Source organism: Nocardiopsis salina YIM 90010 (genome assembly GCF_000341025.1).
Lineage (GTDB): Bacteria > Actinomycetota > Actinomycetes > Streptosporangiales > Streptosporangiaceae > Nocardiopsis > Nocardiopsis salina.
Window position 1 is genome coordinate 1 of sequence record NZ_ANBF01000185.1, and the last position, 42,732, is coordinate 42,732.

Genomic DNA, 42,732 nt, shown 5'->3' on the forward strand with positions numbered 1-42,732 from the left:
TCGGACGAACTCTCCGAGGCGTTGTCCGAGGTGCCTTCGGAGGCGTTCTCGGACGAGCTGCCCGAGCCCTGCTCCGAGGCGGTCTCGGTCGAACTGTCCGTGGAACCCGTGCTCTCGGCCGGGGTCGGCGCGGGCCGCTGCTCCGCGGGCGCGGCGTCCGCGGCCGGTTCGGGGTCCGGGTTCCCGGAGCCGGATCCGGACCCACCGCCTCGGTTCGGGCGCTGCGACTCCGAACCCTCTGCCGCAGTCGGGACCTGCGGGCGGGGCGCACCCCCCTCGTTGTCCCCAGCACCGGCCCCGTTGCCCGGGCCACCGGACTCCCCGCCCCCGACAAGGGTGCTGGGGTCGGGCAGGTCATCCGGTGAGAAGCCACCGTCCGGCGCCTCGATCGACTGCGCATCGTCGGCGGTGGGTGTCTGTCCGGAATCGGGAACCCCGGCCGGTGTGCCACCCGAGGACGAACCGGACCCGGACCCTCCGTCGGCACCATCGGCACCGTCGCCGCCGGCCGCGGGGCCCGAGCCCATCCCGTCGAGCATGGACGCCCCGCGCCAGGCCATGAGCGGCACACCCACGACCGCACCGACACCGGTCGCGGTCAGGGCCGCACCGCCGACGACGCCGACGGTGTTGAGCACTGCGGTGGTGATGACGTACCCGGGCCGGTCGTCCCACTCCGTCCAGGGCACGACCGAGTGCGCGAGCTCCTTCCAGCTCTCCCCCATCGAGTCGAAGCCGGCCCACCCGAAGCTGTCGCTCTCCCGGTCGTAGAGCCCCGCGAGACCGGCCAGCTCCTTGATGTTGTCGCCGTGGTACTCGGTGAGCGCATCGCCCCAGGAGGCGTTGAGCCAGCCCTCGGAGCTGTGCGCCCCCACCGCACCGCCCACACCCTCGACGAACCCGACCCCGTGGTCCCAGACGGCAGCACCTGTGTCGACGAGCCAGTTGTAGTCGGTGTCGGCGCTGTTCAGCCCCCACTCCTCGGCCATGTCCTCGACCGAGCCTTCGTAGCCGTGGTAGAAGACGTCCTCGTCCAGGGCACCGTCGTCGGCGTCCGAGGGCATCGATTCGAAGCGCGTCCGCCCCGGGATCCCGCGGCTGATCGCGTCGGCGCAGGCCACCTCCGCGTCGGCGTACTCCTGGAGGAGCCCGTGCGCGCGTTCGATGAGCCGCTCGTTCTCCTTGACCTCGTCGCTCTTGACGAGACCGAGCCACTCACCCTTCTGCCAGTCCTCGTCCTCCTTGATGCGCTCGCGGAAGTCGCTGACGTCGTCGTAGAGGGTCTGGAACCGGCGCTGAATACTCTGCAGCTCACCGGCGAAGGTCTCCAGCGCCGTGGCGGCCCGGTCGGTGCCGGTCTGCACCTCGTCGCCGTCCTCGGCCACCGGGTCGAGGGCTGCGTAGAGCTCCTCCTGGTGATCGGGGGCCTTGTAGGCGTTGGTCAACCCGCCCCAGGCCGACTTGATGTCGTACCCGGTCTCGCTGACCGTGTCCCCGTACGTGCGCAGATCACCGGCGAGGGACTCGATGTTCTCCGGTTCCCCCTGGGGCATCAGCGACAGGATGCCCGTGGCAGAGACGACGTCGTCGCCGTCGGTGACGCTCTGGGTCTGCTCGTAGAAGGATTCGCGTTCGCGGTATTCGGTGGGACGGCCGCCGGGGGGCTCGGTCACGGTGGGGGCTCCGGGGGTCGGGCCGTGCGTGCGGGGTACACGCGCGGCCGGGGACAACAGGGCTACCTGTGAGTTATACCGATTCGCCCGTTACAGCGTGTATGCGGGGTTTTCCGTACCCGGTTCCCGTCACAGCCCTCACCAGCGCCGACGCACCCGGGGCCCGCACGAGCCCCTCACGCTCAGCTTTTCCGTGAGTCAGATCACAAGTGGAACCGAAAGAGCGCATGACCCGACCTCACGCGGCGTGACCGAGCAGAACCGCTGCGACCTGCGGCGGAACGCACAGAGGGCCCCGCCTCCACAACGGAGACGGGGCCGTCAGGGAGATGGCCACTCGTGGACAGGGGATCGATCGAACCGTTGCGCCCGAACATGCATCCGCCCGGCCGTGCGCAGATCTGATCCGCACCGCGCGTTGCGGCGCGGTACCTCCGGACCTGGGACAGATGTGTCCCGGGGCGGTTCACAGCTCCGGGGCGAGCCCCCAGGCCCGGGAGGCGAAGGCCCAGCAGGCCCGACCCACGACCGGGTTCACGCTCAGCTTCCCGGGACCGCCCAGGCCGCCGTGGCCGGCACCGGGCACGCCTTCCACACCCCCGGCGACGACCGGCTCGCCCTTGAGCCCGCCACGGGGCCCGTAGAACTGCCCGCCGAGCGCCTCGGGGTCGACGGCGGCGCGCACCACCGGGAGTGCGCCGCCGTCCTGGCCCTGCGCGAGGGGGTACTGCAACAGCTCCGCGGGGGTGGGCTCACGTTCGGGCGCGGCCTCGCCCAAGGGCTCTGAGCGCACCGCCAGGGAGTAACCGGGGTGGGCGACCAGGCTGCGCACCGGCGACCCCGCGGCGGTCAGGCGGCGGTGCAGCTCGAACGCGGCCGCCTGCATCACGAGCTTCGACTGCGCGTAGGCCAGCCAGGGGTTGTAACCGCGCTCCAGGTTCAGGTCGTCGGGGGTCGTGCGGGTCAACTTGGCCGCCATCGACCCGACCCACACCACACGCGCCGAGTCGCCGGACTTCTCCAGCTGGGGCAGCACCTCGCGGGTGAGGAGCACGTGCCCGAGCGCGTTCGTGGCGAGGGTCAGCTCGTACCCGTCGACGCTGACCTGGCGTTCCTTCGGGGAGATGAGGAGCCCTGCGTTGTTGACCAGGGCGTCCAGGCGGGGCAGGGCACGCAGTTCGGCGGCGGCAGCGCGCACCGAGTCCCCGGAGGAGGTGTCCACCTGCACCGTGCGCACGTTCGCGCCCGGAACCGCAGAGCGAACAGCGTCCGCGGCCTGTTCACCCTTGTCGAGCCCCCGGCACATGAGCACGGTGTCGGCGCCGGCCTCGGCCAGGCGCAGCGCCGTCCACAGGCCCACGCCCGAGCTGCCTCCCGTGATCGCGACCGTTCTGCCCTCTACTGCGGGCGGGTTGCGGTGGTCCCACGTCACCGTGATCCCCACTTCCTGTGTTCGCGTCTCACGTCGTCCTCCGGGCCGTCCTCCCCGTGCCCGCGGGCTTTACGCGTTCCGGCGGCCGCGCAGGAGCAGGAGGAAGAGCACACTCGTGGCGACGGTGGTGGCCACGGCCATCGGCGCGAACGCCAACTGGAACGCGCCCGGGTCGTCGGGCAGCTTCTGCAGCACGGCACCCGCGGCGACGGTGCAGACCACGGCGGTGGTGAAGCCGCTCATGTTGACCAGGCCCGAGGCGACGCCGGTGCGGCTGGCAGGGATGCCGTCGCGCGCGAAGTCGAAGGAGATCGTGGGCGCGAGGGTCTGGCCGACGGCGCTGGCGCCCATGACGGCCAGGCCGAGCCAGGTGGGGACCTCGCCGGTGGGCCACAGGACCATGAGCAGCCAGCCCACGGTCAGGGTGCTGCCCAGGGTCAGGGCCAGGCCGATGCGCACGTTGGGGCTGCGTCCGATCACGGCCCCGACGATGGGGGCCATCCACAGGGGTCCGGCGGCGACGGCCGTGAGGGTGAAGGCGGCGGTGCCCTCCTGCAGCCCGAGGCCGTCGACGAGGAAGGGGTAACCCCACAGCACCATGAGCATGGTGAAGGGCGCCATGATCGCGGCGTGGTGGGCCATGCCGACGCGGGGGCCATGCGCGGCGAGGGCCTCCTTGAGGGCGGCCCACACGGGGATGGGGTCGGCGACGGTGGAACGCCCTGCGGCGCCCGCGGGACGGTCACGCACGACGACGATCACGAGCAGGGCCATGGCGGCGGTCAGCAGCGTGACGCTCATGAAAGCTGTGGTCCAGCCGAACCCGTCCAGGGCCCAGGCCAGGGGTGCGGCGCTGGCGACCTGCCCGGCGCCGCCGACCACACCGGTGAGTCCGCTGACGAGGGCGTAGCGGGCGCGCGGGAACCACAGTGCGGCGAGCCGGATGACGTTGAGGAACACCAGGGCGTCACCGAGCCCGATGAGGAACCGTCCGGCGATGGCGACCTCGGCGTTGGGGGCGAGCGCGAAGAGCCCGGAGCCGAGCATCATCGCGCCGATGCCGATGGCAAGCGTGTACCGGGGGCCCAGACGGTCGGCGAGCAGGCCCGCGGGGATCTGGAAGAGGACGTAGATGAGGAGCTGCAGCATCGGCAGCATCGACAGCAGGGCGGGCCCGACGTCGAAGCGCTCCTGTGCTTCCAGGGCGGCCACGCCCAGACCGTTGCGGTGGAGCATGGCGAGGAAGTAACCGCCGACGGCGACCCCCCAGACGATCCACGCGCGGGCGCCGCCCGTGGGTTCGGTCGTCACCGCTCCTCCTCCACGGGAAATCCTGTCGTCGGATGTCTGTGTCTGTGTCACGTGGCCGCTTCTCTCCTCGTATCGATCCTTCTGGCAGTGTCCTCCACGCGCGCGTGCGCGAGGGGAAGCGGGGGTGAGGCAGTGGCCATCGGCCGCAGGATTGCCCGCGACCGTGCGGGTCCGGGGAGGGGCAACGAGGTGTCCCGAGTCGGTCAAGCACCCTCTCACCAGCGCAAAGTCACGGTACGCGACAAAATCGGGACACCGGGTGCGATAACCGGGTGACACTCGCGACAGGACCCCCGGGGCGAGCCCGTTTTTATCCCGCACTCATCTTTCGTACAGGCGTGTGACACAACGGCATTGCGCTGCCCAAACACCCAATGACACAGATGAGATCGGATCGTTGCAAGTGACATGGGTCACATTGAGAAGTCTCGACTCCGGGCGGTCAGTTACTGCTAGCATCCGGAGCGCAAAGCATAACTGCGAGGTAACGACACCGTTCGAACCTCACCAAGCTTTGCGGAGCGGATCCGTCGGCCACCAGCACGGCGGGGGCGCTCGAACCGCGGTGACGTGGCCGCAACACAACACAACGGAGCCCCACGGGGCGCCGGCCACACAGGTCCCTGCCGCGGTACCCGAGAAACCCTGGAGTCCACCTTGAGTCACTGGCGTCTGAACAACCCCCGGTCCACCCGGGCGAAGTCGGCACTCGCCAGCCGGGTCAAGCACAAGCCCCGCCACGCCTTCTGCGCTGAGCGGGCCATCACGGCCCTCCTGGGGCAGCTCGCCCCCACCGCCGCCCGTCGGCTCGACTGGTCCGGCAGCTCCGAGATGACGGTCATGACCGTGCGCGACGACATCAACGTCTGGTGCCGCGACGGGCAGTTCTTCTGGAACGACCTCGGACAGACCTTCTGCCACCCCGCCAGTGACCCCGCCGGCGCCGCAGCGCTGCTGGACCCTTTCGCCGGGACTCTCCAGCCCTCCCCGTACCGCATCCCCCACACCGTCGCCGCACCCCGGCGCACCATGGTCCCCGCCTGACGCGCACCACGCGCCCACGTGCTCCGCAGGGCGTGTGAGGATCACCGCGCCGTCCGGGCCGCCCGAGGCGGCGCTTCTGCCTCCCCTCCTCTGCGAGACTGATGCCAGACGGGACACCTGTGCCCGCACACCCGTGCGCACGCGCGTGTCCCGCCCTCTGACGTGCACCGCGACCAGTGAGGAGACTGGGGAGCATGATCCTGATCGTCGTGAAGTACCGGGTCAAGCCCGAGGCCAAGGACACCTTCCTGGACGCCGTCGCCGACTTCACCGCCGCGACCCGCGCCGAGCCCGGCAACCTGTGGTTCGAGTGGTCCCGCAGCGTCGAGCGCGACGACGAGTTCGTCCTGACCGAGGCCTTCAAGGACGGCGCGGGTGAGGCCCACGTCAACAGCGACCACTTCCGTGCCGGCCTCGAGGCCATGAGGCCGCTCCTGGCCGAGACGCCGCTCATCGTCAGCCGCCAGGTCGAGGGCGAGGGCTGGGACCGTATGGGCGAGCTGCAGATCGACTAGGGCCTGCCTGGTGAACGCCCGGCCACCGGTCACCTGCCACCCAACAGGCCCTGTCGGCTAACCTTCCGGGTGTTTCCCGGGGGCGCTCGCGCCCCCGGGCACCGGATCCCCGCCCCGGGTCCGGCGTCGCACCAGTGAGGAAGGGCAGACGATGGACCCCTACGTGGCCCACGAGGACCGCTACGAGACCACCGAGTACCGGCGCAGCGGGAAGAGCGGGCTGCACCTGCCGCGCGTCTCCCTCGGGCTGTGGCAGAACTTCGGCGGCGACCGCTCCATCGAGAGCCAGCGCACGATCCTGCGCCGCGCCTTCGACCTCGGGGTGTTCCACTTCGACCTCGCCAACAACTACGGCCCGCCCCCGGGCAGTGCCGAGGAGAACTTCGGCCGCATCCTCGCCGAGGACTTCGCCCGCTACCGCGAGGAAATGGTCATCACGACCAAGGCCGGCTACGTCATGGGCAAGGGGCCGCACCTGAACGGCGGCTCACGCAAGTACCTGCTCTCCTCTCTCGACAACTCCCTGCGGCGCATGGGGCTGGACCACGTCGACATCTTCTACAGCCACCGTCCGGACCCGGACACCCCGCTGGAGGAGACCATGACCGCACTGCACCACGCGGTCACCTCCGGCCGCGCCCTGTACGCCGGGATCTCCTCGTACAGCCCCGCCGCCACCCGCGAGGCCGCGCGCATCATGCGCGAGCTGGGCACCCCCCTGATCGTGCACCAGCCCTCCTACTCCATGCTCAACCGCTGGGTGGAGGACGGCCTGCTCGAGACCGCCGCGGACGAGGGCATGGGCACGGTCGCCTTCTCCCCGCTCGCACAGGGGCTGCTGACCTCCAAGTACCTCGACGGTGTGCCCGCCGACTCCCGCGCCGGCACGGGTCGGCCCAGCTGGCGGGAGAACATGCTCGCTCCCGAGGTACTGGAACGCGTGCGCGGGCTCAACGCCATCGCCGAGGAGCGCGGCCAGACCCTCGCGCAGATGGCGGTCTCGTGGGTCCTGCGCGACCGCGGCGAGCAGACCGTCACCACCGCGCTCGTGGGCGCCTCGAGCGTCGGACAGCTGGAGCAGAACCTCGCCGCCCTGGACGCGCCCGGTTTCACCGACGAGGAGCTGCGCCGCATCGACGAGTACGCCGTCGACTCCGACGTCAACATCTGGGCCTGGGCGACCAACACTCGGCCTTGACCCCGAGGATCTTGCTACTGGAGCAGACTTCAACGCCGATATCGGCTCTGGTAGCAAGATCCTCGAGGGCGTTGGTCGTCACACAGCGGCCCCGGCGGGGGCGCCCCGCCCCGCGGGCAGCCGCTACGGTGGGGCCGGACACGCCACAGCTCCGACCCCCGGGAGCCCGATGTACCCCCTCGACCGCGACGATCCGCGCCGGGTCGGCCCCTACCGCATCGCCGCCGTGATCGGGTCCGGGGCCATGGGGCACGTCTACCTGGGCTTGGACGCGCGGGAGCGCCCGGCCGCCGTCAAGGTCGTCCGCCCCGAGTACGCCTACGATCCGGGGTTCCGCGCGGGGTTCGCCACCGAGCTCGAGCTCGCACGTCGGGTGCACGGCCCGGGTGTACCCCGTGTGCTGGCGGCCGATGCCCGGGCCGAGGAGCCCTGGCTGGCCACGGAGTACGTCCCGGGCCCGTCGTTGCAGGAGCTGGTGGAGACCGCCGGGCCCTTGCCCGCTCCTTCGGCCCTCTTCGCGGCGCGCGCCACCGCCGGAGCGCTCGCGGAGGTGCACGGGCGCGGCCTGGCACACCTGGACCTCAAACCCGCCAACGTCATGGCCGCCCCGTCCGGCCCGCTCCTCATCGACTTCGGCATCGCCCGGGCCGTGGACAGTTCCCACACGGCAGACGGGAACGACGAGACGCACATCATCGGCTCACCGGGCTACATGGCGCCCGAGGCCTCCCGGGGAGAGCGGCCCGGGCCACCCGCCGACGTCTTCGCGCTCGGCGGGATCCTCGTGTGGACACTGACGGGCGCGGGCCCCTTCGGCGACGGCCACCCGTCCTCCGTCCTCTACAGGTCCGAGCACCAGGACCCGGACCTGAGCCGGGTGCCGCAGAAATGGCGCGGCCTTCTCGCCGCCTGTCTCGACAAGGACCCGGAACGGCGGCCCACCTCCGCGGAGGTCCTGCGCACCCTCGGCGGCCCCGTGGACCCCGCACCCGCCCCCTCGGGCTGGTTGGCACCGGCGGGCGCCGCCGCGGCCGAGGCCGTGGGGGACCGTTTCCTGCAGACCCTGCGCACCACCGAACACGGGCGGGCCTCCCCCGGGTTCCGGCGCCGCAACGCCCTGAGCGCGGCGACGGCCGCACTCGCGCTGGCCCTGTTGGCAACCGCTCTGACCGGAACGCACAGCGGACCCTGGCCAACCGACAGCGAGGACGGCGAGACCACCGCCGCGCGGGCGTGCGACCCCGCCGAGGACCTCGCGGACACCTTCACCGAGGACGCGGCCGACCGGCCGACCATCCCCGGAACCGACGAACGGCGCACCCCGACGACCTTCTCCAACGACGGATCGGTCCTGGCCGTGGGCGGGGGCGAGGGCATCGCCCTGTGGGACTGGCGCAACGGCGAGGAGATCGCCCTCATCGACGCCTACGTGGTGGAGGGTTACGCCGAAGCGGTCTTCAGCCCCGACGACTGCCGGATCGGGTACGCCGATTTCGACGGTGTGCACGTGTACTCCCTGGACACGGGCGAGTACGAGGTGTTCTTCGAGGACAACGTCACGTTCGATCTGGACTTCTCCCCCGACGGCTCGTCCCTGGCGGCCGGCGGCGTCATCATGGACGGGGTCCACTCCGTCGACTTCGGCACCGGCGACATCACGACCTACGAGGGCCCCTTCGGCAGCGACGCCGTGGCCTACTCCCCAGGCGGCGACCACCTCGTCGCCGTGGGCGAGGGCGAAGGGCTGTGGATGTGGGACACCGAGACGGGCGAGGTCCTCGCCGAGGCACCCGACGCGGTGGCCGGGGTCGGAACCAACCTCGACGTGCCCAACGACGACGGTGACGTCGTCTACGCCACGGCCGACGGCCCCGTGCACGAGAACCTCCTGGAGGGCGGCGACGCCCTCGCGTACGTGTTCGAGGAAAGGGCGTACCGGGAGGAGGCCTCGGGCCTGCTCCGCGACACCGCCCTCGACCCGGTGCACGACATCGTCCACGCCCACTACCGGTCGGACTCCGACCCCGACGGGGAGATCATGTCCTTCCTGGGGATGTGGGACTTCGAGACGGGTGACGTGCTCACCGACCGCGTCGAGATCGAAAGGGCCTTCGACGACATAACCCCCCACCCCCACGGCGAGGTGCTGGCCGCGAGCGGCCTCACCGATGTCGAGATCCTCCTGCTCGACCCCGAGACCCTCGACGTCCTCGAACGATTCGGCTGACCCACGACCCCGAGGCGCCATGCACCCTCTGCACCCCCACGACCCGCCCCGGGTCGGCCCCTACCAGCTGCACGCCCGCCTGAGCGAAGACACCGGGACCCGCACGTATCTGGCCTCGGCCCCCGGGCGCCCCGTGACCGCGCTCGTGGTCGCACGCCCTTCTCTGGCCGCCGACCCCGGGTCCCGGGCGGCCTTCACCCGGCGGGTCGCGGCCGCACGCGGTGCGCACAGCCCCTGGGTGGCCCCCGTGCTGGACGGCGACACCGACCGTGCCACGCCGTGGGTGGCGGTGGCACGCCCGTCGGGCCCCTCACTGTCGGAGTTCGTGGACGGGTCCGGGGCCCTCCCGGTGCGGGCCCTGCACCCCCTGGCCCTGGCGCTGGCCCAGGGCCTGGCCGACCTGCATTCCTCAGGCAGGACCCACGGGTCGGTCCGGCCCGGAAGGGTGCTGCTCACCGCGCACGCGGCCGTCCTCGCCGACCCGGGTCTGGCGCTTCCCGCCGCGGGGCCGGACGGTCACACGGCCGGAGACGTGTCCGCCGCCCCCGAGGGCGGGGGCGGCCCCGCCGCGGACGTGTTCGCCCTGGCCGCGACGCTGTGTTTCGCGGCCTCCGGGGTCGAAGGGCCCGACGGACTCGAACGCGTGCCCCCCGAACTGCGCGCCCTCGTCGACGCCTGCCTTCTCCAGGGCCCCGACCTGCGCCCCGGCGCACAAGACCTCGTCAGGATGCTCGGCGGTCCCGCTGTGCCCGGCCCGTGGCCCGCCGGTGTCGCCGCGGCCGTCACCCGTTCCGCCGAGGCCGTGGGACGCCTCCTGCCGGGCGAGACAACCGCCGCACCCGCTCGGCGCCGGCGCCGACCGTCCCCGCTGTGGGGCGCGGCGCTGCTCGCCCTGGTCTGCGCGGCCGGGATCACCCTGTGGGCCGTCCCCGGAGCTGGCGATGCGCCCGACCCCGATGCCGACTGCCTCGGTGCCACCGGGTTCGACGCGCCCGCCGAGGGGATCGGGGATCTGGACGCCATGGCCACGGCCTTCTCCCCCGACGGCGATCTGCTCGCCGTCACCAGCAACAACCACGGGCTCACGCTGTGGGACTGGCGGGAGGGCGAGGAGATCGCCCGGCCCGTCTCCGATCTCCACGAGGACGGGAACCCGGTCTTCTCCCCCGTCGGCTGCACACTCGCCGTCCTGACCCCGCAGGAACGCGGCGGGGACCACCCCCTCATCGGCGCCGCCACCGTCGTCGACGTCCCCTCCGGCACCCTCTCCGAGCACGACGGGCCCCAGCGCGACGCCTCCGCCCCCGACACCGGGGTCGGCTCGGTGTCCTTCGCCCCGGACGGGAGCCACATGGCGCTCGGGATGCGCATGGCCCGGAGCCCGCTCGGGGGCGCGGCCTCGATCGGCCTCGTCGACCTCGCCGACGGGGAGGCGACCGCCGCCTGGGGCAGCGCGCTGGTCGAGGACCTGGCCCATCTCGACGACGGCACCCTCCTCGCCCTGGACGCCGAAGGCATCACAGTGTGGGACCCCGAGGAGGAGGAAGCCCTCGTCACCGAACAGGGGTCCGCCTCCACCCACCTCACCCCCGTTCCCGGCGGCGACGAGTTCCTGCACGTGCGCAACGGACGGCTCATCCGGTGGAACCTGGAGGAGCGCACCGAGGTGGCCTCCGTGGCCCTGGAAGAGTTCCTGGCCGCCGACGGGGCCGAACTGGCCCACGTGGAGCTCGACCCGTCCGGCGAACGGGTCCACGTCGCCTGGGCCGCCCCGGACGAGGGCGAGGAGGCCTGGGACGACCCCGAATTCAGCGGACGCGACGCCGAACACCGCGCACACCTGTGGGAACCGCGCGCCGGCGGCACCCTCTCCGACGAGGAGGACCTCCCGCGCCCCGTGAGCCACCACCCCGACGGAGAGGTCGCCGCCGCCATCACCCCGGACGGCGGCGTGGATCTCGTCGACCCCGACACCCACGAACCCGTCCGCCCCCTCCAGTGACCGCCCGGACCGCATCGGAGCCGCCATGGACCCCCTCGCCCCCTCCGACCCGGCCTTCATCGGCCCCCACCGCCTCCTGGCACGCATCGGCGCCGGCGGTATGGGCGCGGTGTACCTGGCCCGCACCCCGGACGACGGTCTGGCCGCCGTCAAGGTCGCCCACCGAGACCTGGCCAGGAACACCGACTTCCGGGCCCGGTTCGCGCGCGAGGTCCACGCCGCGCGCACCGTGCGCGGACCGTTCACCCCCGCCGTGGTCGACGCGGGCCCCGAGGACCCGGCACCGTGGATGGCCACCGAGTACGTCCCCGGGCCCACCCTGAAACAGGCGGTGTCCGCGGACGGCCCGCTTCCCCCGGACTCCCTGCCGGTCCTCCTCCTCGGGCTGGCCCGTGCACTGCGGGCCGTGCACGCTGCCGGGATCATGCACCGCGACCTCAAACCGAGCAACGTACTGCTGTCCCCGCGCGGCCCCCAGGTCATCGACTTCGGCATCGCCCGCGCCGTCGAGGGCACCGTCCTCACCCGGACCGGCCAGGCCTTCGGCACCCCCGCCTACGCGGCCCCGGAGACGGTGCTGGGCCACGAGCAGGGCCCGCACAGCGACATGTTCTCACTCGCCTCCGTCGTGGTCCTGGCCGCCACGGGCCGCCCCGCCTTCGGGCGCGGGTCCCCCTCGCGGGTGCTGCGCCGCGTGGTCCGGGAAGAACCCGACCTCGACGGGGTTCCCGACGGCGCGCTCCGCAGCACACTGGAGCGCTGCCTGTCCAAGGACGCGCGCCGGCGCCCCGGCGCCGAGGAGGTCCTGGCCGACCCGGAGCTCGCCCGCGCGGCCTCCGCCGAACACGGGTGGCTGCCCGAGACCGTGCACCGCGACATCGGCGCCCGGGAGCAGCGGGCCCACCACGTCATGCGCTCCGTACCGGTCGCGCCGCCCGCCCCCGCGGCACGGCGTTCGCGCGCCCCTCTGGTCGCCGGCGCCGCCGCAGGCGCCCTGGTGCTGATCGCCGGGACAGGGCTCGCGCTCGTCCGCCCCTGGGAGGAGGCCGCGGGCGGGGACGCCGCCGAGGAGGCCCCCTCGGAACCGCCCGGGCACCCCGACATCCCCGGGCACGTGCGGGGCCTGCACTTCACACCCGACGGCGACGTGCTCAAGGTCCTCACCTCGGACAACCTCACCGAATGGGACTGGCGGGAGGGTGAGCTCCTCGACACCTGGGACACCCCTCCCGACTCCTACGACCTCACCGGGGACGGCGTGGCGGCGCTCGGATCCGACGACGGGGTGGAGGTCCACGAGGACCACCGCGCGGACACGTCCGTCACCTACACCTCGCCCGAGGCGGAGGACGTGCTCGGCTACGACTCCGTATCCCTCGCGGAGGACGAGACCCTGGTGGCCTTCGTCGAACGGCACGAGGAGCGGCGCGTCGCCAAGGTGTGGGACTGGAGCGGGCCCGAGGGCGACGAGGGCCTCGTGCTCGAGACGGAGGTCGACGACCACCCCGAGGACATCGTCAGCATCCTCCTGGCACCCGACGGTTCCCACGCGGCGGTGATCCACGACCAACGTCCGGCCCACACCGAACTCCTGGAGGTCGACAGCGGGGAGCGGGTGGCGGCCTTCCCCGAGGAGGCTCTCGACGGCGACGCCCCCGACACGGGGAACGCGGCCTTCGTCCCCGCGTTCTCCGCCGACAGCTCGCTGATGGCCGTGTACCGCGACGACAGGTCCGCGGTCGACCTGTACGACCTGGAGGAGGCGGAGGTCGTCGACGAGTTCGGCCTTCCCGCGGAGGGCGGGGTGGCCGACCTCGTGTTCACCCCCGACGGCAGCCGCCTGATGTCGAGCAGCACCCGGAACGAGCCCGACGAGGACGCGGGCGGCCGGATGTGGGACCTGGACGGGGGCGGGGAACTCAGCGACGGGGACACCCTGCTGCACGGGCGCGTGGCCGTCCACCCCGGCGACGGGACGATCGTGGCCAGTGAGTGGGGGGAACGCGGGAACACTCTGTTCTTCCTGGACCCGGACACACTCCTGGACACCCACCGGATCGAGTGAACCACGTGCGCCTCCGTGGAATCGGACGAAATAGACGGGCAGTAAGCTGCGTCTGCGTCCCCTGTGCCAGAAACCGAGTATCCCCATGCACTCCCTCGCTGACGACGATCCCGCCCGGATCGGCCCCTACCGCATCACCGCCCTGCTCGGCAGCGGCGGGATGGGCCGCGTCTACCTGGGGTTCGACCGCGACGACCACCCGGCCGCCGTCAAGGTGGTCAAGGCCGAGTACGCCTACGACCCGGACTTCCGCGAACGCTTCGCCCGCGAACTCGCCTCCGCCCGACGTGTGCACGGACCCGGGATCCCGCGGGTGTACGCCGCCGACACCTCGGGCGAACGCCCCTGGCTGGCCACCGCCTACGTCAAGGGCCCCTCGCTGCAGCACCTGGTCGAGCAGAACGGACCGCTACCGGAACCCTCCGCCGTCTACCTCGCGCGCGCGATCGCCCAGGCCCTGACCGGTGTGCACGCCCAGGGGCTGGCCCACCGCGACCTCAAGCCGGCCAACACGATGGTCTCCGCCGAAGGTCCGCAGGTCATCGACTTCGGCATCGCCCGCGCCGCCGAGGACGGCCACCAGGGCGACGGCTCGACCCTGGCGGGGACCCCCGGTTACATGGCACCCGAGGCCTCCCGCGGGGATCAGGCCGGACCGTCGGCCGACGTCTTCGCGCTCGGCGGCATCCTCGTCTGGGCCCTGACCGGGTCGGGGCCCTTCGGCGACGGCCATCCCTCCTCCGTCCTGTACCGGGCCGAGAACCTGGACCCCGAACTCGACCGGGTCCCCCCGCAGCTGCGGCCGCTCGTGGCCGCCTGCCTCGGCAAGGACCCCGCCCGACGACCCACGGCCTCCCAGGCACTGCAGAGCCTCGGCGGGCCCGTCGACCCGACCACCTACGCCGAACAGTGGTTGCCCCCGCACGCGGCAACCGCCGTCGCCCGGGTGGCCGCCGACTACGACAGGGTGCGCACACTGTCCGGCAACGGGACCAGGACCCGAGGGCTGCTGGTCGCCGGAGCCGCGACCATGGCGCTGTGCCTGGTCGCCGGGTTCGGGTACTGGAGCGTCGCCGACCCCTTCGCGCCCGCCGAAGAGACCCAGGCCGCCGACGGGGAGGACGAGGCTCCGCAGCGGGACCAGTGCGACCCGACCGAGCACCTCGCCGACGAATTCACCGAGGCGGCGTCGGGGACGCCGACCGTTCGCTCCGACTCGGACCGTGTGCACAGCGAGTTCTCGCACGACGGGTCGGTCCTGGCCGTGACCGGAACCGAAGGCGTCTCACTCTGGGACTGGGAGAAGCGCACAGAAGTCGCGTTCATCGACGATCCCAGGAACGAAGGGGACGAAGGTGCGGCGTTCTTCAGCCCCAACGACTGCTTCATCGGTTGGGCGACCGACGACGGCGCGCGGGTGCACTCGTTGGAGACGGGGGAACTCACCGTGTACGCGGAGGGTCGGTCGATCAAGGAGATCTCCTTCGCGCCCGACGGTCGCACCCTGACGGTCGCCGATTTCGGGTTCGACGCCGAGGCCGGGACCTACGACATCGACCTGGAGACGGGCGAGACGGTCGTGGTCCACGACGATCCCGGCAACGTGCTCAGCCTCGCCCACTCACCCGACGGGGCCCACGTGGCCGGGGTCGACTCCATCGACACCGCCCGGATCTGGGACACCGAGACCGGAGACATCGTTCATGCGCAGGACGGCCTCGGCGTGGACATCGGCCAGGCAGTCCAGCTCCCCGGCGACGGACAGGTGGTCTTCTTCCTTCCGGAGGGAGTCCTGCACTACGACTTCGTGGCCGACACCGGAGAAGGGTGGTTGTTCGAACCACCGGAGGACGCCGACCACGACGGGGAGCTGCGGGAGTTCATCTACAACGAACCGGCCGGCCTTCTGTACACGGCTTTCACCGAGGAGCAGGACGACGACAGCGTCGATTTCCACTATTACATCTGGGAGTTCGACCACACCTCGGACGAGGGGCAGGACGAGGAAGTAGACGCCGAGATCGGGGACGTCGCCATCAACCTGGCGGTGCACCCCGAGGGCGACGTGGTCACCGGGTATGCGCCGGACCTCGGCGAGGTCCTGCTGTTGTCACCCGAGGACCTGGCAGAGATCGACCGCCTCGGCTGACCTGGTCCTGGGCTCCTCCCCGAGCACGAAGTCGCCGTCGACGTCACCACCGCGCCGAAGCCCTCGTCGTCACCCATCCCGTCGCCGGACGCTGGGGGAACGACCGAATTCAGGAAACCGTCCTGGCCGCCGACACCGGGAAAACCCTCCACCAGGACCGCCTGCCCGACGACACCCCATCACGCGGGCCAGAGGTGGCCGCCATCGCATGTCCCCCTGGGTGTGTCAGCGGTCGAACGCGATAAAGTCCGCGTGCGGGCCACATCGGCCGGAACCACCCCCTGGACCACCACCCGGGCCACCATCGGCCACCGCACGAGCAGGACCCATGATCCCCCTCCATCCGTACGACCCGCCCCGGATCGGCCCCTACACACTCCACGCACGGCTCGGCGAGAACACCTGCGCGCGTATCTATCTCGCCACCGCCGGGAACCAGGCGCCGGTCGGTCTCTGGGTCACCCGGCCGCACCTGTCCTCGCTTCCGGCGTTCCGCGAGGCCTTCTCACGGCGGGCCGGCCTCTCACGCGAGTTGAACAGCCCGTACGTCGCGTCCGTCGTCGACACATCGACGGACGAGGCCGTGGCGTGGGCCGCGGTGTCCCGGCCGTTCGGTCCGACCCTGGCCGAATGCGTGTCCACCAACGGCCCGCTGCCGGCCGCCGCGCTTCCTCCCCTGGCGTTGGCCATGGCCCAAGGGCTGGCCGACCTGCACGCCGTCGGCTCTGTCCACGGGTCGCTCGGGCCCGACGGGGTCCTGCTCGCGGAGCACGGAACGGTACTGGCCGACCCTGGACTGCAGACGGCCTCAGCGGATGCCGGTGCAGAGACACCTCGCTCCACCCCTGCCGTCCCCGATGGCGGTGGGACACCCCCGGACGACGTCGTCTCCTGGGCCACGGCGCTCTGCTTCGCGGCTTCCGGGATGGAGGGCTCCGAAGGCCTTGAACAGGTCCCCCTACAGCTGCGGGGCCTGATCGACACGTGTCTGGGGAACCACGCCGAACTCCGTCCCACGTCCTCCGACCTTGTGCGGATCCTGGGCGGTCCCACCGCAGCCGGCGCCTGGCCCCACGATGTCGCCTCGGTGATCCGCCGGCACGCGCACGCGGCCGAACACGCTCTCGCAGCGTCCGACGCCGCCCCTCGGCCCCGACTCCGACGCGGCAGAGCGGCAGCCCTCACCGCGAGCGGGGTCACGCTGGCGGTGCTGGCAGCCGGCTCGGTGTGGGCCTTCAGCAGTGCCGGACCGGGCGGCCAGAACGGGTCGGCAGGGGACGGCCCGATCCCCGACGTCGGTTGCCTGGAGATCGGGGACCTGCCCGAGCCCTCCGAGCCCATCGACGACCTCGACGCCTTCGGGGTGGACTTCTCCGCGGACGGTGAAGCCCTTCTCGTCTCCAGCGCCGAGCACGGATCCACCGTCTGGGACTGGTCCGCCGGAACCGAGATCGCCCGCCCCTCGGACGACGCCCACTGGTTCAGCGCAGGCGAGTTCGCTCCAATGGGATGCTTCGTGGCCGACCTGCGTGCCGAGACCTTCCGGGACTACAGCCACGACCACTCCCTGCTCGCCACCCACGACCTCTCCACCGGGGAGACCGACGAGCATCTGGGGCCCCAGACGCAACGTGTGCTGGACGGCCTCGACACACCGCGCGATGCGGAATCCTTCGCCTTCTCCCCGTCCGGCGGCCTGCTCGCCGTCGTGCTCGGTTACGAGTACTACGCCTCCCACGACGAGCGGTCGCCCAACATCGGGATCATCGACCTGGCCACAGGGGAGCTCGAGCACGAGTGGGGCGATCAGGAGACGATCCGCGACGCCGCCTTCGTGGACGAGGAGCGGCTGCTCGCCGACACCGGCAGCTCCCTCCAGCTGCACGACGCCGAGTCCGGAGAACAACTCTCCACGATCCGGGACTACACAGGCGGAGGGTTCGCCCTCGTCCCGGGCACAGAAGAGGTCGTCTACCCGAGCAACGACCATCTCGTCCGGTGGGACATCACGGAACGGACCGAACTCGACAGGTTCGAGATCCGCGAGTTCACCGAGGCCGACCAGGACCTCGCCTACACCACCGGGATCGAGGTGGACCCCGACCTCGGCCTGCTCCAGTTCAGCTGGTCCGAACCCGGCCCCGACGACAACTTCACCGGGCCGGACGCCGAGGTCAGCGGACGCTCCTACGACCACCACGGCCACGTCTGGGACCTCCGGACAGGGCAGGAGATCGACCCCGACGACGGTGTCATGGCCCGCCCCATCGCCTTCCACCCCGAGGGCGAGGCGATCGCCTCGATCAACCCGGAAGGCGCTGTCGAGATCCTCGACCCCGACACCCTGTCCACGGTCGACGTGCTCCCCTGACAGCCACGGAACGAGACGATGAAACCCCTGACGCCTTCCGATCCAGCCCACATCGGCCCGTACCGGGTCCTCGCCCGGCTCGGTGCCGGAGGCATGGGCACGGTCTATCTCGCGCGCACGCCCAGCGGCCACCTGGCAGCGGTCAAGGTCGTGCACGCCGAACTCGCGCAGGACCCTGGGTTCCTCGCCCGTTTCGACAGGGAGACCCGCACCGCTCAGATGGTGCGCGGGCCGTACACCCCCGCCGTGCTCTCGGTGTCCGCCGGGCAGGGCAACCCGTGGATGGCCACCGAGTACGTTCCGGGCCCCACGCTCAGAGAGGCTGTGGCCTCGCGCGGTCCGCTCCCCGAGGGGTCGTTGCGCTTGCTGGCGCTGGGCCTGGCTCGTGCTCTGCAGTCCGTGCACGCATCGGGAATCATGCACCGCGACCTGAAACCGGGGAACGTGCTGCTCTCCCCGCGCGGCCCGCAGGTCATCGACTTCGGCATCGCGCGTGCCGTCGAGGGCACCGTCCTGACCAAGACCGGTGAAGCCTTCGGAACACCCGCCTACACCTGCCCCGAGACCGTGCTCGGCCGGGAGCAGTCACCCGCCAGCGACGTGTTCGCCCTCGCCGGCATCGTCGCCTTCGCTGCCTGCGGCAGGGCGCCCNCGAGGTACTGCAGCGCATCGTCAACGACGAACCCGACCTCGAGGGCGTGCCCGCGGGTACCCTGCACGATCTCCTGGCCCGGTGCCTGGCCAAGGACCCCGCCGCGCGCCCGTCGGCCGACGAGATCGTGCACGTGCTGTCGTCCGAACCCTTGCCCTCCGCGGAGCACGGGTGGTTGCCCGCCCACGTCAACGCCGAGATCGGCGAACGCGAGCGCGAACTCCACCGTGTGGTGTCTGCGGAGCACACGCCACACCCCGTCGGTGAGGAACCCAGGCGGCCCTTCCTGGTGACCGGTGCCGTCGTGACCGCGGTGGCGGCCATGATCGCCACAGCTGCGGTGTTGCCCCGCCCCTGGGAGCAGGAGACCGACCCGGCTGAATCGCTCGGCGCCGCCGAGAGCGAAGGAAGCGACGACGAGCCGAGCTTCCCCGAGGGCGTCTACGGCATGCAGTTCAGCGCGGACGGCGACAACATGTACGTGCACGCGGCCGACCGGGTGACCGTCTGGGACTGGCGCGAGGGAGAACTGCTCGACTCACCCTTCGACGACGCCCCCGAGTTCTTCTCGTTCGACCTCGCCGAACCCGGCCACATGGCCACCGCCGGCCAAGGCGGCGTCCACGTGTGGGACGACCAGCACGAGCACTTGGCGTCCTTCGACGGCGGCCCGGGTGAGGGAGAGCACCACGACAGCCTCTCCTTCTCCGCGGACGGCTCCCTGTTGGCCTTCGTGCACGGAGAACCCGAGACCGACGATGCCGCCGTGACCGTCTGGGACTGGGAGGAGGACACCGTCGTCTGGGAGGACGACGTCACCGCGATGGGTGCCGACCTGAGCCCCACCGGCGATCACCTCGCCCTGAACCATCCGAACGAGAACCCTCGCCTGTGGGTGATCGACCTGGAGTCGGACGAGATCATCCACGAGTACCCCGACGAGGAGCACGCCGGCAGCACACACGACGGCATGGGCTCGGTCAGGGTCGCGTTCTCCCCGACCGAGCCGCTGATCGCCGTGCCCGACGACATCCGGGAGACCACGCTCCTGATCGACCTGGACTCGGGGGAGGTCGATCAGGAGATGGACTCTCCCGGGATCCCACGGGGGATGCAGTTCTCGTCCGACGGTTCCGTGCTGTTCTCGGGGCGTTCAGAGGGCATCAGCGTGTCCGGTGGCTACATGTGGGACACCCGGACCGGCGAGGAAATGGTGACAGGGGACACGCTGCTGTACCAGGTACCGACCCCGCATCCCGACGATGAGACCGTCGCCGTGGTCGAATCCGTCGAGGGCAGCGACGTGGACGTGATCCTCTTCCTCGACCCCGACAACCTGCGGGACACACACGAGATCAACTGAGCGGGGATCACGCGGACGTCATGCGGGCAACGAAGTCGAACAGCCCCATGCCCCAGGCGCAGATGACGAACAGGGCCATGATCACGAGAATCTCCATCCAGTTGAGGATCCGGCGGAGAGAGGCCCGAGGAACGTCGTTGAGCTTGACCCAGCTGAGCACGGTCAGCAGCACGCCGGCGACCAGCGCGGCCGCGGGGAGCCACGGGCCGAAGACCGGGTAGGTCTGGACCACGGCCATGCCCGCAGCGCCGATACCGGCCACCCCGGCCAGGCGGAGCGGGAGCACGTGGCGGATGCGGTCGAACATACGCGAGCGCAGCACGAGCAGGAGCCCGAGAAGTCCGCACAGCAACAGGTCCGGGAGCCCGGTGCCCAGGTATGCGAGGAGAGCTGTCACGGCCCCGCCGGACACTGCCACGCCCATGGTGATGCCGAGCAGCAGACGGTCACTGTTGTCGTGGGTCTCCTCGAACCGGTCCGTGGCCACCTGGCCCGAACGTCCGACCTCGTAATCGAGCCCGGAGAGCCCGCCCATCACCATCGCCACACGGGGCAGAGCACCCACGCACAGCGCCAGGGCGATACCCATCGCGCGCGCACCCTGCACAGGCTCCACGAAGAGCCCCACGACGACCAGGACCGCGGCGGAGAGCGCCACGGCAGTGAAACCGGCGATGTAAGCGAGCCCGGTCTCGTGCAGGGCCCAGCCGACGACGGCCACGAGCAGTGCACCGGACAGCGCGATGGCGCCCATGACCAGGGGGTTCGCGGTGACGAAGAACCGGGCCACCAGGACCGCCGTGACAGCCCCCCAGACGCAGGCGGTCGAGAACAACACGTGGGAGACCGCCACCAGGGGCCGGCGTGCTGCGAGCAGCATCGCTCCGATGGTGAAGAGCGTGCCCAGAGCAGCGACCGCCAAGAACCCGGGCGACGGGGCGGTCCACAGCATGAGCGCGAGCATCACCAGCGGACCGATCGCTCCCGCGAGCAGTCCGAAGGACAGTGTCGTCCTCGGGTTCCAGATCCACGCGGTCTCGTCGACGCGGTCCTCGACGGCCCCGCGTACGTCGTCGACGTACTCGGGGCGCCCGGGCGCGACCGCCCGGTCGAGGACGAGCACGTCCCCGTCGTAGATCCCGGCACCTTCCAGCGGCTCCTCGAGACGGACCGGTTGCCCGTCGACCGTGGTCAGGTTCCAGGAGGCCGGTTCGGTGCTCTCCTCGTCGGGGGCGCACACGTCGATGATGCGCGGCATGAGTGTGGCCACGGGCACACTCCCGGGGAGTGCGAGGTCGACCCAACGCTGGGGACCGGTGACCGTGACCCTGCAGTAACCACTCACCTGAGGGCCTCTTCGTCGTCGTATGGAGTGTTTGCCATGGTTGAGGGGTGTGACGGCGGTTGATTAGGTGATTCGCGGCTTTCGCGAGAACATTCCTAGCGTAACGACCTTCGTACTGAAAGCCCCTAGCGGACGGAAAGACAGTACCGTGGCGACGAAATCTGTCCCCCGGCCGGCCCGCAGTGTTCCCCCCGCTCCAGGGAACTCTCCGCTGGTCATCGCGACACCCCCGCAGATGCCGGAGAACTCCCCCACCTCCAGCTCCGGCGCCATGATCATCATGCCGATCATCACCGGCTCGGGTTCCCTGCTGATGTCGATCACCATGGGGCACCGGCCGATCATGGCCGTGGCGGGCGTCATGATCATGATCGCCAGCGTCATCGTCGGCATCGTCATGTTCGTTGCCCAGCACAACGGCCCCCGCAAGCGCATCCGCGAGCAGCGAGAACGGTACATCGACTACCTGGACCAGCTGCGCGAGATCGTGCGCGAGGTCACCTCGACCCAACGGGCGGACCACGCCTTCCGGCATCCACCGCCGCACCTGCTCCTCGAACCCGCCAGGTCGAGAGCGAGGCGGTGGGAGAGGCGCCCCTCCGACCCCGATTTCCTGGACGCACGCATAGGGACGGGCACACGACCGCTGTCCCGGCGTCTCAAGCTGAAATTGGACACCTCCTCACCCCTGATCGTCTACGACCCCGTGTGCCAAGGCGCTGCGGACCAGCTGATCGAGCTGTACGCGGATGTTCCGGAGATGCCGCTGGTCCTGCCGCTGAGCAGGCACGGCGTGATCTCGGTGGTGGGCGACCGTACGGTGAGCCGTTCCATGGCCCGCTCCCTGGTGGCACAGCTGTCCGTCTTCCACTCCCCCAACGACCTGAGGGTCGGCGTGGTCCGTGACGGCCAGCTGCGCCCGCACTGGGAGTGGCTCAAGTGGCTGCCGCACAACACCTTCGACGACGCCCGCGACGGGAGCATGCCCGCGCGCTTCGTCACGGGCAACACCGTCCAGGTGGCCGAGCTGCTCTCCGACGAGATCGAGCAGCGTACCGTCGATCTCCAGCGCCGCCGTGGCCGCCGTCCCGGTCCGGGCACGCAGCGCCTGGTGGTCGTCCTGGACGGGGAGCACCAGTCGACCCTGTCCGGGCTGGAGGCCGAACCACCGGTCACCTCCCTCGCCGACCTGGGGATCCACGTCGTCGTCCTGGTCGCGGACAAGCGTGAGGAGCCCGAGCATGTCGACCTGCGGCTCTTCGTCGACGAGGACGGCAAGCTCGAGGAGGAGACCGATATCGACGGCACCAGCAAGAGCGAGGACACCGATCGGGCCCCGCTCTCCGGCACCGTCGACCGCAGCGACGTCGCCCATCTGACGACCCTGGCCAGGCTCCTGGCGCCCTTCGGTATCACGGCGGCCGACGGGGACGACGCCATGCACGGCAACGTCGGCCTCCCCGAGATCCTCGGGGTGGACGACGTCGCCAGGCTCGACACCCGCCGGACCTGGCGCAAGCGCAGCACCGGCGACTACCTGCGTGTGCCAATCGGTATCGGCCCGAGCGGGAACACGGTGCTCCTGGACCTCAAGGAGTCCGCGTTCGGCGGTATGGGGCCGCACGGCCTCGTGGTCGGCGCGACCGGTTCGGGCAAGTCGGAGATGCTGCGCACCATGGTGGCCTCGCTGGTCATCAACCACTCGCCGGAGAACCTGGCCCTGCTGCTCGTCGACTTCAAGGGCGGCGCGACCTTCGCCGACACCGACCGGCTCCCGCACAGCGCCGGACTCATCACCAACCTCGCCGACGACGACTCCCTGGTGACACGCTTCCGGGAGGCCACCTTCGGTGAGCTCATGCGGCGGCAGCAGATCCTCAAGGAGGCGGGCAACCTCCCCAACCTGCACGCCTACGAGGCCGCCAGGGAGAAGAACCCCGACCTGGAACCCCTGCCCCACCTGCTCATCATCATCGACGAGTTCTCCGAACTGCTGACCGCCCACCCGGATTTCGCCGAGCTGTTCGTGGCGATCGGGCGTATCGGCCGTTCCATCGGGGTCCATCTGCTGCTGGCGACGCAGCGCCTGGAGTCCGGAAAGATCAAGGGCCTGGAGTCGCACCTGTCGTACCGGGTGGGCCTGCGGACCTTCTCCGAGGCCGAGAGCCGCGAGGCCATCGGTGTCGGAGACGCCTACCACCTGCCGCCCGAGCCCGGGTCCGGGTACCTGAAGGTGGACACCTCGGTCTTCGAGCGTTTCAAGGCGGCGATGGTCTCCCACCCGTACGAACCACCGGTCAAGGAGGAGAAGGAGGAACACGAACCCGTGCTCCCCCTGCTCTCCTACAACGGCCTGGAGAAGCTCTCCGGGACCAGCGAACTCGTGGACTCCCTCATCGGCAACCTTCGGGAGAAGAAGGAAGAGGCCGAACAGCCGGAGGAGAAGCGCAGCATCCTGCAGGTGACCGTCGACCAGCTGGTCGCGTCGGGCGCCGAACGGGTCCGGGCCATCTGGGTACCGCCGCTCCCGGAGAAGTTCACGTTCGACTCGGTGCTCGAGGACCTCGGCGAGGGCGACCTCGAGGGGGCGGGCACCGAACCGCCCACCACCGAGATGCGTGCCTTCCTGGGGCTCACCGACATCCCGCGGGATCAGAAGGTCGTGCCGACCGAGCTCGACTTCACCGGCGGCGAGGGCAACGTGGTCGTGCTCGGCGGGCCCCAGTCCGGTAAGTCGACCCTGCTGCGCACCATGGTCGCCTCGCTCGCCTGGCGGTATCCGCCCGGCCGGGTCAGCGTCTACGCGATCGACTTCGGCGGTGGCGGCCTCCAGGCGATGGACGACCTGCCGCACGTGGCGGGCGTGGCCGGACGCGCCGACCCCGAAAAGGTGCAGCGTGTGCTCGTGGACATGCGCGCCCAGTTGGACCGCCGCCAGCGCACGTTCCGCAAGCACAAGCTGGACTCCCCGGCGGCGCTGCGCCAGGCCAGGGCCGACGGCACGGTGCCTGCGAGTGTGCCCGGCGACCTGTTCCTCATCATCGACGGCTGGTCGGCGGTGCGCGACACGTTCGACGAGGCCGACGAGTACCTCATGGACATCGCCTCGCGCGGCCCCTCGCTCGGTGTGCACACGATCCTGACGGGAGCGGCCAACTCGCAGATCCGCACCCGGTTGAAGGCGATGTTCGGCGGCCACTTCGAGCTGCGGCTCAGCGACCCGATGGACTCCTCCATCGGCCGGAAAATCGCTGACGAAGTGCCCAAGGAGACCCCGGGCCGCGGCCTGACGTCGGAGGAGCGACACTCCCACGTGGCGTTGCCCCGTGTCGACGGGGTGGCTTCCGACGACGACATCGCCGGCGGCATCAGGGACCTCATCGCACGTGTGACGGAACGCTGGCCGCAGAAGGCGGTCGAGGGCGTCAAGACCCTTCCCGAGCGGGTGGAGCTCGACGAGCTGCTCAAGGGGCGTCCCGGTCCGCGCGGGCGCCGTCTCGACCTCGTGCTCGGACTGGCGGAAAGCACGCTGGCTCCGGCGACCACGAACCTGGAGAGCGACCCGCACCTGGTCGTCTTCGGGGACCCGCAGTCGGGCAAGACCACTCTCCTGCGCGGGCTGGTCACACAGATCATGCGCCGGCCGTCCAAGGAGATCGGCATCATCATGGTCGACTTCCGCCGCAGCCATCTCGAGTTCGTGCCCGAGGAATACCTCTTGGCCTACTGCACGACAGCGGAGCAGACCGGTGCCGTGGCCAAGAACCTCGCCGGCTCGCTCAAGGAACGGCTGCCGGGGCCGGACGTGACTCCGAAGCAGCTGCGCAACCGCAGCTGGTGGACGGGGTTGGATCTGTACGTGGTCGTGGACGACATGGACATGCTCGGATCCCGGTCGAACCCGCTCGCGCCGCTGGCGCAGTTCATTCCGCAGGGCTCCGATCTGGGCCTGCACGTGATCGCCGCCCGGCGTACGGGCGGTGCGGCCCGGGCCATGTTCGAACCGGTCATGCAGTCGCTGAACGACATGGCCACACCCGGTGTGCTCTTCTCCGGCGACCGCATGGAGGGGCGCCTGGCCAACGGCATCCCCTCGCGTCAGCTGCCCCAGGGCCGGGCGTTGTTGGCCCGGCGCGGGCAGCGTCCGGATCTGCTGCAGACGGGCTGGAGCAAACCGCCCGTCTGATCCGGGAGGCGAACCGGAACGGCGTGGGTGGACCGGAGCGCTCCGGTCCACCCACTTGCCTTCGGAAGGCCGCGCCTGCCGCGTGAGGCCCTGATCGGCCGCGGTGGTTCAGGGTGTGAAGCCGTGGATGCGGCCGTTGTCGGGGTCCATGAGCGCGATCGCCCCGGGCACCTGCTGCAGGTAAGGGCTGGGCTCGGCAGCGAACTCATAAGAAGCGCTCAACCGGGTGTCCCGGTCCGGGACCACATCCACGGGGATCTGCGCAGTCCGCTCACCGCTGTCCCACTCATCGACCGTCAGCACCCGGCGGTCGGAATCATCCGGATCGGACCTGAGCGCGACGAGAGCCTCCTCGGTGGACAACGCCACCGTCTGCCCCGAACCCTGGTTCAGCCCATCGTGATCCACCGTGTGCAGACGCTCGCCCTCGCGGTCGAACAAGTACGCACCTTCACCATCCAGGGCCACGTAACCGTCCCTGGTCAGATCGAGCAGCCCGCCCGACTCCGGCCACAGATCCGAGGCCAACTCCTCACCCGACTCCAGATCCAAAAGACGCCCCTGCTCCTCCGGATACAGACGCAACGCCACCGAGTCTTCTCCGACCGTGAACGTCGGATCGGGATAACGGGTCACATCACCGATCGGCCAGTCGTGCTCCCACAACGTTTCACCCGTACCGGCATCCACACCGGCAATCCGGTACGTGTGCATGGCATTCGGGATGTCCGAGGCCCAGAAGAATCCGAGGACCAAAGTCGACCCGGAGATGAATGACTGCCCGTAGTAAGCGTTCGCCTCGGTGATGCCGGGACTCTCAGTACGGAACGTATCGTCGGTGGGTCCAGAGGACCGAGTCATCGGTCAAAGAGCGCGCCTCCACGCTCCACGGCCCGAAACTGACCAGGCGAGCATCATCGGTGACGTGGCGAACCTCTGCTGCGGAGAGGTCGAGCACCGATCCCTCAGGGCTGACGGTCGGATTGTTGTGGGATCTGGGCCTCGGGCCGGCCTCGACGATCTGCCCGTCGAGTAGTTCGCCCGTCTCGGTGTCCAGCACCACCAGGTCCCGCAGATCATCCAGATCTTTCGACGGCGCTTCGGCCTCCTCCAGCTCGTCCTCGTCCACTTCGAAAGACAAGACGAGACGGTCCTCATCAGGCGTGGTGGACAGGCTGATGAGCCTGGCGTCGTCACGGCGGTAGTGCCAGGTCTGCTCCCCGGTCGCCCCGTCCAGAGCAACGGCCCCGTCGCCCAACTGAACCACCAGACCAGAAGGGATCGACAGAAAAGAGGAAGCCTCGGCACCCTCAGGGGGATCCCACTCCCACGCCTGCTCCTGCACGCTCACCGGGACATCAACCGGGTCCAAGGGGTCAGTGGTGGCATGATCAGCGCCCCAGGGCACACCCCGGACCAACCCGACAGCCGCGACCACAACGAGGACCGTCCCGATAGCGGCCATGACCCACAAAGCCCGCCTGTTCCGCCAACCGCGCCCGTCACGGACAGCGGCATTCGATGCTCTGGGCACTGTCCTCCCCTCGTACGTATTGGTCTCTGTCGCGTGACCCTCTGGGCTCACGGAAGAGCGCCTGACCCGCGGCGGCGCGGCTGGCCCGACGCCGGCAGCCCGCCGTTCTTCTGCAGGCGTGCCACAGACGGTCTCCCGCCGCGCGAAGTCTGCCGCGCGCTCACGTGGATCAGGTCAGGCCGGTGATACTGCGCGCCGTTCCCTCCTCACCCCCACGCCGGGGGAAACCGTCCAGAACCACCAGCGCCCCGGGCACCGTATGCAGGAACGGAGAACGCTCCACCACACGGTGCGAGAGATCGTGAACGCTCGTTTCCACGATCTGGGAGTAGGTCATGCCGTCCAGGGGGATCGATGCCGACTCCTCGCCGCTCTCGCGGTCGATCACCCTGGCGACCGCTTCTTGGGGACTTTCCATACCGTCGTCCTGCGGGTAATTCGCATAGAGACCGATGACCGCCTCAGGTGTGGCGGCGACCTGGGCCAACTCCCAACCCCCTTGGCTCGTGGGAAGCCGCACTTCGTCAACTTCCCTGCCCTCATGGTCCAGGTACTTGGGAATCCCGCGTGTGACGACGTAGCTGTCCTCGAACAGTCCGATCACCTGCCCCTCGCCCCACAGATCGGAGATGCGCTCCTCACCCGTATCCACATCCAGCGCCCAACCCGGCCCACCGAATCCGAGTTTGACCGCGACCACATCAGGGTTGTCCGGACTCACACTCAAAGTCGGCGCGTAAAGCGGGATCGAGCTGCTGCTGTACACGTCTTGGACGGTGTAGTCCCAGGTGTGCTCCCACCGCACCCGCCCGGTATCGGCCTCCAGCGCCACCAACCCCGCCGAGAACTCCCCCGACTCACTGGTCTCCCCCGACTCAGTGCGGTGGTAATGCGACAGGAACACGGTCTCGCCCGTGGTCAGAACCTGCCCCGCATAGCTCTGCTCCACATCCTGGGGCAGCTCCTGCTCATGGGCCCACAGCACCTCATCATCGCTTTCCAAGGAACGGGCACGCAGAGTCAGACCGTCCTCGGTATCCAGAACCAAACGAGCATCATCCGTGAGCTGACCGGCCCCCACCGCAGCAGGAGCGAACGAGTCCTCATAGACCAGCCCATCAGAACCCACGTCCTCCCGAGGAATCTCCCGCTCAGCCACGACCTCACCGGTACCGGCCTCCAGAACCACCAACTCCCTCGGACCGGCCTCGACCCCCTCATCCCCCTCAGGGACATCCTCTTCCGAGCTGTCCTCGCCATCCTCGTCCTCGTCGGGCTGCTCATCAAAAGCCAGAGCCATGACATCCCCGCCAGGGCTCACCCCGGCAGACGACAACACAAACCCCTCACGCCGGTAGTGCCACAGCTGCTCCCCGCTCGACCCGTCCACAGCAAACACACCGTCCTCAACCTCAGCGGCCAACCCGAACGGCAACGTGTGGGTCTCGAGAATCTCCTCTTCCTCAGGCGCACTCCAGGTCCAAGAAGCCTCACTGACCGTGGACGGGAACTCATACGGACCGGCAGACCCATCAGCCGTCGAACGGTCCGGGAACTCCACCACCCACAACACAGCCACCACCACAACGAGCACAAGAACGGCCGCGCCGGCCACGAAGAACCAACGGACTCTGCGACTCCAAGACGACACCCCGGACTCAGCACCACCAGGTGACATCACTTCATTGTTCATTTTTATTCTTCTGCCGCATAGAACCCGAATTGCTCAGCATACACATTGACATAATCGTTGGATGTGTGGAATTCTTCCCCCCGCTCCCCAATCTCGCCAGAAACGTCCGCTTCCTTTTGCTCCTCCGTCCTGTCATCGGGCCATTCCCGGTTTCCAACATGACTCCATGAATCATTGAGCGGCCCTTGAGATGGCCGCCCATACTTTTCCTCAAATTCCTGCCCGTATTCTTCAGCCTCATCTTCACCGTATTCTTCCCAATCTCGTGGGTTCATATTCACATTACCGTCGCCATCCATAATTCGCGGATCCATCAGATCCTCATAACCCTCACCCCGACCTGAGAGAGCATCCAGTGCGTGCAATTGAGCACGCTCATATACGAAGGCATCACGAGGGAGATTATCTGGCTCGTCAGGGTCCTCCTCATCCTGATGGAAAATTTCACTACCTAGGTCTCCGGCAACTGCAGATAGCTGAGGATTCGGATTATACGAATTAACTAGACCTAGAATTAGATCCTTCCGTGAGTTTTCCTCATCAACTTGATCATTATGATTTTCGATTCGAGTACTGGCCTCACTCGACACACCGGCGTCGACTATATTCCAAAGCGTTCCTGCACTTTGAGCCAGATCGACCCGCGGCTCTCCATCAAACGAAGACATATACTCATCCAAATTTTTCTCGTTGTAATCAATAGTGGAAGAGAACATTTGGCTCGCAGCCTCTTCGTCGCCTGCAATGAGGCTGGCAAAATTCTTTCTTGACTCAAGATCAAGAAGCGCCTCCCCATTTTTGAACTTGCTCTCGAATTTTGGCTCCGCACCCCCGGCCTCTACGCCTTCAGTGCTAGCAAATGACTCAATATGGGCGTCAAAGATGTCAGCGAATCCACCAGCGATTTCTGGGTTGAGATGCCCCATTGAGACATTCTTCCAGTCAATTTCTTCCGTTACTGGCTTGCCTTCATCATCCAGTGTTGTTGTCGTCCCTTCTTGCTCATGCCCTGTTCCTTGCAGACGCGCCTGCATAGTTTCACTGGAAACGGTCTCCACGAGGCCGACCAAGGCCTCACGAGAGCGTTCAGGTTCATCCGGATGTTGGCTGTTCTCGCCTTCTGCAATCCAGTTCGTCAGGCCGGCAGCAGCACGCCCATCGTCATCCCAGTCAAAAGCATAGAGATCGCTGAGAATCTCTGCACGATTCCGACCGTTGTATTGGCCACCCTCCGTCAGAAGCTCGTGGTTGGCGACTTCATTGGCGGAGGAGAAATCGAGCAGGGTCGACATGGTCGAATTTTCCTGCTCATTCGGTTGGTAAGTGATATTGAGCTGGTTCCTGTCATGCTCGCTTGGGAGTGCGCCAGCAACCTCACTCACAGCCGAGGTGAGTTTGAGCGATGTCTCCTCACCCAGTTCCATGGGCGAGCCATTGGGATGACGTGCTTTGTCCAGGAGGTAAGTCAATGCTTCGGCTTCCTCAAGCCAAGTCCCGTAACCGGCACCCGAGCGCCGCGGGCCGCCGGTGAAGTAGCCTTCGCCTTCGCGGACACCTTCGGAAAGGTTGCGGACGCTTTCAGGAAGCCGCTCGTGCCCACCACCAGTTTTCTCATGGGATACCCCTACCATTGCCATGCCGAGCATGGCAGCGATTTCACCACGGTACCCTTCGCTTTCATCATGAACCTGAAGTGATTCGGGCACCCCCAGGAGAATTTCATCAGTGCCTTCCAGCACAGCCTCCAGGAAGTCCAACTCACCATCGGAGAGCTCTTTCCCGTCCTCGGCAGCCTGCGCTGCTCGTTGGGCCAATTCGTGGGCGGCGTCATGCAGTTCTTCGTAGTCCCCGCCGAAGTTCCCCTCGCGAATGCGCCCCGCAAGGTCTTCGCCACCCTCAGCGTCGTAGGGGTAGTATTCGAAGTCGCCTGTTATAGCGAACGGGGCAAATCCCAGATGGCCACCCTCGATGAGTTTTCGGACCGTCTCAGGGGTCGGACCTTCACTTAGCATGGTTTCGCAGGAGTCTGCATCTCTTTCCAGTTGTTCGTATGCGGCGCTCGCTGCTTCGATCTGTTCCGACCCCGCATCATCATCGGAGTCCTCTGCGTTTTTCACAGCCTCGTCGTACTCGTCGCGCAGATCTTCGATCTTGTCTCGATATGCCCTGATGGCCTCGATCCATGCGTCAATGACTCCGTGCGCGCACGTGCACGCCATCATGGCGGCTGCCCATGCTTCCTGGTTCTCGGAAGCGACCGACTTAATGTCATCACTGATGAGCTCAGTGAAACTCGTCGCCGTGGTGTTGACAATGTCGTCGTACTCGACAGTGTCGCCCCGGAGTTTCGTATAGATCCGGTTCAGATCCATCCGAGCCGAGATCAATGATCCGATATTCGCGTCGTCCTGAGGTTCGATTGCCATGGCCTGTCCCTAAATCACATTCTAGTAGGCACTCACGTTGGGGTCGTTTACAGGACGGGAGAGCTCGTCACCACTGGCCGAAATCTCGTCACCCGAATCCTGGTCGTTGCGCGAGATCTCTTCTGCCCCGGACTGGGTGTTCTCTGCGAGGCCCCGGCACTGATCCTCGACATCACGGATACTGTCCGCATGATCATTGGAATAGGCGCTCCATCCTCCGACCCCTGGCTCTTTTCCAGCTGCCGCTTTCGCGTCGGATATAGCCTCTTCGAAGTCAACAGATGTTCCGATGATTCTCTCCGCGGCAAGCTCAGCCGAGCGACCTCCGGAATGAGCTTCTTCTGTGTCCGCTCCGGTTCCTTGCCCCATTATTCACTCCAAGTTTTCAACAGGGTTTCACTTATTCACTCCAACCCCGCCCGAGGAAAGAGTTTCATCTATGGCATGCATGTTATTCTAAGATCGGGGTATGCCACCTTCACGGGCTCGGTTCGCATCGTTATGCACTTCTTATGCGAGAGCCCCGTGCTACCAACGGAGCTCCTCCTTCGGACCTAGAATTCTGGGTTGAGTTGCTGCACCTGAACGTAGTTATGGCAGGGGGATNTCCAAGGCCACGACGGCGCCGGGGACGGCTTGGAGGTAGCGGGGTTGCTCGGCCGCCTGCTCAGAGGGGGCGGAACCGTCGCCATGGTCCGATGATGCGCTGAGCGTGGTCCCGAACGACGCGGTCTGTTCCCCGTCATCCCAGGAATAGGAGGTGACCAGAGCCTCTTCGGAGGGGTCCGGCCCGGCGTGAACGGCGATGAGGGACTCGGGAGTGGCGAGAGTGTAGGCCCTGGCGTGTCCACCGTCGTGGTCGGGAAGCTCCACCTCCCGTCGGGAATCACCGTCGAGTTCGTGGTAAGTGAATGTGGTGGTGACACCCTGGGGCCTGGAGGTGTGGCTGACGTATCCGTCATCCATCACAGCAAGCAGCCCCCCGTCCTCGGGCCAGAGGTCAGTGGCCAACTCCTCGCCGGTCTCCAGGTCCAGCAGCAGACCAGAGTGTTCCGGACGGAACTTGACGGCCACCTCACCTCCCGAGGGAGAAGCACTCAAGGTCGGATCATGCCCATCGTGGAGCTTGCCGATCTCCCACGACTCCTGCCACAAGACTTCCCCGCTCTCGGCGCGGAGTGCGGTCAGGTCGAACACGAGGTCCCAGCTACCCGGAGCATCGGCATGCACATTGGAGGCCAGCACCACGTCGTCGGCCACCAGCAGTTGGCCCGGGTACATCTTCCCCCCATCCTCCAGGCTCTCCCCAGGTGAATCCACGGCCTCGTCGTCGCTCCACACCACCTCGTCACTGTCCAGGTCCCTGGCCTGTACATCGAAGCCACTGTCGAGTTCGTAGACGACGCGTGCGTTTTCGGTGAGGTGGTGGACCCCGGTCTGTGGCGCACCGATGTTCGACGTGGGCGGCCCGATGTCCGGGTTGCGCTCATAACCCTGCCGATCAGGCCGTTGCTCGATCTGATGCTCAGCAGCGATCTCACCCGTGTCCGCATCCAGGACGACCTGATCCCAGTAAGCGGGTGCGTCCTCTCCGTCTTCGTCTGCGTCCGACGCTTCCTCGCTCGCATCTGGTTCGAACGCCAGGGCGAGAAGATCGCCGCCCGGGGTCACGGAGGCCGAGGCCACTGTGGCGTCGGGCCGGCGATAGTGCCAGACCTCTTCTCCTGAGGTGCCGTCGATGGCGACGACACCGTCCTCGAGTTCGACGCCCGCCCCGAAAGGCAGCACGTGCATGTCGGTGACCGTGCTGCCCTCAGGAGCGTCCCAGGTCCACGACTCATCCGAGACGCTCGTCAGGGTGGCGTGGGCATCCACGGCAGCCTCGGCCGGCTCGTGGTCAGGTCCCACCGGGTCTTCTTCGCCCCTGAAAGCTAAGACACCGCCTCCGACGGCCAGAATGAGCGCGGCGGCAGCGACACCGGCCACGAAGAACCAACGGGCCCTGCGGCGGGACGGGCCAGGGGGCGCGGCACCATCGGACACTGGGAGACTCCTCGGAGGAAACTGCGACAAGCTCGACCAGTGTCACAGACCGGCTCCGAGCGCGCGCAGTCGATACTGACACCTCGACCTCGAGGCGTTCCACGACAGTGCGGGAAATGAGACCCGGACCACACTCGGCGATGCCTCTACCTGAGAAATTGCCGTTCTGCCTGCCCTTCGGGACCGTTGGCCGGAATCGGCCAACCTGCATCGACAGAAGGGCGACCGAACCGATACCGAGACGCCACTGACGAGCGGAACTGCCCTTCTGTCCTGCACGAACGCTTCAGGGCTTGCGTTATGCGACGTCCTCGTGTGTCCCTGTTCGGCCGGATCGAACCATAACCTTTCAGGGGGAGTCAGAACCCCCGTCACAGTTTTCCCTCGCCTCCCCCGAAAGGTGGTCCTGCATGCGGCGCCCTCTCGCCCTGCTCTCGGTAGTGTGCGTGCTCACTGCAGCCGCGTGCACCGAGACCGGCGACGACGGCGACGAGGCCCCCGAGACCGTTGACGACCTCGCGGACGAAGGCCCTTCCGGCGTTGCGCTGGTGCACCGTGGCCACGAGGGCGGGGACCCCGAGACCGACCAGGTCCTGGTCTTCCACGACCCGGAGACCGGACAGCCCGAGCAACACTTCGACCTGCCGGAGAGTGCCGTCGACGCCATGGCGGAGGCGCCACAGGTGCACGCCCAGTTCTCCGAGGACTGGATGGTGTTCGTGTACGCGACGGAGGAACCCAACGCCGTGCACGTCGCGATGCTGACCGACGGCGAGGACGCAGAGGGCTCGGCGTCGGAGGAGGATGAAGACGAGGAGCGCGGGCCACAGTTCAGCTACGAACCCGTGGAATCCGTCCCGCCGGCCAACGGTGAGGTGCTCTCACACCCGGTCGTGCACGAGGAGCGGGTCTGGTACGTCTCGGACAACCCCGAGGACCCCAACCCGCCTCAGGTGCTCTCGGTACCCCTGGAGGCCCCGACCGGGACCCCCAACCAGGAGGGGACACTCGCACTCGGCGAGAATCAGGCCCCCAGCGATTGGGCCCTGACCCCGGAAGGCGCCCTCCACATCCGCGACAGCGTCCAGACCGAGCAGCTCGACGGCGGCAGCCTGGTCGTACGGCGCACCGGCGACACGGTCGTCAACGCCACGCTGACCACGAACGGCGAACAGTGGCAGACCTTCGACGGTGCTGCGGTCTGGGGAGGGGACACCGCCCTGCTGCGCCCCGATCCGCCCGAAGGCGGCGGCGAACCCCCGCAGGGCGCTTATCTCGTGGAGGTCGACGGACAGAACTATGAGGAGACCCGCCTGCTCGAGGACGAGTCCGGTGCAGTGGTGCAGTACGCCCTGACACCCGAACGCGATGCCGCCCTGCTCCAGACCGAGGAGCAGTGGTTCCGCGTCGACCTCGACGACTCCGGCGGGGTCGAGTCCACCGAGGAGGCGTTTCCCGCTCTGCACGACGCATCCATGAACGGTTGGCCGCTCGCCGTACGGTGGGTGCAGGATCCGGTCCCCGTGGATCCGAGCAGCGCCCCCTCCCCCGAGGGCCAGACGTAGGCGCGATAATGGCCCCTCCCGTGAACCCGGATCCACAATTGACGCCCCTCGACCGATCTGACTATCGTCCCTGATGCCAACATCGGAATATTCGTTCCTCGCACCCCAATGAGCAAGGAACGTTCCCCCATCCAGAAAGGAAGCCATGAGCGGAACAGGTCTTGAAAATCTTGATTCACTTTCCTCCGGCGCGGAGCAGCTCTCGCTCGAGTCGGACTCGATCCGGGAGCAGATGAGCCAGCTCATCGACGACATGAGCGAGGACGCCAAGGTCCTCCAGGGCAGTGCGCTCAAGGAGTTCAACGACGCGAAGTCGTCGCTCACCGAACGGTTCGAGGAGCTCATGTCCTGGTGCTCGCAGAACGGCATCAAGCTGAACGAGGGCCAGGGCCAGTTCAACGCCGCTGACCAGGACTCCAGCGACGTCCTCGGGCAGTCGGCCGGAGACCTCGGGGGCCTCAGCCGGCCGCCCAACGGCTGAACCGACCGCTCCGGTCCCCGCCCACGGCGCATGCGCGTCGTGAGTCCGATCTCCCCTCCCAGGAAAGGGTCTTTCCATGGCCGCCAGCAACCACGACGTCTACGGCGATGCGGCCGGCCTGCAGGGCCTCGCAGAAGACCAGCAGGCGCATCTCGGTCGCTTCACCGCAATCATGAGCCAGATCAACGAACAGTCGGAAACGACTGTCAGCCAGTGGGAAGGCTCCGGCAGTCCCCAGTTCCAGGCCAAGGCCCAGGAATTCGACACTCATTTCTCCGACGTCAACTCGGCGTTCGCCAAGCTGATCAACGCGACCAATGACACCGCCGACAACTACAACAAGCTCAACCGGTTCCTCGACGGGTTGTTCTAGTAGGCTCGATGGCGATGTCCACCCAGACCCCCGCACCGGCTCAGGCAGATTCGGAGTCCCAGCTGCCGGAGGCGTTCCACTACACGCCTGACGAGGAGAAGTACGTCCTCCAGGCCGACGCGCTCCGGCACCGCCAACTCCGGTCTGCCCTGCTGTACGGCTCCAGCCGCNCATCATCACCGCGCTCGTGTGCGGGATCATCGCCCTCGTCGGCGCCTTCGAACGGCAGCAGGAGGTGAACGAGGAGCGCGGGATCGGACAGTTCCGGCAACAGTCGGTCCAGGTCCTGCCCCCCGATTCCCCCCTGCTGTCGAACACTCTCTGACGGCTCCCACGTCAGAGCCACCATCCCTTTCCACCACGAACAGGGGGTCGACCTCGCATGTCCGGCTCCGCTCCCGAGGCAGAGTGGGCACCCGGGTACACCGCTTCTGCGCTCCTGCGGCAGGGACGCCGTGCCCGTATCATCCGTGCCACTCGTGTCACCAGCGGCGCCGAGGTCGTGCTCAAGGTTCTGCCGCCCGAACTCGGCAGGGCCGAGGTCGCCCACCTGCGGTCACTGGACGGTGTGCCCGGAGCGATGCCCCTGCTCGACGCGGGAACCGCCTCCGACGGCGCGTTCTTCGTCGTACAGCCCTTCTACCCGGACGGTTCGTTCGGGGAGATGCTGGCCAAGAAGGGCCCCGCTCCCATCCAGGAGGCCGCGGCGGTGTCCCGCAGTGTCGCGGCTGCCCTGGGCGCCATGCACAGCCGGGGCTTCGTCCACAACGATGTGTGCCCCGGCAACGTGCTCCGCGCGGGACGCACACCCGTTCTCACCGGGTTCGGCGCCGTCCACAGAACGGGGGAGGCCCTGCCTCCGCCTCCCCCCTCCATGGAGTCCTTCCTCCACTCGCCCCCCGAGGCACTGCGGGGTGAACCCCGTACGCCTGCCTCGGACGTGTACCAACTCGCCTCCACCGTCTGGACCATGCTCGTGGGCAGGGCACCGTTCGCGTCCGCGGACGGCAGCCCCTTCGACCCTCGGGAGTACGCCGGCCGGGTGCTGCAGGACGAACCGGACCCTGTGCGCAGGTCCGACATCTCGCGCAGCCTCCGTCGAGTGCTCACCCGCGCGCTGTCCAAGACCCCCGAGAACCGTTACCCGACCCCCGCGGAGTTCGCGACCGCCTTCGAGCGGGCCCGCACCGGTCGAACGGTTCCGTCCCCGGCGCCCCAGGACGTGCCGTCCGAGGCCGCTCCTTCGGGGCCACAGGTCCCGCCCACCTCGGCCCCGGCGCCCCACGCAACGCCTTCCGGTCCTCAGGTGCCGTTCGGCCACGCCCCCTCAGGGCCACAGACTCCCCACGCCCCCGCGCCCTCGGGCCCGCAGCCGCCCCACGGCGCGCCCCCGTCCGGACCCCAGACACCCCACAGCACACTCCCGTCGGGACCGCAGACACCCCACAGCGCACCCCCGTCGGGACCCCAGACGCCGCACAGCACGCCCCCGTCGGGACCGCAGACACCCCATGGCGCGCCCCCATCGGGCCCCCAGAACCCGCCTGCGCAGTTCCCCTCCGGCCCGCAGGTTCCGCCGGCAGGCTTCCCGCCCCGGGCACCTTCAGGCGCTCAGGAGCCCTTCGGGGAGCAGCCTGCTCCGCCTGCTCCGGAGCACCCGGAGAGCCCTCCGCCCTCGGACGCCTCCGCCTCCGTGCCTTCCACGCACGAGGAGACCGGTCGGGTTCCCGAAACCACCGGTGAGCCCTACTCCGCCTCCACCCAGAAACCCTGGTTCGAGGAAACGGCGCCGGCTTCGGACGGTCCCCCGGACGAGAACGCGGCGGGCCGCCCCCGAGAGCGCGCGCTCCCGACACCCGAAGAGCGCGAACGCCAGGGCGCCGTGCCCGAGAACGTGCCCAACGGCACGGCCGACCTCATGATGGCCAAGCTCCGCGGCGAGGAGATCTCACCGCTGCTGGCATGGTCCCGGCTGGAAGGCTGGCGTGGTGACACGGACTCCTCCTACCTGCCTGTCGAGGAGGGCCAGGAGAAGCAGGACGACGTGTGGGAATCGCTGGAGGCCACCCCGAACGATCTCCCGCGCTGGCGACAGCAGATGCACATCGCCGTCGCCGTGTGCGGCACACTCGTGGCCACCGTGATCGCCAGCTCCTTCGCCGCGACGAACAGCTCGGGCCCGATGATCGCGGCCGCAGAGACCTCCGACGCGGAGGAGGCCGGCGACTCGGCAGAGGGCGGAGAGGACGCACAGGACACCACCGACGCGGAACCCGTCGAACCTTCGCCACCGCCCGAGGTGGACGAACCCGATGGCGTCGTTCTGGAGGACACGGTCAGCGCCGTCACGCTCAACTGGACAGACAACAGCGGCGGGACCGCGGACTACTTCGTGCTCGGCGGGTTGCAGAGCCAGGAGCCCGAGACCCTTGCGCGAACCGGGCCCGGAGCAGAGACTGCGCAGGTCAACACACCGAACGAGTCCGCGGAGTACTGCTTCACGGTGATCGCTGTCGAGGGGGCTGCCGCCCCTTCGGACGAGGTCTGCACCACGCGGGCGGCCGACCGGGCCGAGGCCGAGCGCCAGGCGGAGGAGGAAGCCGAAGAGGAAGCCGAGGAAGAGGACGAGGACGACGCAGCCGACGAGGAGGCCGAGAACGACACCTCCGGCTCCGGCGGCGGTTCAGGTTCCTCGGGCGGATCGGGCGACTGACCGGTAACGGACACACCGGACGCAGGGGCGTCACGGCGTATGGTTGCGGCTATAGCGTGACATCGGCTGACCGTGCTTCCCGAAAGGATCGCTCATGTCCGACCAGACCAGCCCCACGTTGTCCGTCCTCGGCCGTTTCGTCGACGGGGTCCGCGAGACCGCGCGGGCGGCAACGGTGTTCGGCGAACCGGTGTCCTCGGGCGGGACGACGGTGATCCCGGTGGCCCGGGTCGGGTTCATCGGTTCCCTGGGCGGCGGGGTGAGCCGCGCGATGATGCTCGGCGGCGACGGCGCGGGCGGGGTCGGCGTCACGCGGGCCCGGCCGTCGGGGTTCATCGTGCTCGACGGTGAGGGCGCGGAGTTCCGCGCGATCCGCCAGCCGGCGACCAGGCTCGCGCTGCCCTTGGCGGCGATCACGGCGGTGGCGGTCACGCGCATCGTGTCGGTGTCGGTGCGGGAGGCGCGGCGGCGCAAGAAGCTCGAGGTGCAGCGGGCCGAGAAGGAGTCCGTCGTCGAGGACTGAGCGCCCAGTTTCCGTCGAGGGGCCGGTGCCGTTGGTGTCGGCCCCTCCTTGTGTGACCCGGGCCGTATCGGCCCTGACCGGCGTCGGATAGCGTGCTCCCGCTGTTGGCACGTGCAAACGACGGGGGCGGCTCTTGTCCGGGGTCATCGTGGGGTTCGGGGTCATCGCGAGCATCGTGGCGGTGGGCTACCTGCTCGGGCGGTGGCCGGTGCTGGGGCCGCACGCGCGGGAGGTGCTCGGGCGCCTCGCGTTCTACGTGGCGAGCCCGGCGCTGTTGTTCACGCTGTTGGTCGATACCGATCTGTCCCTGATGGTGTCGGGCCCGGTCGTGGTCAGCCTGCTGAGCGTGTTCGCGGTCGCGTCGGTGTTCCTCGTGGTGGGCCTGGTGCGGCGCTGGGGCGTGGGACCCACGACGGCGGGCACGCTCGCGTCGAGCTACGTCAACGCCGGGAACCTGGGGCTGCCGGTGGCGGCGTACGTGTTGGGCGACGCGACGCTGGTGGCGCCGATCCTATTGCTGCAGTTGTTGGTGCTGGCGCCGGTGGGGTTGACGGTGCTGGACCTGAACCGGGGCGAGGTGCGCGGCCTGGGCCCGGTTGTACGGCGGTCGTTGGGGACCCCGGTGCGCAACCCGATCCTCATCGGGTCGTTGGCCGGTGTGGCGGTGTCGGCGTCGGGGTGGACCCCGCCGGGCCCGCTGATGGAGCCGTTCGAGCTGGTCGGGGCGATGGCGGTCCCGTCGATGCTGTTGGCGTTCGGCATATCGCTCAACGGCAGCCGGATGCCGGGCCGCGGCCCCGAGAAGGCGCCGATGTTCCTGGCCGTGGCGTTGAAGTCGCTGGTGCAGCCGGCGGTTGCGTGGGCGCTGGGGGCGTGGGTGTTCGCTCTCGAGGGTGCGGACCTGTTCTCGGTGGTGGTGCTGGCGGCACTGCCGACGGCGCAGAACGTGTTCAACTACGCGACGATGTACCGCACGTCCGAGGCGATGGTGCGGGAGGTCGTACTGGTGACGACGTTCCTGACGGTGCCGGTACTGCTCGGGGTGACCCTGCTCCTGGGGTGAGGCCTGCGCATGCGTCGGGCCCCAGCGGACGTCGGGCCCGCCCCCTGGAGGACGGGCCCGTGCTCGGAACCCTAGTTGTTGAAGGGCACACCCTCGACCTCGCCGAACGGGCCGGCGCGCAGGGTCATGTCGGCGACCTCGGCCGGCGGGGCGGAGAAGACGACGATGAGCTGGTAGGTGTTGCCCGGCTGCATCTCGTGCACCTCGTCGGCGAACGGCCCCATGTCGTCCTCACCGAACTGGAAGTAGGTGATGTACCGGGCCAGGTCGCTGTCGGGCTCCAGGAGCTGGAACCCGCCCAGGGTCCCGTCGGTGAAGTCCGCGGGCGCGCCCGGGAGCACACCGTCGTCGCCGGTCAGGTCCGGGGTGACCGGGTCGTCGCTGGTGTTGGTCAGCGAGACGGTGCTGATGACGTAGGCACCGTCGCGCACCAGGGGGTGGACCTCGAGCTCGACGTCCTCGTAGGTCTCGGTGGCCACGACCTCGGCGTCGGCCTCCTCGACGAAGTCGGCGGGCGGGAACACGTTGCGGTCGCTGGAACCGAGCACGCCATCGTCGCGTTCGGCGGACTGGCCGTCGATGTCGGCGGTGTCGACGGGGTACTCGAACTCGACGCGGCGGTTGCGGGCACGGGCCTCGTCGTCGTCGGATCCGCCCTCCTCGGCGACGGGTTCGTCGGCGCCGCGGCCCTCGAGATCGAAGGCGTGGTCGCTGCCGAGCTCTTCCTCGAGCACGTCGCGTACGGTCTCGGCGCGCTCCTCCGACAGGGTCTCGTTGTAGTCGTCGGTTCCCTTGCCGTCGGTGTGGCCGATGACAGTGATCTCGCGCTGTTCGGGGTCGATGTTGTTGGCGACGGAGGAGGCGGCCTCTCGCACGATCTCCTCGGCCTCGTCGGTGAGCTCGGCCTCGTCGAACTCGAACATCACGTCGGCCTTGAGCGCAACGGTCTCCTTGTCGCCGTCCCGTGTGGTCGAGGTCGTCTCGGAGTCGACGAAGCTCTCCAGACCGCCGGTGAACTCCACCTGGTCGCCGTCGGGGCGGCGGTTGTCGAACTCGAGCACGTCGCCCGCCTCGGGGACGGGGTCGCCGGGGCCACCGGTCATCTCGGCGCCGTCGGGGTCCTCGGGGTCGGCCTGTTCCTCGTCGACGTCCTGGACGGGGATGCCGGTCATGGCGCCCAGGCCGCTGCCGACATAGGTGAGTTCGGTGACGTCATCGGCGAAGCGCGGGAAGTAGAGGCGGTGGACGTTGGTGGCGTCGGTCTCGACGGGGAACATGTCGTCGGTGCGCGGGGGCACGGAACCGTAGGGCACGTCGTTGCCGTCCTGCAGCGGGCCGGCGGTCGCCCCGCTGACCGGGTCGACGAGGATCGGCGGCAGCCCGAGGGTGGTGTTGTTGCCGGTCAGGGGCGCGCGGATGGTCGACTCGTAGTGGAGCACCATGTAGTCATCGGTGCGTTCAAGGCCGGTTATGGAGAAGGTGGTCGGCACGTCCTGGCCGGTGTCCAGGAACACCGGTCCCTCGCGGGTGTAGGGGAAATCGGCCTCGACCTCCTCCTCGCGGGGTTCCTCGACGGTCTCCGCCGAGTTATCGGTGTCGGGGCGCTCCCGGTCTCCGGTGAGGTCACGGACCACGCCGCAGCTGGTCAGCGCCGTGGCCGCGGCAAGGACAGCGGCGGTCACCACCAGGCCGCGGCCGGTTCGGGGGGCTTCGGGGGACATGTGGGGCCTTCCTCGCGATCGTCGTGATGCGCGGTAGGACTCCACTCCGCCGGTTTCGGTTCCGGTCGTTGCCGTCCGGTCCGGGTTCCGGTCCGGTTTCGGCCACCGGGTGAACCTCGATCCGGGGCAGGTGCGGCGGTTCAGGTGTCGTCGGCCCGCCAGAGGGCAGAACTCCGTCGAGGGCCTGTCCCCCTCCCCCTTTGGGGGACGGGTCCGCCTCGCGGGAAGGGCCCGGACTCCACGGTCGGTGGTGTCCGGGCCCCCACTCGTGCCGGGCGCCTGCGCCGGGTCAGCCCCAGGCCAGAGCGGTCAACTCCGGGTCCTCCAGGGCCGTGCCGATGTCGCGCAGCACCTTCGAGCCGAGCTCACCGTCGACGAGCCTGTGGTCGAAGGAGAGCGCGAGGGTTGTCACCTTGCGCACGGCCAGTTCGCCCTCGTGCACCCACGGCATGTCGCGGATCTGACCGAAGGCGAGGATCGCCGCTTCCCCGGGGTTGATGATCGGGGTTCCGGCATCCACCCCGAACACCCCGACGTTGGTGATGGTGATGGTGCCGCCGGACAGGTCGGCCGGGCTGGTCCTGCCCTCGCGCGCCGTGTCGGTGAGCCCCTTGAGGGAGGCGGCGAGCTCGGGCAGGGCCTGGGCCTGGGCCTCCTTGATGTTGGGCACGACGAGCCCGCGGTCGGTGGCGGCCGCGATACCGAGGTTCACGTAGTCCTTGATCACGATCTCCTGGTTGGCCTCGTCCCAGGAGGAGTTGATCTCGGGGTGGCGGCGCACCGCCATGAGCAGGGACTTGGCCACCAGCAGCAGCGGCGACACCTTGATGTCGGCGAAGTCGGGGCGTTCGCGCAGCCGCTCGACCGCGTTCATCGTCCCGCTGATGTCGATCTGCAGGAACTCGGTGACGTGCGGCGCGGTGAAGGCGCTGTTCACCATGGCCGCGGCGGTGTGCTTGCGCACGCCCTTGACGGGGATGCGGCGCTCGCGGGCGCTGCGGTCCCCTGCGGCCGGCACGCCCTGGGCGGCCGGTGCGGCGGTCTCCGGTGCGGCTGCGGCGGGG

25 protein-coding genes and 3 pseudogenes are annotated in these 42,732 nt (G+C 68.8%); 18 read left to right on the top strand and 10 right to left on the bottom strand.

All coding sequences use genetic code 11. From position 1 onward, the window contains the following. From D474_RS30590 to D474_RS0121420, 3 genes and pseudogenes are all read right to left on the bottom strand, one after another. Window positions 1-1,673 (bottom strand): annotated as a pseudogene (locus tag D474_RS30590) (hypothetical protein); the annotation flags it as partial. 466 nt (window positions 1,674-2,139) lie between these two features. Then, window positions 2,140-3,105, bottom strand: coding sequence for an SDR family NAD(P)-dependent oxidoreductase (locus D474_RS0121415; protein ID WP_152476973.1), 966 nt, complete (start codon window positions 3,103-3,105; stop codon window positions 2,140-2,142). Between the two features lie 69 nt (window positions 3,106-3,174). Beyond that, on the bottom strand, window positions 3,175-4,416 hold the full coding sequence (locus D474_RS0121420; RefSeq protein WP_017615542.1) for an MFS transporter: 1,242 nt from the start codon (window positions 4,414-4,416) through the stop codon (window positions 3,175-3,177). Between the two features lie 657 nt (window positions 4,417-5,073). Here D474_RS0121420 and D474_RS0121425 point away from each other — a divergent pair. The 10 genes and pseudogenes from D474_RS0121425 (at window position 5,074) to D474_RS31250 (ending at window position 20,002) form a co-directional block, all read left to right on the top strand. Beyond that, window positions 5,074-5,460 (top strand): hypothetical protein, encoded by a 387-nt coding sequence (locus D474_RS0121425; protein WP_017615543.1) that lies wholly within the window; start codon window positions 5,074-5,076, stop codon window positions 5,458-5,460. Between the two features lie 194 nt (window positions 5,461-5,654). Further along, a complete protein-coding gene (locus D474_RS0121430) occupies window positions 5,655-5,975 on the top strand; it encodes a putative quinol monooxygenase (protein ID WP_017615544.1) in 321 nt (106 codons plus the stop codon). Between the two features lie 151 nt (window positions 5,976-6,126). After that, window positions 6,127-7,173, top strand: coding sequence for an L-glyceraldehyde 3-phosphate reductase (mgrA, locus tag D474_RS0121435; protein ID WP_017615545.1), 1,047 nt, complete (start codon window positions 6,127-6,129; stop codon window positions 7,171-7,173). A 169-nt stretch (window positions 7,174-7,342) separates the two neighbouring features. After that, on the top strand, window positions 7,343-9,400 hold the full coding sequence (locus D474_RS0121440) for a WD40 repeat domain-containing serine/threonine protein kinase (protein ID WP_026118685.1): 2,058 nt from the start codon (window positions 7,343-7,345) through the stop codon (window positions 9,398-9,400). Between the two features lie 19 nt (window positions 9,401-9,419). Next, a complete protein-coding gene (locus D474_RS0121445) occupies window positions 9,420-11,402 on the top strand; it encodes a protein kinase family protein (protein ID WP_017615546.1) in 1,983 nt (660 codons plus the stop codon). 25 nt (window positions 11,403-11,427) lie between these two features. Next, a complete protein-coding gene (locus tag D474_RS0121450) occupies window positions 11,428-13,467 on the top strand; it encodes a WD40 repeat domain-containing serine/threonine protein kinase (protein WP_026118686.1) in 2,040 nt (679 codons plus the stop codon). Window positions 13,468-13,552: 85 nt separating this feature from the next. Then, the gene (locus D474_RS0121455; protein WP_026118687.1) at window positions 13,553-15,616 is read left to right on the top strand and encodes a WD40 repeat domain-containing serine/threonine protein kinase; all 2,064 of its coding nucleotides are present in this window, start codon (window positions 13,553-13,555) and stop codon (window positions 15,614-15,616) included. A 328-nt stretch (window positions 15,617-15,944) separates the two neighbouring features. Continuing rightward, window positions 15,945-17,987: a WD40 repeat domain-containing protein kinase family protein gene (locus D474_RS0121460; protein WP_026118688.1), complete on the top strand. Its 2,043-nt coding sequence runs from the start codon at window positions 15,945-15,947 to the stop codon at window positions 17,985-17,987. 93 nt (window positions 17,988-18,080) lie between these two features. Next, window positions 18,081-18,593: pseudogene (locus D474_RS33605) on the top strand (serine/threonine-protein kinase); the annotation flags it as partial. A 92-nt stretch (window positions 18,594-18,685) separates the two neighbouring features. Beyond that, window positions 18,686-20,002 carry a hypothetical protein gene (locus tag D474_RS31250; protein WP_239647143.1) on the top strand — a complete coding sequence of 439 codons (1,317 nt, stop codon included), beginning with the start codon at window positions 18,686-18,688 and terminating at the stop codon, window positions 20,000-20,002. A gap of 7 nt (window positions 20,003-20,009) precedes the next feature. Here D474_RS31250 and eccD read toward each other — a convergent pair whose 3' ends face one another. Continuing rightward, complete coding sequence (gene eccD / locus D474_RS0121470) at window positions 20,010-21,347, bottom strand: type VII secretion integral membrane protein EccD (RefSeq protein ID WP_017615549.1); 1,338 nt, start codon at window positions 21,345-21,347, stop codon at window positions 20,010-20,012. Between the two features lie 235 nt (window positions 21,348-21,582). Between eccD and eccCa the strand changes: the two genes are divergently transcribed. After that, a complete protein-coding gene (eccCa, locus tag D474_RS0121475; protein ID WP_017615550.1) occupies window positions 21,583-25,533 on the top strand; it encodes a type VII secretion protein EccCa in 3,951 nt (1,316 codons plus the stop codon). Window positions 25,534-25,641: 108 nt separating this feature from the next. Here the strand turns inward: eccCa and D474_RS0121480 are convergent, their stop codons facing one another. The 4 genes from D474_RS0121480 to D474_RS31950 form a co-directional block, all read right to left on the bottom strand. Continuing rightward, the gene (locus D474_RS0121480; protein WP_017615551.1) at window positions 25,642-26,394 is read right to left on the bottom strand and encodes a hypothetical protein; all 753 of its coding nucleotides are present in this window, start codon (window positions 26,392-26,394) and stop codon (window positions 25,642-25,644) included. Next, on the bottom strand, window positions 26,351-26,884 hold the full coding sequence (locus D474_RS0121485) for a hypothetical protein (RefSeq protein ID WP_152476975.1): 534 nt from the start codon (window positions 26,882-26,884) through the stop codon (window positions 26,351-26,353). The genes D474_RS0121480 and D474_RS0121485 overlap by 44 nt, the downstream gene beginning before the upstream one ends. Before the next feature lie 352 nt (window positions 26,885-27,236). After that, window positions 27,237-28,760, bottom strand: coding sequence for an outer membrane protein assembly factor BamB family protein (locus tag D474_RS0121490; RefSeq protein WP_083931906.1), 1,524 nt, complete (start codon window positions 28,758-28,760; stop codon window positions 27,237-27,239). A 2-nt stretch (window positions 28,761-28,762) separates the two neighbouring features. Further along, the gene (locus D474_RS31950) at window positions 28,763-31,186 is read right to left on the bottom strand and encodes a TPR repeat region-containing protein (protein ID WP_152476977.1); all 2,424 of its coding nucleotides are present in this window, start codon (window positions 31,184-31,186) and stop codon (window positions 28,763-28,765) included. A gap of 2,453 nt (window positions 31,187-33,639) precedes the next feature. Here D474_RS31950 and D474_RS0121510 point away from each other — a divergent pair. The 7 genes and pseudogenes from D474_RS0121510 to D474_RS0121540 all read left to right on the top strand — a co-directional run bounded on the left by D474_RS0121510 (window position 33,640) and on the right by D474_RS0121540 (window position 39,947). Beyond that, a complete protein-coding gene (locus D474_RS0121510) occupies window positions 33,640-34,794 on the top strand; it encodes a hypothetical protein (RefSeq protein ID WP_017615557.1) in 1,155 nt (384 codons plus the stop codon). A gap of 145 nt (window positions 34,795-34,939) precedes the next feature. After that, a complete protein-coding gene (locus D474_RS0121515; protein ID WP_026118690.1) occupies window positions 34,940-35,275 on the top strand; it encodes a hypothetical protein in 336 nt (111 codons plus the stop codon). Window positions 35,276-35,351: 76 nt separating this feature from the next. After that, complete coding sequence (locus tag D474_RS0121520) at window positions 35,352-35,648, top strand: WXG100 family type VII secretion target (protein WP_017615559.1); 297 nt, start codon at window positions 35,352-35,354, stop codon at window positions 35,646-35,648. 14 nt (window positions 35,649-35,662) lie between these two features. Further along, window positions 35,663-35,973 (top strand): annotated as a pseudogene (locus tag D474_RS29590) (hypothetical protein). Between the two features lie 57 nt (window positions 35,974-36,030). Continuing rightward, window positions 36,031-38,361: a serine/threonine protein kinase gene (locus D474_RS0121530; RefSeq protein WP_017615561.1), complete on the top strand. Its 2,331-nt coding sequence runs from the start codon at window positions 36,031-36,033 to the stop codon at window positions 38,359-38,361. A gap of 94 nt (window positions 38,362-38,455) precedes the next feature. Beyond that, window positions 38,456-38,884: a GerW family sporulation protein gene (locus tag D474_RS29595; RefSeq protein ID WP_017615562.1), complete on the top strand. Its 429-nt coding sequence runs from the start codon at window positions 38,456-38,458 to the stop codon at window positions 38,882-38,884. A 133-nt stretch (window positions 38,885-39,017) separates the two neighbouring features. Beyond that, complete coding sequence (locus D474_RS0121540; RefSeq protein WP_017615563.1) at window positions 39,018-39,947, top strand: AEC family transporter; 930 nt, start codon at window positions 39,018-39,020, stop codon at window positions 39,945-39,947. 71 nt (window positions 39,948-40,018) lie between these two features. Here D474_RS0121540 and D474_RS0121545 read toward each other — a convergent pair whose 3' ends face one another. After that, window positions 40,019-41,668: an OmpA family protein gene (locus tag D474_RS0121545; protein ID WP_017615564.1), complete on the bottom strand. Its 1,650-nt coding sequence runs from the start codon at window positions 41,666-41,668 to the stop codon at window positions 40,019-40,021. Window positions 41,669-41,957: 289 nt separating this feature from the next. Then, window positions 41,958-42,732: dihydrolipoamide acetyltransferase family protein (locus D474_RS0121550; RefSeq protein WP_017615565.1), on the bottom strand; the 775-nt coding region annotated here is incomplete at its 5' end.

What these genes read in the sequence shown, in the direction of transcription:
- D474_RS0121490 (WP_083931906.1), bottom strand. Translation starts at nt 28,760, where the DNA reads ATGAACAATGAAGTGATGTCACCTGGTGGTGCTGAGTCCGGGGTGTCG.
- D474_RS0121545 (WP_017615564.1), bottom strand. Translation starts at nt 41,668, where the DNA reads ATGTCCCCCGAAGCCCCCCGAACCGGCCGCGGCCTGGTGGTGACCGCC.
- eccCa (WP_017615550.1), top strand. Translation starts at nt 21,583, where the DNA reads ATGCCGGAGAACTCCCCCACCTCCAGCTCCGGCGCCATGATCATCATG.
- D474_RS31950 (WP_152476977.1), bottom strand. Translation starts at nt 31,186, where the DNA reads ATGGCAATCGAACCTCAGGACGACGCGAATATCGGATCATTGATCTCG.
- D474_RS0121445 (WP_017615546.1), top strand. Translation starts at nt 9,420, where the DNA reads ATGCACCCTCTGCACCCCCACGACCCGCCCCGGGTCGGCCCCTACCAG.
- D474_RS0121430 (WP_017615544.1), top strand. Translation starts at nt 5,655, where the DNA reads ATGATCCTGATCGTCGTGAAGTACCGGGTCAAGCCCGAGGCCAAGGAC.
- D474_RS0121450 (WP_026118686.1), top strand. Translation starts at nt 11,428, where the DNA reads ATGGACCCCCTCGCCCCCTCCGACCCGGCCTTCATCGGCCCCCACCGC.
- D474_RS29595 (WP_017615562.1), top strand. Translation starts at nt 38,456, where the DNA reads ATGTCCGACCAGACCAGCCCCACGTTGTCCGTCCTCGGCCGTTTCGTC.
- D474_RS0121510 (WP_017615557.1), top strand. Translation starts at nt 33,640, where the DNA reads ATGCGGCGCCCTCTCGCCCTGCTCTCGGTAGTGTGCGTGCTCACTGCA.
- D474_RS0121440 (WP_026118685.1), top strand. Translation starts at nt 7,343, where the DNA reads ATGTACCCCCTCGACCGCGACGATCCGCGCCGGGTCGGCCCCTACCGC.
- D474_RS0121520 (WP_017615559.1), top strand. Translation starts at nt 35,352, where the DNA reads ATGGCCGCCAGCAACCACGACGTCTACGGCGATGCGGCCGGCCTGCAG.
- D474_RS0121480 (WP_017615551.1), bottom strand. Translation starts at nt 26,394, where the DNA reads ATGACTCGGTCCTCTGGACCCACCGACGATACGTTCCGTACTGAGAGT.
- D474_RS0121455 (WP_026118687.1), top strand. Translation starts at nt 13,553, where the DNA reads ATGCACTCCCTCGCTGACGACGATCCCGCCCGGATCGGCCCCTACCGC.
- D474_RS0121530 (WP_017615561.1), top strand. Translation starts at nt 36,031, where the DNA reads ATGTCCGGCTCCGCTCCCGAGGCAGAGTGGGCACCCGGGTACACCGCT.
- D474_RS0121515 (WP_026118690.1), top strand. Translation starts at nt 34,940, where the DNA reads ATGAGCGGAACAGGTCTTGAAAATCTTGATTCACTTTCCTCCGGCGCG.
- D474_RS0121460 (WP_026118688.1), top strand. Translation starts at nt 15,945, where the DNA reads ATGATCCCCCTCCATCCGTACGACCCGCCCCGGATCGGCCCCTACACA.
- mgrA (WP_017615545.1), top strand. Translation starts at nt 6,127, where the DNA reads ATGGACCCCTACGTGGCCCACGAGGACCGCTACGAGACCACCGAGTAC.